52 protein-coding genes, 1 tRNA gene and 1 pseudogene (1 of these 54 cut by a window edge) are annotated in these 56,400 nt (G+C 59.5%); 24 read left to right on the forward strand and 30 right to left on the reverse strand.

Going from position 1 to position 56,400, the window contains the following annotated elements; genetic code table 11:
- Positions 1-413, reverse strand: partial view of a GcvT family protein gene (locus HQ945_RS00250; RefSeq protein WP_174207520.1) — the 5' end (the start) only. 2,035 nt of this gene lie to the left of the window's left edge; the window shows 413 of its 2,448 coding nt (coding positions 1-413); it begins with the start codon at positions 411-413; its stop codon lies beyond the left edge, outside the window.
- A gap of 41 nt (positions 414-454) precedes the next feature.
- A complete protein-coding gene (locus tag HQ945_RS00255; protein ID WP_027232575.1) occupies positions 455-1,687 on the reverse strand; it encodes an aromatic ring-hydroxylating oxygenase subunit alpha in 1,233 nt (410 codons plus the stop codon).
- Positions 1,688-1,841: 154 nt separating this feature from the next.
- Here HQ945_RS00255 and HQ945_RS00260 point away from each other — a divergent pair, with 154 nt between their 5' ends.
- Positions 1,842-2,750 carry a LysR substrate-binding domain-containing protein gene (locus HQ945_RS00260; protein WP_091922669.1) on the forward strand — a complete coding sequence of 303 codons (909 nt, stop codon included), beginning with the start codon at positions 1,842-1,844 and terminating at the stop codon, positions 2,748-2,750.
- On the opposite strand, the gene HQ945_RS00265 is transcribed toward HQ945_RS00260, so the two are convergent.
- Together HQ945_RS00265 and HQ945_RS00270 are read right to left on the reverse strand one after the other, a co-directional pair.
- The gene (locus HQ945_RS00265) at positions 2,737-3,228 is read right to left on the reverse strand and encodes a thioesterase family protein (protein ID WP_036814816.1); all 492 of its coding nucleotides are present in this window, start codon (positions 3,226-3,228) and stop codon (positions 2,737-2,739) included. The two genes, HQ945_RS00260 and HQ945_RS00265, sit on opposite strands and share 14 nt — an antisense overlap.
- Before the next feature lie 109 nt (positions 3,229-3,337).
- The gene (locus HQ945_RS00270; protein WP_425500615.1) at positions 3,338-4,321 is read right to left on the reverse strand and encodes a GlxA family transcriptional regulator; all 984 of its coding nucleotides are present in this window, start codon (positions 4,319-4,321) and stop codon (positions 3,338-3,340) included.
- Between the two features lie 77 nt (positions 4,322-4,398).
- On the opposite strand from HQ945_RS00270, the gene HQ945_RS00275 reads away from it, so the two are divergent.
- From HQ945_RS00275 to HQ945_RS00300, 6 genes are read left to right on the forward strand one after another with little or no spacing between them, the layout of a single operon-like run.
- Complete coding sequence (locus HQ945_RS00275; RefSeq protein WP_113280048.1) at positions 4,399-5,304, forward strand: beta-keto acid cleavage family enzyme; 906 nt, start codon at positions 4,399-4,401, stop codon at positions 5,302-5,304.
- A 4-nt stretch (positions 5,305-5,308) separates the two neighbouring features.
- The gene (locus tag HQ945_RS00280; protein WP_113280049.1) at positions 5,309-6,373 is read left to right on the forward strand and encodes a carnitine 3-dehydrogenase; all 1,065 of its coding nucleotides are present in this window, start codon (positions 5,309-5,311) and stop codon (positions 6,371-6,373) included.
- A gap of 5 nt (positions 6,374-6,378) precedes the next feature.
- Complete coding sequence (locus HQ945_RS00285) at positions 6,379-7,542, forward strand: acyl-CoA dehydrogenase family protein (RefSeq protein WP_113280050.1); 1,164 nt, start codon at positions 6,379-6,381, stop codon at positions 7,540-7,542.
- An 11-nt stretch (positions 7,543-7,553) separates the two neighbouring features.
- On the forward strand, positions 7,554-9,632 hold the full coding sequence (locus tag HQ945_RS00290) for an acetate--CoA ligase family protein (protein ID WP_113280051.1): 2,079 nt from the start codon (positions 7,554-7,556) through the stop codon (positions 9,630-9,632).
- The gene (locus tag HQ945_RS00295; RefSeq protein ID WP_174207521.1) at positions 9,629-10,411 is read left to right on the forward strand and encodes a carnitinyl-CoA dehydratase; all 783 of its coding nucleotides are present in this window, start codon (positions 9,629-9,631) and stop codon (positions 10,409-10,411) included. The genes HQ945_RS00290 and HQ945_RS00295 overlap by 4 nt, the downstream gene beginning before the upstream one ends.
- Positions 10,408-11,358 (forward strand): alpha/beta hydrolase, encoded by a 951-nt coding sequence (locus HQ945_RS00300; protein ID WP_113280052.1) that lies wholly within the window; start codon positions 10,408-10,410, stop codon positions 11,356-11,358. The genes HQ945_RS00295 and HQ945_RS00300 overlap by 4 nt, the downstream gene beginning before the upstream one ends.
- A gap of 5 nt (positions 11,359-11,363) precedes the next feature.
- Here the strand turns inward: HQ945_RS00300 and HQ945_RS00305 are convergent, their stop codons facing one another.
- From HQ945_RS00305 to HQ945_RS00345, 9 genes are all read right to left on the reverse strand, one after another.
- Complete coding sequence (locus HQ945_RS00305; RefSeq protein ID WP_113280053.1) at positions 11,364-13,025, reverse strand: ABC transporter ATP-binding protein; 1,662 nt, start codon at positions 13,023-13,025, stop codon at positions 11,364-11,366.
- Positions 13,018-13,845, reverse strand: coding sequence for an ABC transporter permease (locus HQ945_RS00310; RefSeq protein ID WP_091922653.1), 828 nt, complete (start codon positions 13,843-13,845; stop codon positions 13,018-13,020). The genes HQ945_RS00305 and HQ945_RS00310 overlap by 8 nt, the downstream gene beginning before the upstream one ends.
- Before the next feature lie 9 nt (positions 13,846-13,854).
- Positions 13,855-14,814, reverse strand: a complete 960-nt coding sequence (locus HQ945_RS00315; protein ID WP_027232564.1) for an ABC transporter permease — start codon at positions 14,812-14,814, stop codon at positions 13,855-13,857.
- 14 nt (positions 14,815-14,828) lie between these two features.
- Positions 14,829-16,418, reverse strand: a complete 1,590-nt coding sequence (locus HQ945_RS00320) for an ABC transporter substrate-binding protein (protein ID WP_027232563.1) — start codon at positions 16,416-16,418, stop codon at positions 14,829-14,831.
- Positions 16,419-16,538: 120 nt separating this feature from the next.
- The gene (locus HQ945_RS00325) at positions 16,539-18,542 is read right to left on the reverse strand and encodes a CocE/NonD family hydrolase (RefSeq protein WP_113280054.1); all 2,004 of its coding nucleotides are present in this window, start codon (positions 18,540-18,542) and stop codon (positions 16,539-16,541) included.
- A 191-nt stretch (positions 18,543-18,733) separates the two neighbouring features.
- Complete coding sequence (locus tag HQ945_RS00330; protein ID WP_051615173.1) at positions 18,734-19,471, reverse strand: ABC transporter permease; 738 nt, start codon at positions 19,469-19,471, stop codon at positions 18,734-18,736.
- A gap of 101 nt (positions 19,472-19,572) precedes the next feature.
- The gene (locus HQ945_RS00335) at positions 19,573-20,286 is read right to left on the reverse strand and encodes an ABC transporter permease (protein ID WP_091923007.1); all 714 of its coding nucleotides are present in this window, start codon (positions 20,284-20,286) and stop codon (positions 19,573-19,575) included.
- Between the two features lie 115 nt (positions 20,287-20,401).
- Positions 20,402-21,184 carry a transporter substrate-binding domain-containing protein gene (locus tag HQ945_RS00340; protein WP_091922647.1) on the reverse strand — a complete coding sequence of 261 codons (783 nt, stop codon included), beginning with the start codon at positions 21,182-21,184 and terminating at the stop codon, positions 20,402-20,404.
- 53 nt (positions 21,185-21,237) lie between these two features.
- Entirely contained in the window at positions 21,238-22,053 is an 816-nt protein-coding gene (locus tag HQ945_RS00345) for an ABC transporter ATP-binding protein (RefSeq protein ID WP_051615153.1), read from the reverse strand.
- A gap of 179 nt (positions 22,054-22,232) precedes the next feature.
- On the opposite strand from HQ945_RS00345, the gene HQ945_RS00350 reads away from it, so the two are divergent.
- Genes HQ945_RS00350 through HQ945_RS00365 form a run of 4 tightly spaced genes read left to right on the forward strand, consistent with a single transcriptional unit; the run spans position 22,233 to position 26,528 of the window.
- Entirely contained in the window at positions 22,233-23,105 is an 873-nt protein-coding gene (locus HQ945_RS00350) for a dimethylarginine dimethylaminohydrolase family protein (RefSeq protein WP_113280055.1), read from the forward strand.
- Positions 23,102-23,758, forward strand: coding sequence for a TetR family transcriptional regulator C-terminal domain-containing protein (locus HQ945_RS00355; protein WP_091922645.1), 657 nt, complete (start codon positions 23,102-23,104; stop codon positions 23,756-23,758). The genes HQ945_RS00350 and HQ945_RS00355 overlap by 4 nt, the downstream gene beginning before the upstream one ends.
- Positions 23,758-24,945 (forward strand): pyridoxal phosphate-dependent aminotransferase, encoded by a 1,188-nt coding sequence (locus HQ945_RS00360; protein WP_091923005.1) that lies wholly within the window; start codon positions 23,758-23,760, stop codon positions 24,943-24,945. The genes HQ945_RS00355 and HQ945_RS00360 overlap by 1 nt, the downstream gene beginning before the upstream one ends.
- Positions 24,942-26,528 carry a 5-guanidino-2-oxopentanoate decarboxylase gene (locus tag HQ945_RS00365; protein ID WP_113280056.1) on the forward strand — a complete coding sequence of 529 codons (1,587 nt, stop codon included), beginning with the start codon at positions 24,942-24,944 and terminating at the stop codon, positions 26,526-26,528. The genes HQ945_RS00360 and HQ945_RS00365 overlap by 4 nt, the downstream gene beginning before the upstream one ends.
- A 30-nt stretch (positions 26,529-26,558) precedes the next feature.
- Here the strand turns inward: HQ945_RS00365 and HQ945_RS00370 are convergent, their stop codons facing one another.
- Positions 26,559-27,983 (reverse strand): aldehyde dehydrogenase family protein, encoded by a 1,425-nt coding sequence (locus HQ945_RS00370; protein ID WP_113280057.1) that lies wholly within the window; start codon positions 27,981-27,983, stop codon positions 26,559-26,561.
- Between the two features lie 330 nt (positions 27,984-28,313).
- On the opposite strand from HQ945_RS00370, the gene HQ945_RS00375 reads away from it, so the two are divergent.
- Positions 28,314-28,592: a hypothetical protein gene (locus tag HQ945_RS00375; protein WP_113280058.1), complete on the forward strand. Its 279-nt coding sequence runs from the start codon at positions 28,314-28,316 to the stop codon at positions 28,590-28,592.
- A gap of 105 nt (positions 28,593-28,697) precedes the next feature.
- Here the strand turns inward: HQ945_RS00375 and HQ945_RS00380 are convergent.
- Positions 28,698-28,782 (reverse strand) — tRNA-Leu (locus tag HQ945_RS00380).
- Positions 28,783-29,039: 257 nt separating this feature from the next.
- Between HQ945_RS00380 and lipB the strand changes: the two genes are divergently transcribed.
- The gene (gene lipB / locus HQ945_RS00385; protein ID WP_091949419.1) at positions 29,040-29,768 is read left to right on the forward strand and encodes a lipoyl(octanoyl) transferase LipB; all 729 of its coding nucleotides are present in this window, start codon (positions 29,040-29,042) and stop codon (positions 29,766-29,768) included.
- 7 nt (positions 29,769-29,775) lie between these two features.
- Here the strand turns inward: lipB and HQ945_RS00390 are convergent, their stop codons facing one another.
- Together HQ945_RS00390 and HQ945_RS00395 are read right to left on the reverse strand one after the other, a co-directional pair.
- Positions 29,776-31,788 (reverse strand): acetyl-CoA carboxylase biotin carboxylase subunit, encoded by a 2,013-nt coding sequence (locus HQ945_RS00390; protein ID WP_174207522.1) that lies wholly within the window; start codon positions 31,786-31,788, stop codon positions 29,776-29,778.
- A gap of 30 nt (positions 31,789-31,818) precedes the next feature.
- Entirely contained in the window at positions 31,819-32,775 is a 957-nt protein-coding gene (locus tag HQ945_RS00395; protein ID WP_174207523.1) for a DMT family transporter, read from the reverse strand.
- 402 nt (positions 32,776-33,177) lie between these two features.
- Here HQ945_RS00395 and parE point away from each other — a divergent pair.
- Positions 33,178-35,145 (forward strand): annotated as a pseudogene (parE, locus tag HQ945_RS00400) (DNA topoisomerase IV subunit B); the annotation flags it as partial.
- Between the two features lie 176 nt (positions 35,146-35,321).
- Positions 35,322-35,738, forward strand: a complete 417-nt coding sequence (locus HQ945_RS00405; protein WP_174207524.1) for a hypothetical protein — start codon at positions 35,322-35,324, stop codon at positions 35,736-35,738.
- Positions 35,739-35,853: 115 nt separating this feature from the next.
- On the opposite strand, the gene lpdA is transcribed toward HQ945_RS00405, so the two are convergent.
- The 5 genes from lpdA to HQ945_RS00430 form a co-directional block, all read right to left on the reverse strand.
- Positions 35,854-37,251, reverse strand: coding sequence for a dihydrolipoyl dehydrogenase (gene lpdA / locus HQ945_RS00410; RefSeq protein WP_091922629.1), 1,398 nt, complete (start codon positions 37,249-37,251; stop codon positions 35,854-35,856).
- 3 nt (positions 37,252-37,254) lie between these two features.
- Positions 37,255-38,550 carry a dihydrolipoamide acetyltransferase family protein gene (locus tag HQ945_RS00415; RefSeq protein ID WP_174207525.1) on the reverse strand — a complete coding sequence of 432 codons (1,296 nt, stop codon included), beginning with the start codon at positions 38,548-38,550 and terminating at the stop codon, positions 37,255-37,257.
- A gap of 9 nt (positions 38,551-38,559) precedes the next feature.
- On the reverse strand, positions 38,560-39,573 hold the full coding sequence (locus HQ945_RS00420) for an alpha-ketoacid dehydrogenase subunit beta (RefSeq protein WP_027232545.1): 1,014 nt from the start codon (positions 39,571-39,573) through the stop codon (positions 38,560-38,562).
- Between the two features lie 3 nt (positions 39,574-39,576).
- Positions 39,577-40,827, reverse strand: coding sequence for a 3-methyl-2-oxobutanoate dehydrogenase (2-methylpropanoyl-transferring) subunit alpha (locus tag HQ945_RS00425; protein ID WP_113280065.1), 1,251 nt, complete (start codon positions 40,825-40,827; stop codon positions 39,577-39,579).
- Between the two features lie 288 nt (positions 40,828-41,115).
- On the reverse strand, positions 41,116-42,264 hold the full coding sequence (locus tag HQ945_RS00430) for a DUF2336 domain-containing protein (protein WP_113280066.1): 1,149 nt from the start codon (positions 42,262-42,264) through the stop codon (positions 41,116-41,118).
- A gap of 162 nt (positions 42,265-42,426) precedes the next feature.
- Here HQ945_RS00430 and HQ945_RS00435 point away from each other — a divergent pair, with 162 nt between their 5' ends.
- Both HQ945_RS00435 and HQ945_RS00440 read left to right on the forward strand, forming a co-directional pair.
- Complete coding sequence (locus HQ945_RS00435; protein WP_113280067.1) at positions 42,427-42,882, forward strand: MaoC family dehydratase; 456 nt, start codon at positions 42,427-42,429, stop codon at positions 42,880-42,882.
- Positions 42,882-43,754 (forward strand): HpcH/HpaI aldolase/citrate lyase family protein, encoded by an 873-nt coding sequence (locus HQ945_RS00440; RefSeq protein ID WP_113280068.1) that lies wholly within the window; start codon positions 42,882-42,884, stop codon positions 43,752-43,754. Before HQ945_RS00435 ends, HQ945_RS00440 begins: the two co-directional genes overlap by 1 nt.
- Positions 43,755-43,765: 11 nt before the next feature.
- On the opposite strand, the gene HQ945_RS00445 is transcribed toward HQ945_RS00440, so the two are convergent.
- Complete coding sequence (locus HQ945_RS00445) at positions 43,766-44,359, reverse strand: nitroreductase family protein (RefSeq protein ID WP_175584940.1); 594 nt, start codon at positions 44,357-44,359, stop codon at positions 43,766-43,768.
- Positions 44,360-44,538: 179 nt separating this feature from the next.
- Between HQ945_RS00445 and HQ945_RS00450 the strand changes: the two genes are divergently transcribed.
- The gene (locus HQ945_RS00450) at positions 44,539-45,513 is read left to right on the forward strand and encodes a hypothetical protein (RefSeq protein WP_113280069.1); all 975 of its coding nucleotides are present in this window, start codon (positions 44,539-44,541) and stop codon (positions 45,511-45,513) included.
- Here HQ945_RS00450 and HQ945_RS00455 read toward each other — a convergent pair.
- From HQ945_RS00455 to HQ945_RS00470, 4 genes are all read right to left on the reverse strand, one after another.
- Positions 45,510-46,346 carry a 1-acyl-sn-glycerol-3-phosphate acyltransferase gene (locus HQ945_RS00455; protein ID WP_113280070.1) on the reverse strand — a complete coding sequence of 279 codons (837 nt, stop codon included), beginning with the start codon at positions 46,344-46,346 and terminating at the stop codon, positions 45,510-45,512. The two genes, HQ945_RS00450 and HQ945_RS00455, sit on opposite strands and share 4 nt — an antisense overlap.
- 95 nt (positions 46,347-46,441) lie before the next feature.
- Positions 46,442-48,430, reverse strand: a complete 1,989-nt coding sequence (thrS, locus tag HQ945_RS00460) for a threonine--tRNA ligase (RefSeq protein ID WP_113280071.1) — start codon at positions 48,428-48,430, stop codon at positions 46,442-46,444.
- A gap of 110 nt (positions 48,431-48,540) precedes the next feature.
- A complete protein-coding gene (gene yidD, locus HQ945_RS00465; RefSeq protein WP_113280072.1) occupies positions 48,541-48,903 on the reverse strand; it encodes a membrane protein insertion efficiency factor YidD in 363 nt (120 codons plus the stop codon).
- Positions 48,904-48,911: 8 nt separating this feature from the next.
- Complete coding sequence (locus HQ945_RS00470) at positions 48,912-49,358, reverse strand: iron-sulfur cluster assembly scaffold protein (RefSeq protein ID WP_113280073.1); 447 nt, start codon at positions 49,356-49,358, stop codon at positions 48,912-48,914.
- Between the two features lie 267 nt (positions 49,359-49,625).
- Between HQ945_RS00470 and folE the strand changes: the two genes are divergently transcribed.
- From folE to HQ945_RS00485, 3 genes are all read left to right on the forward strand, one after another.
- Positions 49,626-50,252, forward strand: coding sequence for a GTP cyclohydrolase I FolE (gene folE / locus HQ945_RS00475; RefSeq protein WP_027232535.1), 627 nt, complete (start codon positions 49,626-49,628; stop codon positions 50,250-50,252).
- Between the two features lie 13 nt (positions 50,253-50,265).
- Positions 50,266-50,682 (forward strand): phosphoribosyl-AMP cyclohydrolase, encoded by a 417-nt coding sequence (gene hisI / locus HQ945_RS00480; protein ID WP_113280074.1) that lies wholly within the window; start codon positions 50,266-50,268, stop codon positions 50,680-50,682.
- A 179-nt stretch (positions 50,683-50,861) separates the two neighbouring features.
- Positions 50,862-51,827 (forward strand): patatin family protein, encoded by a 966-nt coding sequence (locus HQ945_RS00485; RefSeq protein ID WP_027232533.1) that lies wholly within the window; start codon positions 50,862-50,864, stop codon positions 51,825-51,827.
- Positions 51,828-51,833: 6 nt separating this feature from the next.
- Here HQ945_RS00485 and HQ945_RS00490 read toward each other — a convergent pair whose 3' ends face one another.
- Positions 51,834-52,265, reverse strand: coding sequence for a CBS domain-containing protein (locus HQ945_RS00490; RefSeq protein ID WP_027232532.1), 432 nt, complete (start codon positions 52,263-52,265; stop codon positions 51,834-51,836).
- Between the two features lie 109 nt (positions 52,266-52,374).
- On the reverse strand, positions 52,375-53,109 hold the full coding sequence (locus HQ945_RS00495) for a rhomboid family intramembrane serine protease (protein WP_036814811.1): 735 nt from the start codon (positions 53,107-53,109) through the stop codon (positions 52,375-52,377).
- 306 nt (positions 53,110-53,415) lie between these two features.
- Between HQ945_RS00495 and HQ945_RS00500 the strand changes: the two genes are divergently transcribed.
- The 3 genes from HQ945_RS00500 to HQ945_RS00510 all read left to right on the forward strand — a co-directional run bounded on the left by HQ945_RS00500 (position 53,416) and on the right by HQ945_RS00510 (position 55,796).
- A complete protein-coding gene (locus HQ945_RS00500; protein ID WP_113280075.1) occupies positions 53,416-54,033 on the forward strand; it encodes a PAS domain-containing protein in 618 nt (205 codons plus the stop codon).
- A gap of 147 nt (positions 54,034-54,180) precedes the next feature.
- On the forward strand, positions 54,181-54,789 hold the full coding sequence (locus HQ945_RS00505) for a PilZ domain-containing protein (protein ID WP_027232530.1): 609 nt from the start codon (positions 54,181-54,183) through the stop codon (positions 54,787-54,789).
- A gap of 398 nt (positions 54,790-55,187) precedes the next feature.
- A complete protein-coding gene (locus HQ945_RS00510; protein ID WP_027232528.1) occupies positions 55,188-55,796 on the forward strand; it encodes a transglutaminase-like cysteine peptidase in 609 nt (202 codons plus the stop codon).
- Between the two features lie 53 nt (positions 55,797-55,849).
- On the opposite strand, the gene HQ945_RS00515 is transcribed toward HQ945_RS00510, so the two are convergent.
- Positions 55,850-56,377: a gamma carbonic anhydrase family protein gene (locus HQ945_RS00515; RefSeq protein ID WP_113280076.1), complete on the reverse strand. Its 528-nt coding sequence runs from the start codon at positions 56,375-56,377 to the stop codon at positions 55,850-55,852.
- Between the last annotated feature and the right edge of the window lie 23 nt (positions 56,378-56,400).

Raw genomic sequence — 56,400 nt, forward strand, 5'->3', positions numbered from 1 at the left:
TCGTGCGTCGCGATGAACGGATAGCGCCCGTTGATTTCATCGACGCCGAGCACGTCGATATCCATGCCCTGATAGCGGCCCATGCTCTTGACGCGTTCGAACTCGCGCATGCGCTCCTTGCTATGGGCAAGGCGCAGCGAGCCGGTCACATGATAGTTCATGGGATAATCGACTTCGGCGGCAAGATTGCGATAAAGCTGCGCCGAATAGCGCTGCATGTTCATGACCGACCACGAAGCCGAGAAAGTTGGAACGTTGCCGGCGGCATGCCATGTCGAACCCGAGGTCAATTCATTCTTTTCGAGCAGGACGCAATCGGTCCAGCCGGCCTTGGCGAGGTGATAAAGCGCGGAAACGCCGACCGCTCCGCCACCGATGATGACGACGCGCGCCGACGTTGGAAACTCAGACATATAAATTCTCCCGTGGTCTCATGCCATTTTCGGGGCCGGGTTCAAGCCCGACCGATTTCATCGAGGTACCACTGGATGTACCGCAACTCGTTATATTCCATTGGCGCAATCGGGCCCGGCACAAAATAGTTCGACCGCACGCCCCGCGCCGTATGTTCGATGATCGTCTTGTCCTCTGCCGTCGTCACTTTCCACAGCCAGGTCAGCTTTTCGAGATCGTAGTCCTTGCCTTCCTCGGCATCGCCGCGCACCAGCCAGATCAGTTCCATCTCGCAGGTATCGACCGTCTTCGGGATGAAGCGGTAAATCATGCCATGATCGGGATAGCAGACGAGGAAGCTGGTGCCGCCGAGGTGAATGGAGGTCACGCCGCCATCGAACTCGGTGAAACGGCCCATGAGCGGCGCAACGGGTGATCCGTCTTCGCTGCCGCTCTTGACGCCGTCGTAGAGCGCATAGCGGAACGTGTGGATCGCTTCCTTACCCTGCGCGGAATTCTGCCAGTTGTCGCCGGTCGCAATGTCTATGCCGAGCGCGCAGGTGCGCTGCTCCATCTTGGCATTGAGTTCGACGATCTTCTCCGCCGGCTGTTCCAGCGCATGGGTCTGCGAGTATTCCGGATGCGCTGGACCGCAGTGGTAGCATTCCACATAATTCTCGACTGCAAGCTTCCAGTTGGCATCGACGGCATAGGTTTCGCGATACGCCACCTTGGCGTCGCCCCAGCCATATTGACCGCAGGTGGTGCGCAGCGACTGCTCGATAATCGAGAAGTCCAGAGGTTCGTCGGCAAAGCAGATGAAAATCAGGCCATCCGCAACGCGGACATGCAGCTTCTTGAGGCCGTGCGCCGTACGGTCGAAGTCGCGCGGCATCAGGCGCGCGGCGCGAAGGCTGCCGTCATTGGCATAGGTCCAGGCATGATAGGGGCAGACGAAGAATCGGGCGTTGCCCTTCTGCTTGGTGCAGACCTCCGCGCCGCGATGGCGGCAGACATTCAGGAACGCATGGATCGAACCATCTTCGGTGCGCGAAACGATGATCGCTTCGGCGTCGATCTTGAACAATTCGAAATCACCCGCGTTCGGGATGATGCTGGCATGGCCGATGCAATGCCAATGACGCCGAAAGACCCTCTCCATATCAAGGGCATAGACGTCCGGATCCATGTAGAAGGCGCGCACGAGGCCATGCCCTGGCCGATGATCGGCCACCAGACGATCAATCTTGTCCAGAGCCGGTGCAAGTTCTGCAAAAGCCTGTTCCGCCGCCATTTCATTCTCCGAAAAAGATTGTTTCTGGACGCTTATTGTTTCTCAGGTGCGTCGCAGTTTAGAATGATTCCGCATTGAGCGGCATTCAAGCGATGGTTGCTCATAAAGACATGAATTATTCTCACGCATCTGATTTCGACAAGGTTTCTCCGCCATGATGTCCAAACCCCGGATACCCCCGCTCGGCTCCTTGCGGGCATTCGAGGCATCGGCGCGGCTGCTGAGCTTCCGTCTGGCAGGCGATGAACTTGGGGTCACGCAGTCGGCGATAAGTCACCGCATCTCGGAACTCGAGACGATCCTCGGGGTCAAGCTTTTCGAGCGGCTGCCGCGGGGCGTTTCGCTTACCGACGCCGGCACGCTCTACTACCCCTACATGCGCGATGCCTTCGAGAAGATCGCGCGTGGCAGCGCGCTGATCAATCGGCTCGGCACGACGGACGATCTTGCGATCGAAACCTACTCGACCTTCGCAATACGCTGGCTCATCCCGCGCCTTTCCGATTTCCGCAAGGTCAATTCCAATCTGGCCATCCGCATCGGCACCAGCCAACTCGATTGGGAGCTCAATATCGACAGTTCCGATATCGGCATCATCCATACGACGCGGCCGGAGCGGCTCAATCTGCACTACCGGTTGCTGGCCAAGGCGGAGATGTTTCCGGTCTGCAATCCGCAGGTGGCGGCACGCATGGGTGGAGGCGACGCCAAGGCATTGAGCAATGTGCCGCGCCTCGCACTCTATACCTCGCCGGAAGATTGGGGGACGTGGCTTGAGGCCGCGAACATCGCCGATACGGGCCGCGCTGTCACATTGAAGTTCGACACCTACCTCGCCGCCTTGCAATCGGCCCTCGACGGCCAAGGCGTGTGCGTTGCACCGGATTTCCTGGTCGCCGACGACCTCAGGGCCGGACGCCTCGTCGCGCCATTCGCGCTGAGGGTGCCGCAGCCCGGCGCATGGTACATGATCTGCCGTAAGGAGCGGGTCGGCGAGGCCAGAATCCGGCAATTCGAACGCTGGCTCGTCGAACAATTCGGCGGTGAACCTATTTCTTCTTGATGCCGATCGCCCGGCCGACGCGATCCGGCGCCGGCAGTTGGGCGTGTTCCTTCATATAAAACTCAAGCTTGGGCAGCACGTCTTCCGGAAACGGCGTCACTTTCGGCCCGCTCATGTCGACATGCAGCGAGAGCACCTCGCACGTTGCCGCAACCCAGCCATCCTTATGGATGATTTCAAGATAGGTGTGCAGTCGCTTGCTGTCATAATCGATGAGCTGGTTGGTGACGGTCACGACATCATCAAGGTGGAGCTCCTGCACGTAGCAGATGTGCACCTCGGCCGTGTAGATCGTCAGCTTCCGCTCGGCCGCGTATGTGGGGCCAAAACCGAGCTCCGACAGGAACTCGTCGCCGCCCCTGTCAAAGACGACATTGTAATAAGCCATGTTGAGATGGCCGTTATAGTCGATCCATTCCTTCTCGATGGGGATGGGCGCCGAATGATAGAGTTCAGCGTCTCGATTGGTTGCTAGCATGTTATGGTCCTCGTTCTTGGCGAGCCGACGCCTGTCGATCGCTGGATTTGAAACATGGGTGCCTCGCCTTCCGCTGTGCCAAAAGCGACGAGCCGTGGCGGTTCCCTCATCAATGGTTCGGCCGGAAAGCGCTTGGCGGCTTGCCCTCGAAACTCCTGAATGTCCGTGTGAATGCAGCAGCCGAGGAAAATCCCGTCCGCGCAGCGATATCCGCCAGCGGCGATTTCGTGTCGGTAATGAGCCGCCGCGCCACCTTGAGCCGCAAGCGCAGATAGTATCGTCCGGGCCCCTCGCCGACCGCTTTTGCGAAGATTTTCTCAAGGCTGCGCGCGCTGAGCCCGCAACGCCGGGCGATGGCGCCGACTGTCAGGGGCGCATCGATATGGGCTTCCATGAGGCGGATCGCGCCCGCAAGCTTGGGATGCACATCGTCGAGCCGGCCCAACGAAACCAGCGGCTGCGCGTCGCTCGACGTATGCGCCTCGTCATAGATGAAGACGCTGGCGACATCGAGGGCGACCGACATGCCATAGCGCGAGCGAATCAAATGCAGCATCAGGTCGAAGGTCGGCGAGGCGCCGCCACTCGTGAAGACAGGACCGTCGATGACATAGCGGTCGGGCCTGATATCGGATTCCGGGAACTCCGCCGTAAACTCCTCCATGTCCTCCCAGTGGGTGGTCGCCTTGCGCCCGGCGAGAAGACCAGCACGGCCAAGCAGCCAGGACCCTGCCTCGATGCCGCCGATCATCTGATAGTGATGGACGGCGCGCCGCAGGTTGGCGGTAAAGGTCGTGCGCGCGATGTCTGAAGTGCCAAAACCACCGATAACCAATAACATATCGCCTTTTACGGAAGCATCGAATGAACCAGAAACCGCAATCGGCAAGCCGCACGTCATCATGGCCGGCTCGCCGTCCAGCGAGACGATTCGCCATTTGAAGAGTATGCTCCCGGAGACGCGGTTGGCCGCGCGCATCGGATCGATTGTCGATGCAACACACATGAGCGAAGCGCCGCTGAAAACGAGGACGGTCACATCCAGCGGTTTGGTGTCGGGCAAAAAGACTGGCGAAGTTTCGCTTTTCATCAATTTCAATTCGTATATCGCAAAGCATCGCTTGGCAATCGGGCCATGATCACGGCAACGAAAAATATGGGAGCAGAGCTATGGGACTTACCCCCAATCGCGAAGTATTCATCACCTGTGCTGTGACCGGCGCGGGAGACACGACAGGTCGTTCCGACAAGGTGCCGGTCACGCCGCGCCAGATCGCCGACGAGTGCATTGCCGCAGCCAATGCCGGCGCTGCAATCGCTCACATCCATGTGCGCGATCCGAAGACCGGCAAGGGTTCTCGCGATGTCGCGCTCTATACCGAGGTCGTCGAGCACATCAAGGCGTCGGGCGTCGACATGGTCTTGAACCTGACCGCCGGGATGGGGGGCGACCTGACGCTCGGCAGTGTCGAGCAGCCAATGCCGCCCTCCGCGATCGGCACCGACATGGCGGGCGCGACCGAGCGCCTCGAACACGTCGCCAAGCTTCGTCCGGAAATCTGCACGCTCGACTGCGGCACGATGAACTTCGGCGAAGGCGACTACGTCATGACCAATACGCCGGCGATGCTGAAGGCAATGGCGGCGCAGATAACGGCACTCGGCGTTCGCCCCGAGGTTGAAATCTTCGATACCGGCCACCTGCTTCTCGCCAAGTGGCTCTACGACCAGAAGCTGCTCGAAGATCCGGTCATGGTCCAGCTCTGCATGGGCATTCCCTGGGGCGCGCCCGATGATATCCATACGCTTTTGGCCCTCACCAACAATCTGCCGAAAAACTGGACGTTCTCCGCTTTCTCGATCGGCCGCAACCAGATGCCCTATGCGGCGATGGCCATGCTTGCCGGCGGCAATATCCGTGTCGGTCTTGAAGACAATATCTGGCTCGACAAGGGCGTGCTTGCCACCAACGGCCCACTGGTCGAGCGGGCAGTAAAGGTTGCCGAAGGCATCGGCGCAAAGATTCTTGGACCGAACGACGTCCGCGAGCGCATGAAACTCACAAAGGGCTGGTGATAGAATGGCTGGAATTCGCAAGGCTGCGGCGGTTGGCGGCGGCGTAATTGGTGCGGGCTGGGTGGCTCGCCTTCTTCTCAACGGCATCGACGTTTCGATCTACGATCCGGATCCCGAGGCTGAGCGCAAAGTCAGCGAGGTGATGAAGAATTCTCGCCGCGCCTATAAGACCATGGTGCCGGACGGCTTGCCGAAAGAAGGAAAGCTGACATTCGCCAAGTCCATACAGGAAGCCGTCGACGGCGCTGACTTCATTCAGGAAAGCGTTCCCGAACGGCTCGAACTGAAGCACAAGGTACTTGCCGAGATCGACAAGCATGCCGCGACGGATGCTATTGTCGGTTCATCCACCTCGGGCATTCTCCCGTCCGACATGCAGACCGCGATGAAGCACCCCGAGCGTCTTGTCGTCGGGCATCCCTATAACCCGGTCTATCTGCTGCCGCTCGTCGAAATCGTCGGCGGCAAGCTGACCTCTCCAGACGCTGTCGAAAAAGCGCGCGAACTCTATGCCTCCATCGGCATGAAGCCGGTGGTCATCCGCAAGGAGATCGAGGCTTTCGTCGGCGATCGCCTACTCGAGGCGGTCTGGCGCGAGTCGCTTTGGCTGATCAAGGACGACATTACCACCGTCGAGGAACTCGACGATATCATGCGCTATTCATTCGGCATTCGCTGGGCGCAGATGGGCATGTTCCAGGTCTATCGCGTCGCCGGCGGCGAAGCGGGCATGCGCCACTTCATCGCCCAGTTCGGTCCCTGCCTGTCCTGGCCGTGGACCAAGCTCATGGACGTGCCCGAACTAACCGAAGAACTGGTGGACAAGATCGCCAACCAGTCGGATGAGCAGGCGCACGGCCTTTCGATCCGCGAACTCGAACGCATCCGCGACGACAATCTCGTGGCGATCATGGAAGCGCTGTCGCGCCAGAACAAGGGCAAGGGTTGGGGCGCGGGCGCCCTCTACAAGGATTATACGAAGCGCCTCTCGAAGCTCGCCCAGAAGCCGGCGACCTCCAAGGCCGCCGAGAAGGCCAAAGCCAACAAGCCCAAGAAAAAGAAGGACTAACGCAGATGGATTTCGGTCTTTCGGAGGAGCAAAGGCTGATCGTCGAAACGACGCGCGCCTTTGTCGAGAACGAACTCTACCCGCACGAAGCGGAGGTGGAACGCACGGGCGTGTTGCGCAAGGAACTCGCCGACGAGCTCAAGCAGAAGGCGATGGAAGCTGGACTTTATGCAGCCAACATGCCAGCCGAAGTCGGCGGCGCGGGGCTCGATACCGTCACCTGGCTGCTCTACGAAAAGGAACTCGGCCGCGCCAATTATGCGTTGCACTGGACCTGCGTCGGGCGCCCGTCGAATATCCTGCTTGCAGGTACCGATGCGCAGAAAGAGAAATACCTCTACCCCTGCATTCGCGGCGAAAAGTCCGACTGCCTGGCCATGACCGAACCCGGCGCGGGCTCGGACTTGCGCGGCATGAAGGCGACCGCTGTCGAAAAAGGCGGCGACTGGGTCGTCAACGGCACCAAACATTTCATCAGCCACGCGCTCGAAGCCGATTTCGTCATACTCTTTGTTGCATCGGGCGAAGAAGAGACGCCGCGCGGCAAAAAGAAGAAAATCACCGCCTTCTTCGTCGACAAGGGCCACCCCGGCATGACGATCCGCGAAGGCTACCGCAATGTCTCGCATCGCGGTTATACCAATGCCATCGTTGAATTCGACGATTGCCGCCTGCCGCAGGAAGCGATCCTCGGCGAAGTCCACAAAGGCTTCGAGGTCGCCAACACCTGGCTTGGAGCAACCCGCTTGCAGGTTGCGGCGACGTGCCTTGGCCGCGCGGAACGTGCGCTCGGCCACGCCATTGAATATGCTGCCCAGCGCCAACAGTTCGGCCAGCAGATCGGCAAGTTCCAGGGCGTTTCGTTCAAGCTCGCTGATATGGCAACCGAGCTCAAGGCGGCGGATCTTCTGACCTTCGAGGCCGGGTGGAAGTTCGACCAGGGCACGGTGACCGACCAGGACATGGCCATGGCCAAGTTGAAGGCGACCGAAACGCTGGCCTTCGTCGCCGATGAAGCCATCCAGATTCACGGCGGCATGGGCCTTATGGATGACCTGCCGCTCGAACGCATCTGGCGGGATGCCCGTGTTGAGCGCATCTGGGAAGGCACGTCCGAGATCCAGCGGCACATCATCTCGCGTGCCCTGCTCCGCCCGCATGGCGCATAACGGAGCATTTCATGGCATCGCATAAGCTCGACCGGCTGCTTCGGCCAAAATCCATTGCTGTCTTCGGTGGCCTCCAGGCCATCGAAGTCATCAGGCAATCACAGAAAATGGGCTTTACCGGCGAGATTTGGCCGGTCCATCCCAAGCATGACGAGATCCTCGGCCTCAAGGTCTATCGCTCGGTGGCCGATCTCCCCGGAAGTCCTGATGCCGCCTTTGTCGGCGTCAACCGTTTCGTCACGCTTGATATCGTGCGGCAGTTGCGCGATGCCGGCGCCGGCGTCGCGGTCTGCTATGCCTCGGGCTTCCTTGAAGCCGGCGCGGACGATGCCGATGGCGCACGCTTGCAAGATGAGCTCGTCGAAGCGGCAGGCGACATGCCGATCATCGGACCGAACTGCTACGGCCTTATCAATTATTGCGACGGCGCCCTGCTCTGGCCTGACCAGCACGGCGGACGCCGGCTTGCTGCCGACGAGCGCGGCGTTGCGATCATCACGCAATCGTCCAACATCGCCATCAACATGACGATGCAGAACCGCGGATTGCCGATCGCCCACGTCATGACCGCGGGCAACCAGGCGCAGACCGGCCTTCCCGACATGGCGATCGCACTTCTCGAAGACGACCGCGTGACTGCGCTCGGTCTGCATATCGAAGCATTCCAGTCGGCGCCGAAATTTGAGGCTCTGGCAAAACGGGCGCGTGAACTCGGCAAGCCGATTGTCGCCATGAAGGTCGGCCGGTCGGCGCAGGCACGCGCGGCGACGGTCTCGCACACCGCATCGCTAGCAGGGTCGGACGCTGCATCCGACGCGTTCCTGAAGCGGCTCGGCATCGCCCGCGTCAACTCAATTGCCTCGTTCCTCGAAACGTTGAAGTTCCTCCACGTCCATGGCCCTCTCGATGGCAACACACTGTGCTCGATGAGCTGTTCAGGCGGCGAGGCATCTGTGATGGCAGACAGCGCCGAGGGCCGCTCGGTGGAATTTCCGGCGCTAACACCGGAACACAGGGCGCGCGTCAAGGCAACGCTCGGGCCGCTCGTCGCCGTGGCGAACCCGCTCGACTATCATACTTTCATCTGGAACAACGAGCCGGCTCTGACTGAGACCTTCACCGCAATGGTTTCCGGCGGCTTCGCCTTAAGCTGCCTTGTTCTCGATTTTCCGCGCAAGGATCGCTGCTCCGACGTGGATTGGTGGTCGACGGTGCGCGGCTTCGAAAGTGCGCTCAAGACCAATCGCGCCAAGGGAGCGATTGTCGCCTCCTTATCCGAAAACATTCCGGAAGAGTATATGGCCGGGCTGATGGAAAGCGGGATCGCGCCTCTTTGCGGCATTACCGAAGCGTTCGACGCCGCCGAGGCTGCCGCGTTCATCGGCCGTGCCTGGAAGCTTGCCGCTTCCGCACCCGTCGCAGCACCTGGCAGTTCAAACGCTTACGAACCCGCCTCTCCCGATGAGGCGGACGCCAAGGCGCTGTTGCGCAGGCTGGAACTCCCCGTACCGGAAGGTCGCCGATGCCAGACAGCCGATGAGGCAGTCCTTATCGCGAACGGTCTCGGCTATCCGGTTGCCTTGAAGGCGCTCGGCATCGCCCACAAATCCGAGCATAATGCGGTGCGCCTGAACCTCAAAGGCAGCGATGAAGTTCGAAGCGCGGCGAATGACCTTGCCGGCCTTGGAACAGGACTTTACGTGGAGCGCATGGTAACGGGTGCTGTCGCCGAACTCATTGTCGGCATAGTCGATGATCCGCAGTTCGGCCCGGTCATGACGCTTGGAACCGGCGGCGTTCTCGTCGAACTGCTGCAGGATACGGCGACGTTGCTGCTGCCATCGAGCCGTGAAGATATCGAGGCGGCACTGCGTTCGCTCCGCATGTTCCCGCTACTCGACGGCTATCGCGGCAGGAAGCCGGCCGATCTTGATGCCGCGATTGATGCCATAGCTGCAATCGCTACTTTTGCCGTGAAGAATGCAGGCCGCATAGCCGAGCTGGATATCAATCCGCTGCTCGTCTGCGGCAAGGGAGACGGCGCGTGGATTGCCGATGCGCTGCTGGTCACAAAGGGAGAGCTGAATTGAACGACGTTATAAGGACAAGGCGCGAGGGCGGCATTCTCGAGGTCACGCTCGACCGTCCGAAGGCGAATGCGATCGATCTGATCACGAGCCGCCTCATGGGCGAAACGTTCAGAGAATTCCGCGACGATCCCGAATTGCGCGTCGCCATCGTCCAGACCGCCGGAGACAAGTTTTTCTGCGCCGGCTGGGACCTGAAGGCGGCTGCAGGCGGTGACGCCGTCGACGGCGACTATGGTGTCGGCGGTTTCGGTGGTCTGCAGGAGTTGCGCGATCTGAACAAGCCAGTCATCGCCGCGGTCAACGGCATGGCCGTCGGCGGTGGTTTTGAACTCGCGCTTTCCTGCGATATGATCCTCGCATCTGATCATTCGAGCTTTGCCCTGCCCGAAATTCGGGCCGGCACTCTTGCCGACGCCGCGACCGTCAAATTGCCCAAGCGCATTCCCTATCACGTCGCGATGGACCTGCTTCTTACCGGTCGCTGGATGGATGTCGCCGAGGCGCATCGCTGGGGTCTCGTCAATGAGGTTCTGCCCAAGGACAGGCTGATGGAGCGTGTCTGGGAGATCGCCCGCCTCCTCGAAAGCGGTCCGCCGCTCGTTTTCGGCGCGATCAAGGAAGTCGCGCGCGAAGCAGAGAACATGACATTCCAGCAGGCAATGAATATGATCACCAAGCGGAAGTTCCGCACGGTCGATATCCTTTATGCCTCGGAAGACGGACAGGAAGGATTCAAGGCTTTTGCCGAGAAGCGTGAACCTGTCTGGAAGGGTAGATGAGCACAGACTATTCCGTCCTGATCGATAAAGAGACCTGGGCGTTCATCGACAGGACGAACAGTTTCTATCCCCCGAACGCGATAGACCTGACTATCGAAGAGCAGCGCGGCGTCTATAACACGATGTGCCGCGCATTCTTTGCCGGCTATCCAGAGGCAGTGTCATCGATGGATGCGTTCATCGACGCGCGCGACCACCGGATACCGGTCCGTGTCTATGACAAAAGCGGCTCAAAGCCCGAAGCCGTCTGCCTCTATTTCCACGGTGGCGGCTTCGTCGTCGGCGGGCTCGACAGCCATGATGATGTCTGCGCCGAGATTTGTGATGGAACGGGCTTTCGCATCGTCTCCGTCGATTATCGCCTTGCACCCGAGCACCTGCACCCCACGGCGTTCCGCGACTGCCGCGCAGCCTTCGAACACGTGGCCGTAACCTCGGATCTTCCAATCATTATTTGCGGAGATAGCGCCGGCGGCAATCTGGCTGCGGCAGTCACCCATCACGTCCGCCTCCATGACCGCGCACCGATCGGCCAGGTTCTCATCTATCCGGGGCTCGGCGGCGCTACCGATCAAGGCTCGTATCTCACGCACGCCGAAGCACCGATGCTGTCGACGCGTGATACTGTCTACTACGCCAATATTCGTGGCGGCGGCTTCAACTGGTCCACTGATCCGCGTTTCGCGCCCCTCAACGATCCGGATTTTGGCGGGCTGCCGCCGACAGTTGTCATTTCGGCCGAATGCGATCCGCTCTCGGACGATGGCCGGCACTACCGCGACAAGATTCTCGCAGCGGGCGGCAAGGCTATCTGGAACAATGAGCCGGGCCTGATCCACGCTTATCTTCGCGCCCGCCACAGCGTCGAGCGGGCGCGGTCAAGCTTCCGGCGGATCGTTACCGCCGTGCATCTGCTCGGGCAAGGCCGCTGGCCCGGCCAACTTTGATTCATCTAATTCCCGGCGCTCGCCATGCGCCGGTTCTTCATCGCGCCTTCGAGCCAGCCAAGCTCCATTTCCGGAACCGACGACAGCAGCAGATCCGTATAGGCGTCGAAAGGCGGCTTCAGCACCTCGGTCTTCGGACCGTAGCGCACCACTTCGCCGCGATACATGACTGCGATCGCATCAGCGATGGATTTGACCACGGCAAGATCGTGGGTGATGAAGATATATGCGACGTTCTCGTCCTTCTGCAGATCAAGCAGAAGCTTGAGGATGCCGTCGGCCACCAGCGGATCGAGAGCGCTCGTCACCTCGTCGCAGATGATAAGCTTGGGCTTGGCCGCAAGCGCGCGCGCAATGCAGACACGCTGCTTCTGTCCGCCTGACAGCTCGGCCGGGTAGCGATCGGCAAAGCCCGTCCCCATCTCGATCTTGTCGAGCAGTTCGCGAACACGAGCATCGCGTTCCCTGCCTCTCATGCCGAAATAGAATTCGAGCGGCCGGCCGATAATCGTGCCGATGGTCTGGCGCGGGTTCATCGCGACATCCGCCATCTGGTAGATCATCTGCAACTCGCGCAGATCGTTGCGCGTCCGGTTGGCGAGGCGCGGCGACAGCGTACGCCCGTTGAACGTGATGCTCCCTTCCATCGGCGGCAACAGCCCGGTGATGGCGCGCGCCAGCGTCGACTTGCCGGAACCGGACTCGCCGACGACGGCCAGCGTCTGGCCAAGATGGACGTCGACGGTAACGTTCTTGAGCACCTTGACCAGTCCGCCCCCATAGGCCGCGGTAATGTTGTTGACCGCCAGCACAGGCGCATCGTTCGGGTTCTTCTGCTCGTGCGGAATGTGATGCACGGAAACAAGCTGGTTGGTGTATTGCTGGCGCGGCTCCTTGATGATCTGGCGTGTATCGCCATATTCGACGAGCTTGCCATGGCGCAGCACCATGATGTCGTCGGCGACCTGCGCCACGACAGCAAGATCATGCGTGATATAGAGCGCGGCGACGTTGGTGTCGTGGATGGCCTCCTTGATCGATGCCAGCACGTCGATCTGGGTGGTCACGTCCAGCGCCGTCGTCGGTTCATCGAAGACGATGAGGTCGGGCTCCGAGCACAATGCCATGGCAGTCATCGCGCGTTGCAACTGGCCGCCGGATACCTGATGGGGAAAGCGCTGACCGAACGTCTCGGGATTCGGAAGTCCAAGCTTCTTAAACAAGCCAATCGCACGCTTCTCGGCTTCTGCCCTCGAACATATACGGTGCAGAAGCGCTGCTTCTATGACCTGGTCCATAAGCTTGCGGGCGGGATTGAACGAGGCGGCAGCCGACTGTGCGACGTAACAGACCTCCTTGCCCCGGACCTGGCGCAACAGGCGCGGGCCACCTTTGACAAGATCGCGGCCGTTGAGGATCACTTGCCCGCCAGTAATGCGCACGCCTCCCCGGCCATAGCACATGCTTGACAGGCCAATCGTGGATTTGCCGGCGCCCGACTCGCCGATAAGGCCGAGCACCTTGCCGCGCTCGAGCTTGACCGACACGTCGTCAACGATGACGACGTTGCGCGGCGGCTCACCGGGTGGGTAGCTGGTGGCCTCGATGCGCAGGTTCTGGATATCGAGCAGGAGACCGGTCTTGTCCTTCCTTGGTGCCTTAGCCATTGCGACCTCCCTTCAGACTTGTCGTCCGGTTCAATATCCAATCGGCAACGAGGTTGACCGAGATCGCGAGAACGGCAATCGCCGCTGCGGGAATAAGCGCCGCCGGCACGCCGAAGACGATGCCTTCCTTGTTTTCCTTGACCATGCCGCCCCAGTCGGCATCCGGCGGTTGCACGCCGAGCCCGAGGAAGGAAAGCGCCGACAGGAAAAGCACCGCAAAGATAAAGCGCAGCCCGAGTTCAGCGATAAGCGGAGTGAGCGCATTGGGCAGGATTTCGCGAAATATGATCCATACCCGCCCCTCGCCGCGCAGCTTTGCAGCCTCGACAAAGTCCATGACGTTGATATCCACCGCGACGGCCCGCGCCAGTCGATAGACGCGGGTGGCGTCGAGCAGGCCCATAACGAAAATGAGCGTGACCACATTGGCAGGCAAGACCGAAAGCACGACGAGCGCAAAGATCAGCGTCGGGATTGCCATGATCAGATCGACAAAGCGTGACATGAGCTGGTCGAACCATCCGCCGACGACGGCGGCGGCGAACCCCAGCACCGATCCGAGAATAAAGGAAAGGGCCGTCGCCATGGCGGCGATGAAGATCGTGATGCGTGCACCGTAGATCATACGCGACAGGAGATCACGGCCGAGATTATCGGTACCGAGCAGATACTTGGCCGACGAGGGCTCCCATACGTCACCTACCGTCTCGCCGACGGGATATGGCGCGACCCATGGAGCGAATACAGCCGCAAACAGGAACACGGCGGTGATGATGAGGCCGATCCATGCGCTGATGGGAATAGCTTTGACGTTCAGCATGGCGCGCCCCTACTTCGGATGCCGGAGGCGGGGATTGGAAACAATCGCCACGATGTCAGCAATGATGTTCAAACTTATGTAGACGGCCGCGAAAACCAGCCCGCATGCCTGCACGACCGGAACGTCGCGCTTAGCCACGTGGTCGACAAGATACTGGCCCATCCCCGGATAAACAAAGATCACCTCGACCACGACGACGCCGACCACGAGAAATGCGAGGTTGAGCATCACGACGTTGACAATCGGCGCAATCGCATTGGGAAACGCATGCCGGGTAATGATCTGAAGCGGCGAAAGCCCCTTCAGTTCGGCCGTTTCTATATATGCAGACTGCATGACGTTGAGGATTGCTGCACGCGTCATGCGCATCATATGCGCGAGAACAACGAGCGTTAGCACCGTCACCGGCAATGCAATCGCGCTCAGCCGCTCGCCGAGCGGCATGCCCTCATAGACGGTCGATACGCTCGGGAACCACTGCAGCCGCACCGCAACGAAATATATGAGCAGGTAGCCGGTGAAGAACTCGGGCAGCGAGGTCGAAGCGAGACCAAGGCCGGAGATCAGCTTATCGACGAAGCCGTTGCGGTAGCGCACCGCCAAGAGCCCGAGCATGATGGCGAGCGGAATGGAGACCACCGCCGCCCAGAATGCCAGGAACAGCGTATTCCATAGCCGCTCCTTCAGCGACGTCGCGATATCCTGTCCGCTGGAAAGTGCCGTCCCGAGATCGCCGGTCAGGATCCCGCCGAGCCAGCGCAGGTAGCGAATATAGGCAGGGTCGTTCAGACCCATGTCACGCCGCAGGTTTTCAAGCGCCTGCGGCGTGGCCGATTGGCCGAGGATGGATTGGGCCACGTCGCCCGGCAGGATTTGCGTGCCGGCAAAGATGAGCACCGAGACCGCAAGCAGGAGCAGAAGGCCCATCGCAATGCGCTGGGCCACCAGTTTCAGGACAGGTGCACTCATCCGCCCGGCGCCGATCAGGCGTTCAGCCAGCAGCGCGACAGAGCATAGCCGCCGCTCATCTCCTGATTGCCGTCCGGCACCCAGCCGCCGACCTTGGCGCTGGTCGCGTCGATGAAGTCGTTGAACATCGGCACGATGACACCGCCTTCATCGCGAACGATGATGGCCATGTCGCGGTACATCTGCTTGCGCTTGCCCTCATCGAGTTCGCCGCGCGCAGTGATCAGCATCTGGTCGAACTTGGGATTGAAGAAGCGCGTGTCGTTCCAGTCGGCCTTCGAATAGTAGGCCGTGGAATACATCTGGTCCTGCGTCGGACGTCCGCCCCAATAGGATTCCGAGAAGGGCTGCTTGTTCCAGACTTCCGACCAGTAGCCGTCGCCAGGCTCGCGCTTGACTTCGATTTTGATGCCGGCCTTGGCAGCGCTCTGCTGATAGAGCTGTGCCGCATCGACGGCGCCCGGGAAGGCGACATCGGATGTGCGCAGGAGAACGGTGCCGTCATGGCCGGACTTCTTGAAGTGGAACGCGGCTTTGTCCGGATCGTAGGTGCGCTGCTCGATATCATCGGAGAACAGCGGATAGGCCTTGTTGATCGGGAAGTCATTGCCGACGGAGCCGTAGCCGCGCAGAATCTTCTGCACCATCTCTTCGCGGTTCATGGCGTATTTCAGCGCAAGTCGCAGATCCACATTATCGAAGGGTGCCGTGTTGCAATGTGCAATGAACACGTAATGTCCCTTGCCGGCCACGTTCTGGATGGTCACGCCGGGGACGCGCTTAACGAGATCGACAATCTTCGGCTCGACGCGGTTGATCATGTGAACCTGTCCGGACTGAAGAGCCGCGGTACGGGCGGTCGCATCGTTGATGACGATGATTTCGATCTGGTCGGCATGGCCGCGCTTGTCGCCGTTCCAGTAGTTGGCGAACTTTTCGCCAATGTGACGTACGCCCGGCTGATCGGTGACGACTTTGTATGGTCCCGTCCCGATACCTGCGGTGGGCTTGTCCTTGCCGCCGTTCGGCTGGATCATAAGGTGATAGTCGTCCATCAGGAACGGCAGGTCGGCGTTGGCTTCTTTCAATGTGAAAACAACGGTATCGCCGTCCTTCTTCACGTTCTCGATGCCGCCCATGATACCAAGGGCGCCCGACTTGGAATTCGCGTCCGAGTGGCGTTCCATGGTGGCGACAACGTCGTCCGGCGTCATTTCCTTGCCGTCGTGGAATTGTACACCCTTGCGGATCTTGAAGGTCCATACCTTCGCGTCGTCCGATGAGCCCCACTCTTCGGCAAGTTTCGGCTCAAGCTTGCCATCGGGCTGAATCTCGACAAGCTGCTCGCCCCACTGGCGGCCGAATTTGTAGGGCACCTGGCTTTGCCAGGTCGCAGGGTCAAGACTGTCCGTGGATGCACCGCCCTGCATGCCCGCCTTGAGCGTGCCGCCCTTTACAGGCCCTTCGGCAAGTGCTGCGCTGGACAGAAGGGAGTTGGCAAATACGGTCGTAACACCAAGTGCGGCGGCCCTGCCGAGGAAGTCGCGGCGGGAGATGTGACCGCGTGCGACCTTGCGGCTGAGATATTCGAGTTCTTTAGACATACCAGTTCCCCTTCTTGCTCCGGCGCAACGCGCCCGGATTGGTTTTTGTGATAATGTGACTTGATACCCGTGGATTACAACTGTTGATTGCTAAATAGTCCTCCCCGGCTCATCTGATATTCAAATGAAGCTTCGTTTGATCGTTTCTGCGAAGTCGTGCTCGAAGACGACATTGTCGTTTTCGTAGGCCTCGATACGCCCCGTCAGGTAGAAATTGTGCTGGTCCGATCGCATCGTCGTGTAGGTCTCCGTGCGCGTACGCCAATTGTCGCGTCCCGAAATCTCGGTCCAATGCGTCTCGCCATAGGCCGACAGCGGATCGTCAGGATGGATCTCCCAACGCTCGCGCGCTACTCCGCCATGGATCAGCCCATGATCCTTGTCGCGCGCCTCGCCAAAATCATCCTCGATCAGTAACGTGATCTTGCCGCTTACCTGATCGTGTTCGATCGTCCGGCTATTGCCACCTTCGCGCAATGTCTCAATTTGCCATGGCGTTGCGCCTTCCGGCTCAGGGAAAGTCCACTCGTCGCCTGTCGCAAGCGGGCGCGAGGGAATCGCCACGCTGCCAGCGTGGATGCTGAGGCTGACATGGGATGGCGACGGCCAGACAAGCGGCCAATAAGACGTTGAAACAGCAACGCGCAAAGTGTGCCCGGCCGGGACCCTATAGGCAATATCGTCGAGCTTGAACGTAATTGTCACTTGCTCGCCGGGCACCAGTGGCTCGGCATTGTCATGGCCATGGCGGTGACAGAGATTGAAGACGCCATAGGTGATACGGGTCGATGCGCCATCCGCATGCACGTCACACAACCGCACCGCGACCATGGCCACCGGCTTGTTGCTCGATAGGGTAAGTGCGATTTTCGGCGCTCCGACAATGTCGATTGCCTCGTCGAGGGACGTGTCATAGCAAAGCGAAAGCGCGTCGTCGCGGCGCTGGTCGCCGGGCATTTCCGGTCCGAGCCAGATCGCACAATATTCGCCGCTCATCATGCCGCAATCCTGCGGCGACGCGACCAGATGCGAGAAGTTTTCGCTCGCTTCCGGCGCCAGTGACCGGTCGCCGGCAAGGTGAAGCACCTTGCTGCCGATACGTTGCGAAGGCCACTCATTTTCGGCGATCCAATAGCCGCTGCGTTCCGTGTACCAGCTTTTCGGACGGACCGAATCCATCAGGTAGCCACGGTACGTAGGATCGTTCTCGACGCCGGTGTCGATATCCTTGAGCCAGCGATCCCACCAGCGCAACGCCTCCTGCAGGAAGCCGATGCGCGGTTCCGGCACGGCAAAGTGCGGGTATTTGTGTACCCATGGACCGATGATGCCTTTGACCGGCGCGGTTATACCTTCCATCAAGCGCGGCACGGCGTTCTTATAGGCATCGCCCCAGCCGCCGATCGCCAAGGTCGCGGCCTTGATCGCCGAAAACTCCTCGCAGACGGAGCCACGCCGCCAATAGTCGTCGCGTGTCTGATGCTTGAGCCATACAGCTGGCAGGAACGGCTCGTTGCGCAGACGCTCCAGCCACATCTCCCGCCATTTTGCGCCGGCATGCGCCGGATCTGGCGGGCGCGAGGAATAGGCAAGCATTGTTGCGCCCCAGCCAAGATTCTCATTGAGCAGCAGGCCGCCCTTGTAATGGATATCGTCGGCGAAGCGATCGTCGGTCGAGCACAACGTGATAATGGCCTTGAGCGGCTCGGGCTGGAGCGCTGCTACCTGCAACGAATTGAAGCCGCCCCAGGATATGCCCATCATGCCAACCTTGCCGGTGGACCATGGCTGCGCGGCAATCCAGTCGACCACCTCGCACGCGTCGGCAAGTTCCTGTTCGGAATATTCATCCTCCATGAGCCCTTCGGAATCGCCATTGCCGCGCATGTCGACACGCAGGCAGGCATAGCCGTGGCCGGCAAAATACGGATGGGTGAGATTGTCGCGCGCCGTCGTTCCGTCCCGCTTGCGATAGGGCAGGAATTCGAGAATGGCGGGAACCGGACTATCGTTGGCATTTTCCGGCATCCACACCCGCGCCGAAAGCCGGCAACCGTCAGCCAGGACGATGCCCATATCGGCATGCTCGATGACATTCTGAGGAAACGTTTCGACTGTCCGCATTATCGCCTTTCATCTCGCGCAGAGTTGAAAACAGACAATGCCCGCCGAAGGCGTGACGCCCGGCGAAAGCCAGAATCCCATTTTCTCGTCTTTGCGAGGTGTTCCTTTGCCCACACTATGCGCATCTGCTCGCCAGCAGGCATAAAACAGCTGCGACATAACTCACACAATTTGCGCCACACCCGAGTTTTTCATCCGAGCTTCGAGGGGATCATTCTTTCAACGCGCCTGAAGAGCATCACGATAATGCCGGTGATCACGAGATATCCCGCGGCAAGGAGGAGCAACGGCTCGTAGGTCAGGAACGTATCCTGCCTGACACGCGAAGCGACCGCGTAAAGATCGACGACGGTGATCGTCGCAACGAGCGGCGTCGACTTGAGCTGGAGCACGGCCTCGCCGGCAAGCGTCGGCAGCGCGCGATGGATCGCCTGCGGCAGCCATATCCGCCTGAAGATCGTGAAGCGCGGCATGCCGAAGGCACGTGCGGCTTCCAATTGTCCCTTGGGAACGCTGGCGAATGCGCCTCGCATTACCTCGCCCTCATAGCCCGCGTAGGACAAGGTCAGCGCCAGCACTGCATAGGGCCAGGCCTGCCGCAAATAAGGCCAGAGTTCCGATCCGCGTATCCATGGATATTGCGGGAAGAGCGAACCAAGGCCGTAATAGAGCAGCCAGAGTTGCAGCAGCAGCGGCGTGCCGCGAATGACGGTGCAAAACATCTTGGCCGGAACAGCGAGAATCGCCGGCCCGGACGCCTGGGCGAGTCCCAGCGGCACCGCCAACAGGAAGCCCAGGATAACCGTCACGATCAAGATCCAGATCGTCCGCCACAGGCCCTGAGCGATAAGGTCGCCGTAGTTTTGCAGCCAGTCCCAGCGCATGAAGAAAACGGCGGACGCAATCAACGCCAAACCGATCAGCATCATGACGATGCGATGCGGCTGCAGCAGGCTAGCGATGCGGATCCCGCCCGTTTCCTTGTGGATCGGAAATGTCTCGATCGGGACTTCAATAGGCGTTTCGGACATCAATGCGCCTCCTTGACGGAGGGCATGCCGCGTCGGGCCCAGATTTCAACCCGGCCGATAATGGCATTTGAAAACAGCGTGATGAACAGATAGAGCGCGCCGGCTGCCATGTAGAAGAGGAAATAGGCCTTGGTCGCACCCGCCGCTTGGCGCGTTTCGAGCGTAAGCTCGGCGAAACCGACGACGGCCAGAAGCGATGTATCCTTGGTGGCGATCAGCCACAGATTGGCTAGTCCCGGGAGCGCATGCGGGAGCATCGCGGGCAGCGTAATGCGCCGCATCATCAGGCTCGGCGACATGCCATAGGCCCTCGCCGCTTCGATCTCGCCCTGCGGAATGGATTTGATTGCGCCGCGCAAGACCTCCGTTGCATAGGCGCCCTGGACAAAACCGAGGACGACGATACCGGCGACAAGGCCGCTAATATCGACCCGGCTGTAACCGAGGGCCTCGAATAGGCGATTGATGAGGTCCGTGCCGGCATAATAGAGCAGCAGGATCAACACCAGTTCGGGAATTGCTCGCACCATTGTGGTGTAGATAGCGGCAATGTCGCGGACAATCGGGCCGCCATAGAGCTTGCCGTAAGCGCCGAGCGTTCCGATGATCAGCCCAATGCCGAACGAACCGAGTGCGATCTGCAGGGAGTGAAAGAGCCCGCGAAGCAGATTGCCGCCCCACCCCGGTGGATTTGGCGACAGGAGCCCGAACATGCCGGATATGGCGGCGGGAAGGATCGATGCGTCGGCCAAGCCGTCCTCGATTCAGTATCGGATAGAGTTTTGAACAAGTTGGCCGGAACGGGCTGTCCCGCTCCGGCCGGACAGCTTAGCCGCCATAAATATCGAAGTTGAAATACTTCTTTGAGATCTCGTCATACTTACCATCTGAGCGGATCGCCTTGATGGCAGCGTTGATCTTGTCCTTCAGCTCGGTATCGCCCTTGCGCATGCCGACGCCGACACCGGGGCCGAGGATCTCCAGATCATCGGCTACCTTGCCCTTGATCTCGCAGCACGCCTTGCCGGCATCGGTCGCAACGAAGGTTTCGAGCGCGAGCGAGTCGGCCTGCGTCGCATCGATGCGGCCTGCGGCGAGATCCTGGTTCGCCTCATCCTGCGTCTGGTATTCCTTGATTTCGGCTGCGGTCGAAGCGAAGTACTTCTTGGCGTAGGCCTGGTGCACCGTCGAAACCTGAACGCCGATGATCTTGCCCTTCAGGCCTTCCGGCGTCGGCTGCATCTCCACGCCCTTGGCGCCCATGATCACAGTCGGAGTGTTGTAGTACTTGTCGGAAAAATCGATCGTCTTCAACCGCTCGTCGGTGATCGACATGGAGCTGGCGATCATGTCGATTTTCTTCGTGGTCAAGGCAGGAATGATGCCGTCCCAAGCGACAGGCGTAATGACGCAATCAAGCTTGGCCTGCTCGCACAGCGCGTTGATGATATCGACTTCCCAGCCGTTCCACTTGCCAGATGCGTCGGGCGACGTGAATGGCGGATACGGCTCGGCAGCGATGCCGACTTTCACCTGCTCGGCGCTTGCAGCGCCCATGCCGGCGACGACCAGGACAACGGCGGCTACCGTTGTTTTCAAAAACGACTTCATTCTCATCTCCATTCTTTCAATGTTCCCCAGGATTGTTTCCTGTGCTTGCTTATTTATGAAACAGTCCGGATAAACTGTTTCAGACGTTCAGATTTTGGCGATCCGAACAATGCTTCCGGCGGACCCTCTTCCTCGATGATGCCGTTGTGCAGATAGATGACGTGGCTCGCGACCTCGCGTGCGAATTTCATCTCGTGCGTAACGAGAAGCATGGTCCGGCCTTCCTCGGCGAGATCGCCGATCACCCGCAGCACCTCGCCGACAAGTTCCGGATCAAGCGCGGAGGTGGGCTCGTCGAACAGCATGACGCGCGGCTGGATTGCCAGCGCCCGCGCAATTGCGCCGCGCTGTTGCTGGCCCCCGGAGAGATAGGCAGGATAAACGTCGCGCTTGGCCGACAGGCCGACGCGCTCGAGCAGTTGCTCGCCGATGACCATGGCCTCGTCGCGCTTCATGCCGAGCACATGGACCGGGACTTCGATGACATTCTGGATGAGCGTCATGTGCTGCCAGAGGTTGAAATTCTGGAACACCATGCCGAGACGGCTGCGGATGCGCTCGATCTGGCGCCGGTTGGCGGGATGCAGGCCGCCATGGCCGTCGCTCACCATTTTTACGTCTTCACCATTGATGCGAATAATGCCGCTGGTGGGATTTTCGAGAAAGTTGATGCAACGCAGGAACGTGGATTTACCGGAGCCACTGCCGCCGATCATGGCGACCACATCGCCATCCCGCGCCGTCAGGGACACGCCCTTCAGAACTTCGAGTGCTCCGAAGCGCTTGTGAAGCTTCTCGATATGAATGGCTTCAGCTTGCTCGCCTGTCGCCCGTTGAAGTGGATCCGTCGAAACGGTTGCCGCTTCCATCGCCGTCATTCCGGGATACCTGCTCGTATTGGGCTTGCACGTCTTGTCATGACAGCCTTTGATCCGCCTCATTATCTGACAGGGTCTAAATTGCCCTCTTTGGCTGCATCACACCACTTGCGCTCTATTTATGCAAGCGTATAAATACTCCCAGAAACAATTTTTTGAGAGCAGCGCAGATGCAAGCATTCGGTTCCCAGTCCATGGCCCTCCCCTTGAAGCGCGTCATCATGCGCAAGCCGGACCACGTCATGGCAGGGGCCGAACGCGACGTCTGGCACTATGGGCCGCAATTCGATCCACGCAAGGCTTCCGAGCAGCATCGCGTGTTTGCCGATCTCGTTGCCCGTTCGGGCGCGGAGATCACGTGGATACGCGACGGCAATGACGGGCTGTCCGATTCCATCTTCACCCATGATCCATCGTTGGTGACTGACAAGGGCGCCGTTATCCTGCGCATGGGAAAGCCCCTGCGCCTCGAGGAAACGGACTTGCACCGGGAGACCTATCGGCAGATGGATGTGCCGGTCCTCGGCCGCATCGAGGTGCCCGGTACCGTCGAGGGCGGCGATTGCGTCTGGGTCGACGAAAAGACCCTGGCGGTTGGACGCGGGGTCCGTACCAATCAGGCGGGGATCGAGCAGCTCGCCGATATTCTCAAGCCGCTTGGCGTCACGGTTCTCGGCTTCGACCTGCCGCTCTGGCACGGAGAAGAAGCCTGCCTGCACCTTATGTCGATCATATCCCCGCTCGCCGAAGACCTTGCGCTTGTACACATGCCGCTGTTGCCGGCAGCGTTCTACCAACTGTTGAAAGAGCGCGGCATTCGCCTGGTTGCCGCTCCTGAAGCAGAATTTGCGGCCAGCAATGGTCTCAACCTCAACGTCCTGCCGACAGCACCCTATGAGGTCATTGCCGTCGCGGGCTTCGAGGGCACGAAGGCCGCCATGGAAGCAGCAGGCTGCACTGTCACAACCTTCGAGGCCGATGCGCTCTGCATCGCCTGCGAAGGCGGCCCGACCTGCCTCACCCGCCCTGTCTGGCGCCAATGAACGCTGAAACCGCCACCCGCAAGAGCTTTCGCCGCGAGGGCGAGGACAAGCGCCGCGAGGATCTTATCGCGGCAACGCTGGAATGCGTGGCTGAACGCGGCCTTGCGGGTGCGACGGTACGGGAAATTGCGCAACGCGCCGGCGTCACCGCCGGGCTTATCCGCTATTATTTTCCGACCAAGGATGAACTTATCGGCGCTGCCTACCGTGCCGTCATGCAACGCATGACCGTGCAGGCGAGCGACGCTCTCAGAAGCGCGAATGACGATCCCCGCGCCCGCCTTTACGCCTTCGTGACGGCCAATCTCGGCCAGCCGATCATGGATCCGCACAATCTTTCGCTCTGGGCGGGTTTCATTGCGCTCGTCCACGCGGATCCGGCCATGGCAGCGGCACATCGCGACGGCTATCTCGGCTTCCGCGACGAACTCGAAATCCTGATCCGCGACGCACTGCTGTCGGCACGCGCACCGGCCGAGTCGCGCCACACCCGCAGCCACGCCATTGCCATCAATGCGATCATCGACGGGCTGTGGCTCGAAGGCTGCCTGGCCGGCGATATTTTCTCCGATGGCGAGTTGGCCGAAACCGGCATAAGCGCTATCGAAGCCGTACTTGGAATTTCTCTCAAAGCTGAAGGAGGCGCGCCATGATGCGCTATGCGTCTGTTACGAATCGTCTCGCGGGGCTTGGCTCTGATAAGTGGGCGGTGCACATGCGCGCCCGCGAAATGAAGCATGCCGGCGAAGACGTCATCGAACTCACGATCGGCGAGCCGGACATCCCGACGCCGAACGATATGATCGACGTGGCAGAACGCTCGATGCGCGCCGGACGCACCGGTTATTCCAATGGCCGCGGTGAACCTGCAGTTCTGGCCGCGCTTTCGGCCAAATATACTGCCCGCACCGGTCGCCCGATCGATGCCGAGCACATCATGTGCTTTCCCGGCACCCAGACCGCCCTCTCCCTCGTCATGCTTGGCATCGCCGAGGAAGGCGACGAAATCATAACGGGCGATCCGCTCTATGCGACCTATGACGGCGTCGTACGTGCAACCGGCGCAATGCGCGTCTCAGTACCGCTGCGTCCGGAAAAGGGTTTTCGCATGCAGGCGGCCGACCTTGAAAAGGTCATTACGCCGCGCACCAAGGTGTTGCTGTTGAATACGCCGCACAACCCGACGGGGGCGGTACTCAGCGCCAGGGAAATCGCTGAAATCGGCGAGGTCTGCCGGAAACATAATCTCTGGATTGTCTCCGACGAGGTCTACGAGCAGCTCATATTCGACGGTACCTTTGCTTCGCCGCTCGATCAGCCGGAACTTGCGGACCGCACTGTCGCGGTCTCCTCCATTTCCAAGTCGCATGCGGCGCCGGGCTTCCGCAGCGGCTGGTGCGTCGGGCCGAAGGACTTTACCCGCCGCCTGCTGCCTCTATCCGAATCGATGCTCTTTGGCGGCCAGCCCTTCATTGCGGATATGACCGCCTATGCGCTCGGCCAGCCTTCAGCCGCCGCATCGACGATGCGTGAAAGCTATCTTCGCCGGGCGCGTTCGATCGCCAACCGCCTCGATGGCGTTGCCGGCATCGACTGCAAGATCCCACAGGCCGGAATGTTCATTCTCGCCGATATCCGCGCCACTGGTCTCAGTGGCGATGAATTTGCGATGCGGCTCCTCGAAGAAGAACTCGTCGCGGTCATGCCGGGCGAATCGTTCGGGGAAAACCTTGCCGGTTATCTTCGCCTTAGCCTCAGTGTCGCCGACGACAAGATCGACGCAGCCTGTGCCGGCATCGTCCGGCTCGCATCACGCCTTCAGAAACGGAAATCCGCATGACCACGGTTGGTGAAGCTCTCGTTCATTTGCTCGAATCCTACGACGTCGATACCGTCTTTGGTATCCCGGGCGTCCACACCATCGAGCTTTATCGCGGCCTTGCCGGCTCGAAGATACGCCACATTACCCCGCGCCATGAACAAGGTGCCGGGTTCATGGCGGATGGCTACGCACGCGCGACTGGCAAGCCCGGCGTCGCATTCGTCATCACCGGACCGGGCATTACCAATACGATCACTGCCATGGGACAGGCGCGTGCCGATTCCATTCCGATGCTGGTTATATCCGGCGTGAACCAACGCGACTCGCTTGGCAAGGGCATGGGTTTCCTGCACGAACTTCCGAACCAGCGCGCCATGCTGCAAACGGTTGCAATGTTCTCGCATCGGATCGAGAAGCCCGACGAACTGCCCATCGTGCTTGCCCGGGCCTTTGCTCTTTTTGCGTCTCGCCGTCCGGGCCCCGTTCACATTGAAATTCCGCTCGACGTCATGGCGCTACCGCTCGAAGGCGCGCAGCGCGAGCCCTCCGATGCGCCGGTGCCGCACGCATCGACCGAAACCATAGCCGAGTTGGTCCGCCACTGCCTGTCAGCGGAACGGCCCGTCATTCTCGTTGGCGGCGGCGCAAAGTCTGCAGCGGACGGCCTTAAGGTTCTCGCCGAGAAGCTCGATGCGCCGGTAGTCGCCACCACGAACGGGCGCGGCATCATGCACAAGCATCCGCTGCTGATCCCGGCGAGCCCGAGCCTCAAGGCGGTGCGCGAGCTCCTAGCCGACAGCGATCTCGTGATCGCCCTTGGCACGGAAATGGGACCGACCGACTATGACATGTATGCCGACGGCGGTTTCCCGGAATTGAAGCGCTTCGTGCGAATCGACATCGATGCCGGACAGCTCGATCGCTGGCCCGCATTCATGCCGATCGAAGCGGACGCGAAGGAAACCGTCGGGTCACTATCTGCAGCCCTGCCGGACCGCAGAAACGGCCGAGGCGGCGAAGAACGCGCAAAGCGCGTGCGCGACGCAGCCTGGGCCGATGTCGGCGCGCGCATCCAGGGTCAGGTGCGTTTCCTCAATACGTTGCGCGATACGCTGCCTAATTCGCTCATCGTCGGCGATTCGACGCAGACGATTTACTCCGGCAACCTCTATTACGATCACGACCGCGTCGGCGGCTGGTTCAACGCCGCCACAGGTTTCGGCGCGCTCGGCTTCGGGCCGCCTGCGGCCATTGGCGCTGCACTTGGCAAGCCCGAGACCTCGACGGTGTGCATTGTCGGCGATGGCGGCTTTCAGTTCGTGCTCGGTGAAATCGGCGCAGCCGTCGATGAAAACGTGCCGATGATCTTCATCGTCTGGAACAATCAAGGCTATCAGGAGATCGAGCGCGCAATGGTGGAGGTGAATATCGACCCCGTTGGCGTTCGCCCCTCCGCTCCGGACTACATCAAGATTGCCGAAGCCTATGGGGTACCGGCCGAGCGTCTCAGCGATATCGGAGAGCTCCCGGCATCGCTGCTGCGAGGCAAGGCGAGCAACAGCCCGTACCTAATTGAAATCGATGAAAAACTGGTTGGCTGACGGCTTGCAGCCGTCAGCGCCTCTTCCGTCTTATGGGCGGTGGATCGTTTTCACTTCAAGGAAGTCCTCGAGGCCGAACCTGCCGCCCTCGCGGCCATTGCCGGACTGCTTGTAACCTCCGAACGGACTGCCATAACGATGCGGTCCGCCGTTGATATGAACCATGCCGGCCTTGAGCCTTGCAGCGACACGCTCGGCACGCTTGGCATCGCCGGTCTGCACGTAAGCGGCGAGACCGTAGGGCGTGTCATTGGCAATGGCGATCGCTTCTTCCTCCGTGTCGAAGGGTATCAGCGCCAGCACCGGACCGAACACCTCTTCGCGCGCAATGCGCATGGTGTTGCTGACATCGGCAAAAATGGTCGGACGCACGAAATAGCCGGTCTCGTAGCCTTCAGGCTTGCCCGCGCCACCCACGACGACGCGCGCGCCCTCGGCGATTCCCGCCTCAATAAGGTTCTGCACCCTTCCATACTGGACATGGCTGACGAGCGGGCCGATATGTTCACCCTCCTCCTCCGGATTGCCGACGCGCGCCTGCTTTCCGGTTTCTTCGGCAATCTTCACGGCCCGGTCATAGACGGAGCGTTGGACGAGCATGCGCGTCGGAGCATCGCAGGACTGACCGCTATTGTTGAAGCATTCAAACACGCTTCCGGCGACGCGATCTTCGAGATCCGCGTCCTCGAAAACGATGTTCGGCGATTTGCCGCCAAGTTCGAGGGTCACGCGCTTCACCGTTTCCGCCGCATCCTTGCTGACGGCGATGCCGGCGCGGGTCGATCCTGTAAAGGACATCATGTCGACATCCCTGTGCCTGGAGAGCGCCGCTCCCACAGTTGCACCATCGCCATTGACGAGATTGAATGTGCCAGCCGGGAAACCCGCCTCGTCGATCATTTCGGCGTAGAGCATGGCGTTGAGCGGCGTGAATTCGCTCGGCTTCAGCACGCATGTGCTGCCCGTTGCGAGCGCCGGGATGACCTTGAGCGCAATCTGATTGATCGGCCAGTTCCACGGCGTGATCAAGCCGCAGACGCCGATAGGTTCGCGCACCAACAGGTCGCCATTGGGCAATTCCTCGCGCATATGGAGGTTCTTCAAAGCATCAATGAAGCCCTGAAGATGGCCGACGCCCACATCCGCCTGCTGCTGCGTGCTCATCGTGATAGGAGCGCCGAGTTCAAGCGTAATCGTTTGCGCCATTTCGTCGTAGCGGCGCTTGTAGATAGCGAGCAACCTTTCGAGCAGCGCAATGCGCTCGTCCACCGACGTCTGGCTATAGGTTTGGAAAGCCTTCTTGGCCGCACCCACCGCGCGATCGATATCGGCGGCCGTGCCCATGGAAATAACCGCAATCGGCTGTTCAGTCGCCGGATTGATGACTTCCAGATCGTTTGGCTCAAGCGGCTTTACCCATTCGCCATCGATATAGAAGTTGCGTTTGTCGAGCATGAAACTTTCCTCCGAGAACTTAGCCGTAGGCCCATTCTGACCAACAATCGGACGAAGGCAAGAACTTTATACGTTTGTATAATTAGGTGGCGCGGAGAGCGGCATCACGTCAAGGCGACCGAGTGTGAGCGCTACGTCTAGTCCGCGAAAAATTCCGTCGCACAATTCATGATGGTTGTTCTCGATCCACAAATTGGCTAGAGGAGTAAGGCATACTTTTTATATTTTGAATTAAGGAAAATACTATGATTTCCCCGTCCACGTTGGGCCTCCGCCCAGGGCTTTCCTTGTCGCTGAACGCTTCATGCCGTCGCTAGTTTGGAGGACGGCATGACCGACGGCGACACTTTTGATCAGGAATTTGTCGATTTAATTGTCAAATTCGGAAAACGTGCGGTTCGCGCATCGGGATACATGATCGTTAGTTGGTTGCTTCTGCACCATAATCAGTTGGGCTTGCAGAGCAGTTGGGGCTTGCCTATAGCCTTTGGAATTCTGGGCTTCGCGTCGTCAAGCGCCCGGTTGGCTCAATTGAGGCTAGCTGCTTTACTCTGTATGGCTCCGTTGCCGATGAGTGAAATCAAGTCGATCATCAGCACGTTCATGTGACCAAGATCCGATCATTCGCCAAACTCATCCTCACGGGTGGCATCTATAAGCAATATGGCGGCCGAGGCCGCCATATTTTGCTTAAGATTCAATTATTTGAGAAAATGGTGCGGTCGAGAAGACTCGAACTTCCACGTCTTGCGACACAGCGACCTCAACGCTGCGCGTCTACCAATTCCGCCACGACCGCACTCTGTGGTAGAAGCCGAACCAGTCGGCTCGCGGCATGTAGCAAATAGGTTTCGGTGAAACAAGCCCTATCTACCGATAATCCGATTGTTTTTTAGAAAGCCGGCATAAACCTTCACGCAGCCGCGCAAGACTGGAAATTCCGTCCGAAAAGGTCCATATGCGGCACACCCAACGCAATCGTTGAAACGAAGCCACACCGGCTAAGCCATCTACGATTCTGGCGCAGGCAGATACAACCGGAGCGACATCCATACCATGAGAACCATTCGCGACGACCTCGTCCCCGATTTCCTGCCCGAGGGCGAATCGTCACCCGTCGAATGGCTCGTTACCGATGGACTGACAGACTATGACACCGCCCTCGGCTTCATGGACGAGCGCGTGGCAGCCATTCGCGACGGCAGGGCGCGTGAGCTTGTCTGGCTCGTCGAACATCCGCCGCTCTATACAGCCGGCACCAGTGCCAAGGCGGCCGATCTACTCGTCGCCGATCGCTTTCCGGTCCATGCAACCGGACGGGGCGGCGAATATACCTATCACGGCCCCGGCCAGCGCGTTGTTTATGTCATGCTCGATCTGAAGCGACGCCGCGAAGACATACGCGCCTTCGTGACCGCTCTCGAACAGTGGATCATCACAACGCTCGCCTCATTCAATGTTCGCGGCGAGCGGCGCGAGGATCGGGTCGGCGTCTGGGTCACCCGGCCGGAGCGCCCGCCCCTGCCCGATGGCTCGCCCGCTGAAGACAAGATCGCCGCCATTGGCATTCGCCTGCGCAAATGGGTGAGTTTTCACGGCATTTCCATCAATGTCGAACCGGAACTCGCACATTTCGACGGGATAGTTCCTTGCGGCGTGCGCGGTCACGGCGTTACCAGCCTCGTCGATCTTGGCCTGCCGGTCGACATGCACGATGTCGATCGCGCCTTGCTGGAGGCCTTCGAAGATGTGTTTGGACCAGTTGTGAAGGTCGCGGCGGCCTAGCTGGACCTCACGCGAATTCCATGATGACTGCATCGACGGCGAGACTGTCGCCGATCCTGGCATTGATCGCCGAAACAATGTGGTCGCGATCGGCGCGCAAAACGTTCTCCATCTTCATCGCCTCGACGATCGCAAGCGTTTCGCCGGCCTTCACTTCCTGCCCCACGGTCACATTGATCGACACGATCAGGCCGGGCATCGGGCAAAGCAGCAGCTTCGAGGTGTCAGGCGGCACCTTCACCGGCATCAGCTTCTCAAGTGCGGCGACGTGATTTTGCATGGCGTGGGCGGTAACCGACATGCCCTTCCAGTCGATACGCATGCCATTCAGCACCGGGCGAAGCTGCGCCTTGACGGAACGCTCGCCGATATAGCCGTCCCAGACCGCATCGCCGGGCTGCCAGTTGGCGCGAACCGTAACCGCTTTCTCGCCATGCAGCCTGAATTCCATTTTTGATGGCGGATGGGCCGTGCAGGCGTCGATATGGACAGGGACGTAGTCGTCGCCGATGCGGACTTCCCAATCCGCCCGAATTTTGCCTGTGTGCGGCCGCAGGCGATCGTTGAGGCGGTCGAGACGCTCCTTGCGCACGAGTTCAACGGCAAGCGCCACGCAGGCAAGGACATCGCGATCCTCGTCCGCCGGGACCACGGGCTTGAAGCCATCGGGGAATTCTTCAGCTATGAACCCGGTGGAAAGTCGGCCCTCGCGCCAGCGGGGATGCTGCATCAGCGCGGCAAGGAAGGGAATATTATGCTCGATGCCGTCGACGACGAACGCATCGAGAGCATCGGCCATTGCGTCGATGGCCTCAAGTCGGGTCGGCGCCCATGTGCAAAGCTTGGCGACCATCGGATCGTAGAACATGGAGATTTCCGACCCTTCGGTGACGCCCGTATCGTTGCGGATGATGGCTTTGCCCACTGGGCCTTCGCTGGGGGGCCGGTAGCGCGTGAGCCGGCCGATCGACGGCAGGAAGTTGCGATAGGGGTCTTCGGCGTAAAGACGGCTCTCCACCGCCCAGCCGTTAAGTTTGACATCAGCTTGTTCAAGGCCAAGCCTTTCGCCGGCGGCAATGCGGATCATCTGCTCGACCAGGTCGATGCCGGTGATGAGCTCGGTGACGGGATGCTCCACCTGCAGGCGCGTGTTCATTTCAAGGAAATAGAAGTTGCGGTCCTTGTCGACGATGAATTCGACGGTGCCGGCGCTCTGGTACTCGACCGCCTTTGCCAGCGCCACCGCCTGTTCGCCCATGGCCTTGCGAGTCGCCTCGTCAAGGAAGGGCGACGGCGCCTCCTCCACGACCTTCTGGTTGCGCCGCTGCACGGAGCATTCGCGCTCGCCGAGATAGATGCAGTTGCCGTGCGCATCGGCCAGCACCTGGATCTCGATATGACGCGGATCGACGACGAATTTCTCGATGAAGACGCGATCGTCACCAAAGGAGTTGCGCGCCTCGGACGTTGCCCGCTCGAAACCATCGCGCACCTCAGACTTGTCCCAGGCGATGCGCATGCCCTTGCCGCCGCCGCCTGCCGAAGCCTTGATCATCACCGGATAGCCAATCTCGCCGGCGATCTTTTCGGCATGCGAGGCATCCTTGATGATGTCGAGGTAGCCCGGGACAGTGCTGACCTTCGCCTCGTTGGCGAATTTCTTGGACTCGATCTTGTCGCCCATGGCGATGATCGCCCTGGGCTTCGGCCCGATGAAAATAATGCCCTGCTTTTCCAGCGCTTCGCAGAAGGAAGCGCGCTCGGAAAGGAACCCATAGCCCGGATGTACGGCTTCGGCCCCGGTGGCCTTGCAAGCCGCAATGATCTTGTCGGCGACAAGATAGCTTTCGGACGCGGCGGAAGGGCCGATATGCACGGCCTCGTCGGCCATCTCCACGTGCACCGCATCGCGATCGGCGTCCGAATAGACAGCTACAGTGGCAATACCCATCTTGCGTGCGGTCTTGATGATGCGGCAGGCGATCTCGCCACGATTGGCGATCAGGATTTTCTTGAACACGTAAGTCCTCCCCGGAGCATGTTCCTGTTTCTATTGCCAATCGCGCACTTGCTCAACAGGTTCTTCGGCAGTCGCTCCGGTTGCGTTGCGCTTCTTGCCCTCGCGCCAGACCACATAGGCGCCAGAACCGATAATGATCGCAATGCCCAGCCACTTCGAGGCGGACGGAAATTCGTTGAAGACGACAAGCCCGATGATCACGGCCATGACGATTTCGAGATATTGAAATGGCGCAAGCAGCGACGCCGGCGCAAGACGCGATGCGTGCACCACGAGCAGGTGCCCGCCGGTTGCGATCGCGCCGATCGCGAAAAGAAGCAGCCATGAGAGCCCGGCCGTCGGCCGGCCAAGCGTCATGTCGCTCACGCCGAATATTTGGCCGAGCATCAGCGCAATGATAACGGTGATCGTGCCGCCGATGCCGGCGTAAAGCTGCATGACGAGCGGCGTATCCGCATCGCCATAGCGACGGTTCAATATCAGGTAGAAGGCAAAAAGCGTCGCGGTGGCGAGCGGCAGCAACGACACCCATCCGAAGAGTTCCCAGCTCGGCTGGATGACGATCAGGGTGCCGACGAAACCGATCGCGACAGCGCTGCGCCGGCGCCAGCCGACCTCTTCCTTGAGGATCAGTGCTGAAAGCAGGGTCAGCATCAGCGGTTCGACGAAAAAGACGGCCATTGCATCGGCAAGCGGCATGTATTTCACGGCTGCGAAGAAGCAGAGGCTGCCGATGCCCATCAAAACGCCGCGAAACATATTGCCCCAGAGCTTTGCCGGTTTCAGCGAACGGGCGCCGCTGAGCGCGACGATAATCAACAGTGTCAACAGGGTTTGGACGACGAAGCGCGACAGGGTTACAGTCGCGGGGGGCATGCTGTCGACGGTCGAAAGCCATTTGGCGATCGCATCCATCATCGGCAGGAAAAACATGGCCGCGGCCATTGCTGAAACGCCCCTCAACTGTTGCGAGGTCGTGTTTTCCATGGCTTTGACCTTTCCGGATGAAGCAGGCGGGCGAGATGACTGCTGGCATATCGGCTCCGCAGAAAAAATCAATCGCTGGAGTGCCCCGGACATGGTGGTTCCTGGCCTCCTGACGCGGGCTGGATCCGAAAAGGTGAGTTTGAGGCTGAATGTTGCTTGATACGCCCGCGCGCATGGCATAGTCCTGTGGGTGAACACCAGAACAGACAGCGAACTCCCATCGCCTTTCCCCTCGGGGCATGCAAGGATTGCAGGTGATTCGAATTGGGATAGAATTGGCCGATCAAGACCATGGATGACAGCAACGATCTATTTTCTGCAGTCGTAAAGACAGCCCGCGAACGCCAGGCGGCGGTACAGTCGCGTCCGGAAACGAGCGTGCCTGCATCATCCGAGCGATCAGTGCCGAGCGCGAAACTGCCGCAGAAGCAGGCCGCAGACAATAGTTACAGCGCTGCCGACATCGAGGTTCTCGAAGGGCTGGAACCGGTGCGTCGGCGTCCCGGCATGTATATTGGCGGCACGGACGAGCGGGCGCTGCATCATCTCTTTGCCGAAGTCATAGACAATGCCATGGACGAGGCGGTGGCGGGCCACGCCAATTTCATCGATATCGAGCTCGACGAACACGGATATCTGTCGGTAACGGACAACGGCCGCGGCATCCCTGTCGACCCGCATCCCAAGTTCAAGGACAAGTCTGCCCTCGAAGTGATCATGACGACGCTACACTCGGGCGGAAAGTTCGACTCCAAGGTGTACGAGACCTCGGGCGGCTTGCATGGGGTCGGCGTCTCGGTCGTCAACGCGCTCTCCGATCATCTCGAAGTCGAAGTAGCACGCAATCGCAAGCTCTATCGCCAGCGATTTTCGCGCGGCAAACCGCTCGGCCGGATCGAAGAAGTTGGCGACGTTCAGAATCGCCGTGGCACCAAGGTGACGTTTCACCCCGACGCGGAAATTTTTGGACAAGGCGCAAAATTCGATCCGGCGCGCATCTACAAAATGGCGCGCTCAAAGGCCTATCTTTTCGGCGGTGTGGAAATTCGCTGGAATTGCGCGCCTTCATTGCTGGATCCGAAGGACCCGACGCCGGATAAGGCGGTTTTTCATTTTCCCGGTGGGCTCAAGGATTACCTCAGCAACTCGCTTGGTAAGGAATTTCAGGTCACTCGTGAAATGTTTGCGGGAAAGACGGAAAAGTCCGGAGGACACGGCGCGCTCGAATGGGCTGTGACCTGGCACGGTGGCGACGGCTTCGTCCATTCCTATTGCAACACCATTCCGACTGGCGAAGGCGGCACCCATGAGGCGGGCTTGCGCATCGCCCTCACCCGCGGCCTGAAGGCCTATGCGGAGCTTGCCGGCAACAAGCGCGCCTCGATCATAACCACCGACGATGTGATGATCTCCTCTGCCGCAATGCTCTCCGTATTCATCCGGGAGCCGGAATTTGTCGGTCAGACCAAGGACAAGCTCGCGACGGTCGAAGCGCAGCGGATCGTCGAGAATGCCATTCGCGACCCGTTCGACCATTGGCTTGCCGCCTCGCCGCAAGAGGCGTCCAAGCTTCTCGACTGGGTGATCGACCGCGCGGACGAGCGGGTCAAGCGCCGGCAGGAAAAAGAGGTCAATCGCAAGTCCGCGGTCAAGAAGCTGCGGCTTCCCGGCAAGCTGGCCGATTGCAGCCAGACAGGAGCGATCGGCGCTGAACTTTTCATCGTCGAAGGTGATTCCGCTGGCGGATCGGCGAAGCAGGCGCGTGATCGCGCGACGCAGGCTGTGCTGCCCCTGCGCGGCAAGATCCTCAATGTCGTCAGCGCCGGCCGCGAGAAGATGACCGCCAACCAGCAGATCAGCGATCTTATCCTGGCGCTGGGCTGTGGCACGCGATCGAAATATCGCGATGAGGACCTGCGCTATGACCGCGTTATCATCATGACCGACGCCGATGTCGACGGCGCGCATATCGCATCGCTGCTCATCACCTTTTTCTATCAGGAAATGCCGGATCTCATCCGCAACGGCCACCTGTTCCTCGGCGTGCCGCCGCTCTATCGCATCGCGCAAGGCGGCAAGGTCGCCTATGCCCGCAATGATGCGCACAAGGACGAACTCCTGAAGACCGAGTTTACCGGCAAGGGCAAGGTCGAGATCGGCCGGTTCAAGGGCCTCGGCGAAATGCGCGCCGACCAGCTCAAGGAAACGACGATGGACCGGCGCAAGCGTACGCTGCTTCGGGTCCAGATCGACGAGGAATGGATCAACGAGACCAAGCTTGCCGTGGACGATCTCATGGGCACGCGCCCCGACGCCCGTTTCCGGTTCATTCAGGATCGCGCGGCATTCGTCGAAGAACTCGATATTTGAGCTGAACTGATCTGGTTCTGCTCTTTTTTGGCCTGCGTCGCGGGCCCTCATGTGCTGCGACGCATCTCCGGTGCTTGTCACATATCTATTTTATAACAATGCAATATTCAGCGTCTCGGAGCTCATATTCGCCGAGCAACAACTTAATCGATCACAATTTTATTTAAGGAATTGCCATGGGCCAGAAGATTGATCAATTCACCGAAAGCCTCCGTCTCAAGCTGACCGCTGCTAGCGAAAATCTGGATAGTCTCAAAGCCAAAATTGACGGCAAAGTCGACGATGCAGAGCAGGATGTGCGTGCCCGTCTCGATGAAGTGAAAGGCCGTATAGACGAGGGCAAGGCCTCGGTTGCAGCAGCAAACTCCCGGATCAAGAACTGGGTCGATGCCAAGAAGGCGGCAACGGACGAGCAGATTTCCGCGTGGAAGACGCAGCTCGAAGTCGACCGCCTCGAGGATCGCGCCGTATTGGCCGAAGAATATGCGCTCGCTGCGCGCGAAGTCGCCGCCGCTGCTATCGACGACGCGGAAGAAGCGTCACTTGAGGCATGGCTTGCCCGCAAGGATGCTGACACCGCAGCCGGCAAGTAACGCTCGCCCGTTAGGCCTGAAGAACTTCATCCGGCGCTGACGCGTCGGGTGGGGCCTACCTAGCGTCGCAGGTTACCGGAAAAACCTGCGATCCTTCGAGCAGGCGGGCTCCTGTTTAGATATGCAATGCGTGCCCGAGCGCCTTCAGGCAGGCTTCGTGGAAGCCCTCGCTCTGCGTCGGGTGCGCATGGATCGTACCAGTGATGTCTTCGAGGCGAGCGCCCATTTCGAGCGCCAGCGCAAATGCTGCCGAAAGCTCCGACACGCCCTTGCCAACCGCCTGGATGCCAAGGATCAGGTGATTGCCTGCGGCTGCCACCACGCGCACGAAGCCTTCCTCGCCTTCCTGCGTCATGGCGCGGCCATTGGCAACGAAGGGAAACAGTCCCACCTTGACCTCGTGACCGGCGGCCTTTGCCTCGTCCGGCGAAAGGCCGACCGATACGATCTCCGGATCGGTGAAGCAGACTGCGGCGATGGCCCGCTTGTCCCAGCTGCGATTTTCGCCGGCCACGATCTCAGCCACCATTTCGCCCTGCGCCATGGCGCGATGTGCGAGCATCGGCTCGCCGGTCACGTCGCCGATCGCATAGATGCCACGCATCGACGTGCGGCATTTGTCATCGATGCGGACAAAGCGTCCATCCATGTCGATGTCGATCTCCTCAAGCCCCCAACCCGAGGTCACCGGCTTGCGGCCGACAGTCACCAGAACCTTGTCGGCCGGGATCTTGTCGTCATTGCCATCGGCGGTTTCAATCAGGAGCGCATCGCCCTTGGCGCTCATGCCCTTGGCCTTGGCGCCGGTCAGCACCATGACGCCAAGTTCGGAAAGGCTGCGCGATACCGGCCGTGTCAGTTCCGCATCATATTGCGGCAGGATTTTTGGCAATGCCTCGACGACAGTGACCTTCGAGCCAAGTTTTGCATAGGCCGTGCCGAGTTCAAGCCCGATGTACCCGCCCCCGACCACGACAAGCTTCTCGGGCACGTCGCGCAGGGCGAGGGCTTCGGCCGAGGAAATGATGTTTTCGCCGAACGGCAATGACGGAATCTCCACGGGCGCCGATCCAGTGGCGATTACGATATTTTCAGCGCGAATGATCTGCTGTCCGGTCAAGGTCTCGACTTCGACCGTCTTGCCGTCGCGGAATTTTGCCTTGCCGGTAACAATCTTGACGTTGGCCTTCTTCAAAAGCCCAGCGACGCCATTGTTGAGGCGGCTGACGATGCCGTCCTTCCAGGCAATGGTCTTCGAGAAATCGATGGATGGTTCTTTCAGTGAAATGCCGAGCGGGGTTTGCCCCGCGGCAAAATGCGCGACCTTGGCAAACTCGTCGGCTGCGTGGATCAAGGCTTTCGATGGTATGCAGCCGACGAGCAGGCACGTTCCGCCCACCTTGACCGCTTCTACGATCACGGTATCGACGTTAAGCTGGCCGGCGCGAATGGCGCAGACATAACCGCCCGGCCCTGCCCCGATCACCAGCAATTTGCAGGAAATGTCCTTCATAGGTCAGCCCTCCACGAAGATCAGCGCAGGCGTTTCGAGCAGCGTCTTGATCCGCTGGATAAAAACTGCGGCGTCCCAGCCGTCGATGACGCGATGGTCGAAACTGGATGACAGGTTCATCATCTTGCGCGGAATGAAATTCGTCCCGTCCCAAACCGGACGTACCATGATCTTGTTGACGCCGATGATCGCGACCTCCGGATAGTTTATAACCGGGGTCGTCACCACGCCCCCCATGCTGCCGAGCGACGTTATGGTGATCGTCGAGCCGGTCAGTTGTTCACGCGTGGCAGAACCCGTCTTTGCAGCATCCGCAAGCAGATTGACCTCAGCCGCGCTGTCCCAGAGCGTGCGCGCCTCGGCATGCTTCACTACCGGCACCACCAGTCCGTTCGGGGTCTGCGCCGCAATGCCAATGTGCACACCGCCATACTGGTTGATGATGTTGGCCTCGTCGTCGTATAGCGCATTGAGGTTTGGTTGGTCGGCGATGGCCTTGACCATTGCCCGCATCAGGAACGGAAGAATCGTGAGCTTCGCCTGCTCGGCGCGCTTCTTGGCATTGAGCGTCGCGCGCAGTTCCTCAAGCGCGGTGACGTCGATCTCCTCGACATAGGTAATGTGCGGGATGTGAGACTTGGCGATCGCCATTTTCTCGGCAATCTTGCGCCGAAGACCGACAACCTTGATCTCCTTGATCGAATTGTCCGGAGCAAGCGCCGCAGCGCCCGGACGCTGCGAGCCACGGGCGAAGAAAGCCTCTAAATCCTCATGGGTGATGCGTCCGGCAGGTCCGGTACCGCTTACCTGCCGCAGATCGACGCCGGCTTCCCTGGCGCGCAGCCGGATTGCAGGCGAAGCGAGCGGCTTTTCGCCCTCACCGCGCGGCGCAACTCCGCTGAGGGGCGGTGCCATCACGCGGGGCGGCTCGGCGACTGCTGCCGGCTTGGCCTTGGGCTTTTCTACCTCTGCCTTCGCCGGTTCGAACTTCTTTTCCGGCTGCGGGGCTGCAGTCTCGCTTTTGGCGGGCTTGGCCGGTTCAGGTGCATGACCCTCACCTTCAATCTTAAGGCGCACCAGCGGCGAACCGATGGCTATCACCTCGCCGATTTCACCGCCGAGCCAGAGGATTTCGCCATCCACGGGCGAAGGAATTTCGACGGTTGCCTTGTCGGTCATGACGGCGGCAAGCACCGTATCCTCGCGCACGAGGTCGCCGATCTTTACGTTCCATTCGACGAGTTCGGCCTCCGCAACGCCTTCACCGACATCCGGCAGCTTGATGACATATTCTCCCATCTTCTGCTCCTATCCTTCCAGCGTTTCGACAAGGGCGCGACCGACACGCGCTGGACCCGGGAAATAGTCCCATTCCTGCGCATGCGGATAGGGCGTATCCCAGCCGGCGACGCGAGCAACCGGCGCTTCCAGCTTGTAGAAGCAGTGTTCCTGAACCAGAGCTGCTAGTTCCGCCCCAAAGCCGGACGTCAGGGTCGCTTCGTGAATTATGACACAGCGCCCCGTCTTGCTGACCGATTCGACGATCGTTTCGAGGTCAAGCGGCAGCAGCGTCCTAAGATCGATGATTTCGGCGTCGATGCCGTGCTCCTCGGCAGCAGCTTCTGCGACATAGACCATTGTACCGTAGGCAAGGATCGTCATCTGTTTGCCCTCGCGCCGCTTGATAGCCTTGCCAAGCGGCACAGTATAATGACCGTCCGGCACGTCGCCGAGATCATGCTTGGACCACGGCGTGACGGGACGATCATGGTGGCCGTCAAACGGTCCGTTATAGAGGCGTTTCGGCTCGAGGAAGATCACCGGATCCGGATCCTCGATCGCGGATATGAGAAGTCCCTTCGCATCGTGCGGGTTGGATGGGACCACCACCTTTAGGCCCGATACATGGGTGAAAAGAGCTTCCGGGCTTTGGCTATGCGTCTGCCCTCCAAAGATGCCGCCGCCTGTCGGCATGCGGATAACGATGGGGCAGGTAAAGCCGCCATTGGACCGGTAGCGCAAGCGGGCTGCTTCGGAGACGATCTGGTCATATGCCGGATAAACGTAATCGGCGAACTGGATCTCGACGCAGGGCTTCAAGCCATAGGCGGCCATGCCGATCGCAGCGCCGACGATGCCGGCCTCGCTGATCGGCGCATCGAAGCAGCGTGTCTTGCCGTACTTCGCCTGCAGCCCTTGCGTACAGCGGAAGACACCGCCGAAGAAGCCGACATCCTCGCCGAAGACGACGACGTCATCGTCGCGCTCCATGGTGATATCCATCGCGTCGCGGATGGCTTCGATCATCGTTTTGCGGGCCATGGATCAGACTCCTGCCTGCTGGCGCTGACGACGCAGATGCGGCGGCATGGTTTCGTATACGCCCTCGAACATATCGCGCGCCGAAGGCTTGCCGCCTGCATGCAACGTACCGTGGCCTTCAGCCTCCTTCTGCGCGGCAATAACCGTGTCGAGGATTTCGGCTTCCGTCTGCTTGTGACGCTCTTCAGTCCACGCGCCGCGCAAAATCAGGTGATTCTTCAACCGCATGACCGGATCGCCGAGAGGCCAGGCATCGGATTCCGTTTTGGGTCGATAGGCGGAAGGATCATCCGAGGTCGAGTGCGCGCCGACGCGATAGGTAACGTATTCGACAAGCGTCGGACCGAGATTGCGCCGCGCCCGTTCGATCGCCCATTTCGCCACCGCATAGACCGCGAGATAGTCATTGCCGTCAACGCGCAGGGCCGGGATGCCGAAGCCAAGGCCACGCGCGGCAAATGTACCCGATCCGCCGCGCGCAATACCCTGGAAGGTGGAAATTGCCCACTGATTGTTGACGATGTTGAGGACGACTGGCGCCTTGTAGGTCGATGCGAAAACCAGCGAGGCATGAAAATCCGACTCGGCCGTCGAGCCGTCGCCGATCCAGGCTGCCGCAATCTTGCTGTCGTTCTTGATGGCAGACGCCATGGCCCAGCCGACCGCCTGGATATATTGCGTCGCAAGGTTGCCCGAGATCGAGAAGAACCCATGCTCTTTCGACGAATACATGATCGGCAGCTGGCGCCCCTTCAGCGGATCACGCTCGTTCGAGTAGATCTGGCACATCATCTCGACCATGGGATAGTCGTCCGCGATGAGCAGGCCTGCCTGGCGATAGGTCGGGAAATTCATGTCGCCAGGCGCAAGCGCCTTGCGAAAGGCACAGCTTACCGCTTCTTCACCAAGATGCTGCATGTAGAAGGAGGTCTTGCCCTGCCGCTGCGCTATCTGCATGCGGGCATCGAAGGTGCGCAGCGTCATCATATGGCGCAAGCCCTCGACGAGTTGCTCGTCGGTCAGCATGCCGGCCCACGGACCGACAGCCTCGCCTTCGCGGGTCAAAACCCGGATGATCGAAAAGGCGAGATCGCGGAAATCCTCGGGATTGGCGTCCACCTCGGGCCGCCTGACCGATCCAGCCTCCGGAATATTCACGTTCGAGAAGTCCGGCTCGCCGCCGTGCCGCACGGCCGGCTCCGGCACATGCAGGCTTAAAGGACCAAATTCTCCAAGGGGACCGTCATTCGACATGCCATCGCCTCCCAACCACTGACATTTTCCACGCAGTCTACCATGAATTATTAGGTCAGTAATACTGTCTTAAAACAGCGGCCTTCGAGCATGGCATCATGCCCTGCCTCAATATACGATCACATCAGTTTGATATTATTAGGCATTCGTGCATCACGTGTGGTGCATGGGTGTGGCACGTCCGAGCAAAAAAGCAACAATGCTTCAATTCGGGTCACGACCGCCGGCCTATTCGTTCGCAAGCGGCCGCGATTTTGCAATCAAATGCAGATTATGCTCATTCACGTTCTAGGCGGCAGTGATGGCGAGAACCTGTTCGCGCGCATTTTCCCGGATGGCATCGAGGTGGATGCGTTTCAGCAGAGACAACATATCGTCATTTGCGGCGGCGGGAATCGTGGCGGTGTCTCGCCCCATTGGCTCCAGATGCTCGATCATGCGTCGGATGATTTCAGGCGAACCAGCGTCCTGTCTGCCGTTGGCAACGTTACGCCAGCCCTCGAGCGCCACCTTTAGCGGAAGATGCGTGCTGACCGGCAAACCCGCTGCGCTGAGCAAAGCGCCGAGCGCGGCCGGCCGGCCGTCGATGATGAGGCTGCGTACACGCGCAAGACTGTAGCCCGAGAGCGCAACGAGAACGGCGGCAAAGAAATCGATCTTTCCAGCCGCGACAATCCGAATAACGAAGGCGGTGGTAAGGTCGCCGCGCAATTGCAAATGCTCGATGAGCGCCGGATATTCATCGATGCGCGTTGCCGCGACGAGGCTGACGGATGCCCGCACGCAGGCATCCAAGGTGATGCGCCTAGCGCGGCGCTCTCCCATAAGAGCCATGACCATATCCATCTGACACAGGGCTTCGGCAATACGAACTGCGAGTGCATGCCGGCAATCGGCAGGAAGGCGGTTGTCATCAATCAGGAGCGTCCTGATTTCCGCGACATGGCCGAGGCGCTCGACAAGCCTGCGAAAACTTATGTCGGCGATCTGCGCCTGGCTGTTGGCGAGCAATGCTGCGACCGCTTCGACCTCGCCGAGCTCGATAATGGCAGCGCTCACCGGATAGGACACTTTGGCCCGCGCGGCCACCAGGCGCTGCGCTTCGCCGCTGCCGCCGGCCACGCAATCGATAAGGTCGGCGTCACTCAACAATACGGAACGGCCAAGAATATAGGTTGCGACCTCGATCTGGTCACGCGCGAGGCTGGCAACGATGTGAGCCGGCGCATGGGCGCTCGTCGAAAACGCTTCAGCAAGAGCAAGCCGTACTTTGGGCGAAGGATCATCGAGCAAGAGTGTCAACACCGCTTCGGTGGAGCGCCGTTCGTCGAATTCGAGGTCGGGCTGCAAGTAGATATGCGCCAAGGCAGCCGCCGCATGGCAGCGCTGCGCCACCGAGGCATTGTCGATCATCTTCACATAATGCTGAACGGACATTCTGTCTTCGCCCCCGAGTCCCCTGATTGGGCACAACTCTAAAGGGAAAAAGTTTACGATCCGTTCACCATGCGCGTTAACCATGCATGTCCACGCGACAGGTTGCGAACTCAAGCAGGCCGCCCTAGTCTCTCGCAAAAACATAGAGGAGACGCGAGGCGTATGGCCGGGCTTTATCTGGAAGAATTTGAGATCGGGCATGTGTTTCAGCATGCGCTGCGCAAGACGGTCACCGAGAGCGACAACATGCTTTTCTCGGTCATGACGCTCAACCCGCAGCCCCTCCATATCGATTTCGATTACGCTTCGAAGACCGAGTGGGGAAAGCCGCTGGTGAACTCGCTGTTCACGCTGGGGCTGATGATCGGCATATCGGTGAATGATACGACGGTCGGAACGACCATTGCCAACCTCGGCATGACCGACGTGACATTCCCCTCTCCGCTCTTTCATGGCGATACCGTGCGCGTCGAAACGCAGGTCATTTCGGTCCGCCGGTCGAAATCCAAGCCCGAACGCGGCATCGTCGAATTCGAACACAGGGCCTTCAACCAGCACGGCATTCTCGTCGCCAAATGTACGCGGCAGGCGATGATGAAATCGAAGGGTGCGGCCTGATGCGTTCACTTCTGTTCGTACCCGGCGACTCGGAAAAGAAGCTGGAAAAGGGCTTGGGAAGCGGCGCCGACGTCCTGCTCGTCGATCTCGAGGATTCGGTCGGCACGGCTCGCAAGGAAGCGGCGCGCGACATCGCCTCGGCATTCCTGCGGGCGCATCGGACCGAAAACGCGCCCCGGCTTTTCGTACGGATCAACGACCTTGCAAGCGGGCTTGCCGATGATGATCTCGCGGCGGTGATGCCCGCCATGCCTGAAGGCATCCTCCTGCCAAAATCCAATAGCGGCAAGGACGTAACGCGGCTTTCCGCCAAGCTCAATGTGCATGAAGCCAACAGCGGCGCAGAAGAAGGGGCTACGAAGATCCTTGCGCTCATCACCGAAACTGCCATCGGGACGCTTTCTGCCGCCAGTTATCCGGGCTGTTCCGGCCGTCTGGCGGGCCTCAGCTGGGGCGCTGAAGACCTATCGGCGGCAATCGGCGCGCGCTCGCCGCGCAACGAGACCGGAGCCTATACGGACGTGTTTCGCCTCGCCCGCGCCGTGACCATCCTCGGCGCGTCGGCCGCGGACGTCGCCGCCATCGATACGGTTTATATCAATTACCGCGACGATGCCGGCCTTGAACGCGAATGCACCGAGGCGGAGCGCGACGGCTTTACCGCAAAGCTCGCGATCCACCCGACGCAGGTGCCCATCATCAACACGGTCTTTACGCCATCGGCCGACGCTGTCGCCCAGGCGCGGAAGATCGTCGATGCGTTCGCGGCCGAACCGTCGGCAGGCGTTATCGGCATTGACGGGTTGATGTTTGACCGGCCGCATCTCAAACGCGCCGAGCGCCTCCTGGCCCGGGCGCGGTCAGCAGCCTGATACTTTCCGTCTCAGCCCTCCCAGGGACCGGAATATTCGGAAAGAATATCCTTTATCTCGGGCCGCGGACGCTCCGGAACCTTCTGGGCGCAGGTCCCGATATGAACGAAGCCGGCGACTCGCTCATGCGGCGCCAGCCCCAGCAAGGCCCGGCCCTTCTCGTCAGAAGCATACCAGTTGCTGATCCAGTTCGTGGCGTAGCCGAGCGCATTGGCCGCCAGCGAAAGGTTCATGGCGGCGGCGCCGGAGGAAAGAAACTGTTCCCACTCAGGAATGTGATGATCGACTGGGGAGAAGATCACGCCGATGACCAGCGGCGCCCGGGCGAAGCGTTTCAGTTCCTGCTCGCGCCGCTGTTCGGTGAGCGGCCCCTCGCGCTCTTCGGCCAGCGCGGCAAGATGGGTGCCAATCCGCTCGCGCGCCTCGCCACGATAGACGATGAAGCGCCAGGGTGTCAGGCGCCCATGGTCGGGTACCCGCGAAGCTATGCGGATCATCGTTTCGATCTCGCCATCGGAAGGACCCGGAAGCCCGATCGCTGAAATGGGCGTCGAGCTGCGCGTCGACAAGAATTCGATGACGGAGTGGGGCACAGATGTATCCATAATGATCCTGCTTTTGCGATGCGCCGACAATGTGGTGGTTTCCCGGGCCAAGTAAAGGTGCGGCATAGCGAAAAAGCCTTGAAATTGCCATCGGCTTCGGATCAAACCATCACATGGGTGCAGCCAATAATTCCCGGGTGGGGCGGAAAGCTTTTAAATGCGGACATGTCCGCATTGCGATGCTGTTTGCCGGCCTGGCGATCAATGTTCCAGGCGCGCTGGCCCAGGCACTGGCGCCGGATCTGCCGCAGACGCCGACGGTTGAACTTCCAACGATTCCCAATCTGCGCGAATATGCCAATCCCAAGGCTCCCGCCAACAACCCGCTGGCCAACGAACCCGAACTCATGCTTTCGGCCAAGCTTTCCGACGATGGCGGCGCCATCAGCCGCGGATTGGTGTGGCGTGTCTTCGCTCCCGAGCCCGGTGCTGACGGCAAGCTCGCCTTGCTTGCAACAGCCAAGGGCGGCACGACCTCTTTCAACCTCGCACCCGGCAGCTATCTCGTCCATGTTGCGTTTGGGCGCGCTGGCGCAACCAAGCGCATCACCATGACCCGCGCCAAACGCTCGGAGACGATGATCCTTGACGCCGGCGGCGTCAAACTCAATGCCGTCCTTTCCGGTGGCGGTCGCATCCCGCCCGATCAGCTGCGTTTCTCCATCTATGAAGACCATGAAGATTCAAACGGCGAGCGCGCGCTCATCATTCCCGATGTGAAGCCGGACACGGTCGTGCGCCTCAATACTGGCACCTACCAGATCGTTTCCAACTATGGCACGGCCAATGCCGTGATCCGCGCCGATATCCGTGTCGAAGCCGGGAAGATTACCGAGGCGAATGTCGAGCACAGGGCGGCGCAGCTGACGCTGAAGCTTGTACGCGAGCAAGGCGGCGAGGCGTTGGCCGATACGGCCTGGTCCGTGCTTACCACGTCTGGGGATATCGTCCGGGAAAGCGTTGGCGCGTTTGCGTCAATCGTTCTGGCTGAGGGCGACTATGTGATCATCGCCAAGAATAAGGACAAGATCTATCAGCGCGACTTCAAGGTCGTCGCCGGCCGCAACCAGGATGTTGAAGTCGTCGCGTCCGAGGGCGCAGCTACCGCCACCAGCGCCAGCCAACCCGCAGATGGTGAAGAGCCCTTGGATTAGACTGCGCTTGTTGCCGGGCGGAACTTGGGATCAAGTGAGAAAACGGCGTTGTAGAGGTATTCGAGCATCTGCTTGCGATCCTCGAGGTCCTTCAATTCATCCCAGCCGATAACCCTGCCGACGTGCGCTTCGATGGATTTTCCCGATAGCCGCCGGAATTCACGAATGAGAAGCGAAATGCGCAGCGTCATCGACACCTTGCTGGCAAGGTGGAAGACACGGCCGTTCTGACCGCCGAAATAGACAGGTATCACCGACGCCTTGGCCTGCTGCACGAGCTTGGCCGGAAATATCTTCCACGGCAGGTCTTCGGCTCGCCCGAAACCCTTGGGCGCAGTTGCAACGCCGCCCGCCGGAAAGACGACGATCGTCACGCCCTCCTTTAAAAGCCGCACCGCCTCATGGCGTGTCGCCATGTTCATTGCCATGGCTTCCTTGGTTTCATCGAAACAGACCGGCAAGGCGTAGGGGCGAATTTCCGGCACCTTCAGAAGATCGTTGTTGATGAGCACCCGAAACGGCCGGCCAAGCTGCTCGGCGAGTGCAAGAGCCGCGATACCATCGCCAATGCCATAGGGGTGATTGGCAATCATGACGAGCGGCGTATCCGGCAGATCGCGCGGCGGCCACTGGTCCTGAACGTCCAGCCGGACATTGATCAGATCCATCATGCGGCAGAAGACATCGATGCCGGCGGGCACGATGTCCCGGCGCCAGATATCATAGAGGCCCGCATAATAGTTGCGGCCCGATATACCCTCGATGGCCCGGATCAGCCACTGGGTCAGGCGCGACTGGGTGTCATTGGCATAGGAGAGTTCGGGAAAGTGCACGTTAGACCTTTGGCTGAAATAAATTTGAACAATTTTCTCGTAATCTCGTGACAGCGCGATGAACGTCACCGCGCCGTCATATTTCGACTTTTCGCCTATTGCGCGGCAAGTCGCGCCAGGTCAGGCGGTGTTGCTTCGGCGGTCAGTTGCGCAATAGCTTCATCCAGCGTTAGCGACACCTGGCTCTGCGAGCCGAGGCGACGCATATTGACCGAACGCTCTTCCGCTTCCCGCATACCGCAGACGAGAATGACCGGGACTTTCTGCAAGGAATGCTCGCGCACCTTGTAGTTGATCTTCTCGTTGCGGAAGTCGGTGATGACCTGCAGGCCGGCGGCCTTCAGCTCCTTGGCGACCTGCGCACCGTAATCGTCGGCCTCGGAGGTGATCGTCGCTACCACGACCTGTACTGGCGCAAACCACAGCGGCATGTGTCCGGAATAGTTCTCGATCAGGATGCCGAGGAACCGTTCCATGGAACCGCAGATAGCGCGGTGGATCATTACCGGCTGCTTCTTCTCCGAAGTCGAGTCTATATAAAAAGCGCCGAAGCGCTCCGGCAGGTTGAAATCGACCTGCGTCGTTCCGCATTGCCAGTCGCGGCCGATGGCATCGCGCAACACGTATTCGAACTTGGGGCCGTAGAAAGCGCCCTCACCCGGATTGATCGCCGTTTTGATCTTGCCGCCCGACTGCGCCTCGATCGTGTTGAGCACCTTGCTCATCACTGCTTCGGCGCGGTCCCAAAGCTCATCCGACCCAACGCGCTTGTCGGGACGCGTCGACAGCTTCACCGTAATGCCCTCGAAGCCGAAATCGGCATAGGTCGTCAGGATAAGGTCGTTGATGCGTAGGCACTCGGCCTCCATCTGCTCGTCGGTGCAGAAAATGTGGGCATCATCCTGGGTAAAGCCGCGAACGCGCATCAAGCCATGCAGCGCTCCGGAAGGTTCATAGCGATGCACATTGCCGAATTCCGCAAGTTTTACCGGCAGATCGCGGTAAGATTTCAAGCCATGCTTGAAAATCTGCACGTGACCCGGGCAGTTCATCGGCTTCAGCGCGAAAACGCGCTCATCATCCGTTTCATCGCCGGCAACCGTGACCTTGAACATGTTGTCGCGGTACCAACCCCAGTGACCTGACGTCTCCCACAGCGACTTGTCGAGCACCTGCGGAGCATTGACTTCGCTGTAGCCATGGCTGTCAAGACGGCGGCGCATATAGCTGACGAGGTTCTGGAACATGCGCCAGCCCTTCGGATGCCAGAATACAACACCCGGCCCCTCTTCCTGGAAATGGAACAGGTCCATTTCCCGGCCGAGACGGCGGTGGTCTCGTTTTTCGGCCTCCTCCAGCATGTGGAGATAGGCGTTGAGATCAGTGTCGTTGGCAAAGGCCGTTCCATAGATGCGGCTCAGCATTGGATTATTGCTGTCGCCGCGCCAGTAGGCGCCCGCCACCTTCATCAGCTTGAACGAATTGCCGATCTGGCCCGTCGAGGCCATGTGCGGGCCGCGGCAGAGATCGTACCAATCGCCCTGCGCATAGATCTTCAGGTCCTGGCCTTCGGGAATGGCATCGACGAGCTCGACCTTGTAGGCCTCGCCCTTCTCGGCAAAAACCTTGCGGGCCTTCTCGCGCGACCAGACTTCCTTGGTGAACGGCTTGTTGCGGGCAATGATCTCCCGCATCTTCTTCTCGATCACCGGCAGGTCGTCGGGCGTGAACGGCTCGTTCTTGGCGAAATCGTAGTAGAATCCGTTTTCGATGACGGGGCCGATGGTGACCTGGGTCCCGGGAAACAATTCCTGGACGGCTTCGGCAAGGACGTGGGCACAATCATGCCGGATAAGTTCGAGCGAGCGCGGATCATCGCGCGTCAGGATCTCGACCGCACCGCCCTTTTGCAGCGGGTCGGAAAGATCGCGCACGACGCCATCGACCGCATAGGCGACCGCCTTCTTCGCCAGTGACTTGGAAATCGATTCTGCAAGTTCCGTCCCGGTCAGATGAGCGTCGTAGTCGCGCTGGGAGCCATCGGGGAAACGCAGGGACACAGTCTTTGCAACTGCCTCGGACATATAACCACTCCTATCCAGTCCCGCCAACGATTGCGGGTGGTGTTGAACAACCGGACTTCCTGCCGGCGAGCGGACTTCTAAAGCCTGTTTCGGCTGGCGTAAAGTACCCCTCAGCTTTTGCGTGAGGCGATTGCCCAGTAGCGCCAGGGCATGTACCAGACATAGCGGCTTTCGAGCGCCGTCGGTACGGGATCGAGGCCATGGGTTCCGCCTGGTCCGCAGCGCATGAGCCGGAAGAGCCCCATCCAGCTGCCCGACCACAGTCCATGGCGTGCAATCGACTCGTAGGCGTATTCCGAACAGGTCGGCAGGTGGCGGCAGGAATTCCCGATGAAGCCGGACAGTGTGAGCTGGTAAAGTCTCACCAAACCGGTTCCGAGCAGCCGGCCGGGCGTTTTTCGCCAGGGTCCGTTCCAGTTCCTGCTATAGCGGGATGAAGGTCGAGTTTGATCGCGCAGCTTTTGGTCGCACATGGCGCTGGTCAGGCCGCAGCCTCTGCGGTCTTCTTTTCGATCTGGTTGATGCAATCGACGACCGCGTCGAATGTCAGCATGGTGGAGTTGTGGCGCGCCTTGTAGTCGCGCACGGGTTCGAGAAACTTCAGGTCCTCGAAGCGGCCCTCAGGCGGTAATCCGTTTTCCTTGAGCATTCTGAACATCGTATCGCGGACGTCGCGCAATTCCTGCGCCGTCGCGCCGATGACATGTCGCGCCATGATCGAAGACGAGGCTTGGCCCAGGGCGCAGGCACGAACGTCATGGGCAAAATCGGAGACAACGCCATCCTTCATCTTCAAATCAACGATAACCGTCGAGCCACACAGTTTCGAATGTGCCGTCGCGGTGGCATCGGGATCTGCAAGGCGGCCAACCCGTTGAATATTCCCGGCGAATTCTAGAATCCGCCCGTTATAAACGTCATTGATCATGATGGATGCCTGTCCTCGACACAGTGTTCATCGCAATTGCGTCAATCCGTATCGTTTTACCCTATGAATTCCATACTCGATCTCTATATAGTATGTGAGTAGGCCAGCACAAAGTCGAATAGATTAAATTCTCTCTTTCGATAACATGCTGGTGGCGTTGGCAAATCCGTCAATGCTAGCTTCAATACACCGTCCGTTCGCCAGAACGACTATCGTGTATTGCCGTTTAACTCGTCGCTCCTTTGAGGGCGGCTACGGGAGATCGCGATGGATGCGGTAATTAAGAACTTGCAGTCGGCAACGGCCAAGCAGGACAATTCGAAACGCCCCACTCAACAGGAAGCTGAAGACGCAGTGCGTACGCTGCTGCTGTGGGCCGGCGACAATCCCGACCGCGAAGGATTGCTCGACACGCCCGAACGTGTCGCCAAATCCTACAAGGAACTGTTTTCCGGTTACGGACAGGATCCGGCCGAGGTGCTCGGCCGCACGTTCGAGGAAATCGCCGGCTACGAGGATATCGTTCTCATTCAGGACATCCCGTTCTTCTCGCATTGCGAGCACCATATGGTACCGATCGTCGGCAAAGCCCACGTTGCCTACCTGCCTGATGGCGAGAAGGTCGTTGGCCTTTCCAAGATCGCCCGCGTCGTTGATATTTATGCGCACCGCCTACAGACGCAGGAGAGCATGACCGCGCAGATTGCCAATGCCATTCAGAATTCGCTGCAGCCGCGTGGCGTTGCCGTGATGATCGAAGCTGAACACATGTGCATGTCGATGCGCGGAATCCGCAAGTCCGGTTCGACAACGACCACGACAACCTTCACCGGGACCTACAAGTCCGATGTCAACGAACAAGTCCGGTTCATGACACTCGTCAAAGGCCGATAGTCCGAACACGTTTATGACTGACTTCGCGGATCCGCTCGCTGACAAACATCAGAACGAAGAGGGCGCGGTGTTCGCACCGCGCTTCGACGCGTCCGGGCTGATCACCGCCATCGTTACCGATATAGGCGACGGCCAACTGTTGATGGTTGCGCATATGAATGCTGAGGCGTTGCGCCTTACCCTCGAGACAGGCATTGCCCATTATTGGTCGCGTTCACGCGGTACGCTCTGGAAAAAGGGCGAAACGTCGGGAAATCTGCAGACCGTCGTCGAGATGCACACCGACTGCGACCAGGACGCGCTTTGGCTCAAGGTCCGGGTCGCGGGCGATGGCCCGACATGCCATACGGGTCGCCGTTCCTGCTTCTATCGTCAGGTGGTGACCGCAAATGGAACATCCGCATTGGTAATGCTGTTAGAGACAAAGTAGAGCTTACTTAGCCATAGGGCCAATATGGCCGCGATATCCTCTATGCCTCGTAACCGCCATTATCGACCATTGTAATCCTATTTCCTTGGTTGGCTAAGGGGTCACAATTCCGCAATATTTATCCTTTGGATACCAATGTAGAGGGATAATGAGCCAGTACGACGTCAGGAGTGTGTGCCATGCTCGAATGGGCATCGCGCCGGTTGCGCGCAGCAGAATCAATCGGCATCAGTGATAGCCCGGGCGTGCAGTTGATCGCACCAGAGCAGCCGCGAGAGCGGAAGACGCCCATTGCCCTGGCGCTGGGCGGCGGCGCGGCGCGCGGCTGGGCGCATATCGGTGTACTGCGCGCGCTCGACGAGGCCGGCATCGAGATTTCCATGATCGCCGGAACCTCGATCGGCGCTCTCGTCGGTGGCTGCTATCTCGCCGGCAAGCTCGACCAGCTCGAGGATTTTGCCCGCAGCTTGACCAAGCGCGGCATTTTCAGCCTGCTCGACCTGCGGTTCCGAGGCAATGGCCTGTTCGGCGGCATGAAACTCGACAGGCGGTTACGCGACCACCTCGAAGAGCTTTCGATCGAAGAACTCAGCAAGCCCTTCATCGCCGTCTGTACCGAAATCAACACAGGCCACGAAATCTGGCTTACACGCGGAAGCCTGATTACGGCGATGCGCGCCTCCTATGCCCTCCCCGGCGTGTTCGAGCCGGTGGATTGCAATGGCCGCACCCTGGTTGATGGCGCATTGGTCAATCCGGTGCCGGTATCGGTGTGCCGCGCACATGAGCAACCGCTCGTCGTGGCGGTCAACCTGCACTACGATCAGTTCGGACGCGCTGCCGTCATCAAGCACGCGGCAGAGGGTCCTATCTCGGCAAGGGGCGACGGCGAAATTGCAGCAAGCCGTCCCGCGTCCAAGCGGCTCGGAATTACCGGCGTGATGATGGAGGCATTCAACATCATTCAGGACCGCATCTCGCGGGCGCGTATGGCGGGCGATCCACCTGATATCGCGCTCCTGCCGAAAATCGGCCATGTCGGTCTTGCCGAGTTTCATCGCGCAGACGAAGCGATCAAACTCGGCTATGAAGAGACCATGGCGCGCCTCGGTGAACTCGAGCGCATGCAGAAGCTGGTTTTCTGAGCCTAATCAAGCCGTTGCGATGTAGCTGCGAATCTCTTCGGATTCCCGCTCGACCTCTTCGATACGAAGCTTCACGACGTCACCAATCGACACAAGCCCGTGCAACTGCCCGTCTTTCTCGACCGGAAGGTGGCGGAAGCGTCCGCGCGTCATCATCTCCATGACCTGATTGACCGTGTGGCGTTCGCTGCACACGCTGACCTTGACGGTCATGATCTCCGAAATGGGCTTCGCCAGTGCGTCGGCGCCTTCCGCGGCAATCGCCCGCACCACGTCGCGCTCGGAAAGAATGCCCTTTATCGCTCTCTTGTCATTGCAGACGACAATCGCACCAATCTTGTGTTGGGCAAGCATGGCGACCGCTTGGCCGAGGGTGGTCTCCGGATTCGTATTGAAGACGTCGTAACCCTTGCGTTCGAGTATCATTTTGACTGTCATGTACATCCTCCTTGCACAATCGACATTCGACCGCCGAAATCCCCCAATTACATCCGATGGTCTAGGTTCATCGTGCGCGTAAGTCGCGCTTATTGCAACTACTGAGCAATTATACCAACAGATCTACGTCCGTACGACCACGATCAGGCCTGTCAAACAGGGATATGCCGAAAAAACCCACCAGAAAGCCGCCAATATGAGCTTCCCATGCGATTGTCGCAGAATTATCCACCCCGACGGAAAGCAGGCCCGTGACTATGTTCGTAACGAACCAGACGCCCAGGAACACAATGACCGAGCGCATGCGCAGGGCAACGCTGATGGGCAGGATATCGCCGACGAATGCTGCGGAATTGCGCGAGTCCGACCTGCGGAAACCGAAGCGGGCGGCCGCGCCCATCATTCCCGAAACCGCACCTGAGGCACCGACGAGCGGCGTCATGCTGTCGGGATAGACGGCAAAATGGGTCAGGACGGCCGCAACGGCCGTGGCAATCCAGAACAATGTTGTGCGCAAGGGCCCTATGCGGGCGGCCAACGGCGAGCCGAATGCGGCAAGCCAGATCATGTTGAGCGCAATATGGGCGAAGCTGCCATGCATGAACGAATAGGTAACCATCGTCAGCCAGGCCGAGGGGGAATAGAACCCGCCATATTGCGAGAAGCGTGCGGGAATGAAGGCAAAATTCAAAAGGAGAGTGTCGGCCTGCTGCTCATCAAGGACATATGCCTCCGCGATATAGACGAGCGCACACAAGCCCATGATAGCGAGAATGATGCCAGGAATATTGAAAACGGGCTCGCGGCCGGTGGTGTTTTTTCGGATGTCCCCTCGCTCGCTCATGCACCGCCTCGTTATTGTTTCCGGGGCAAGCTATCCGGTTCGGGGCGCATCGCCAAGGCAAGCACCAAAAGAAAAGGCCGCTCAGCTGGAAGCGAGCGGCCGTAAGTTTCATGAGCATTCGTATCTGCAATCTTCAATGGGGTCTTTGTCTCACAGACGGAGCCAGCGCTCAATCGAAACCAATTGTTAACGTTAATTGCCAGCCGCGGTGGACCTTGCCACTTCCCAGGTAGCACCTTTCAAGGGCGCCTGTCAGAGTCAGGCAGACAGAAGCAGAATCGCTTCGGCGTCCGGAAAATCGATCTCATGCGGCACGATGATATTGGCAGGCTTTTCGCCTATTGGGACAGGCTGCGCGGACCGCGCGCGGCTCCTGAGCGACGGGAAATTGTACCGGCTGCCCTCGGCGCGCGGCTTCCAGACACGTTCATCCTGCAGTCGAGTGGTTCGGGCGAACCGCGTTTTCGGCTGGCCGGCACCCGCATTTGTGCAATTTACGGCAAGGAACTCGGCCGCCAGCCCTTCGCGTCACTATGGCAGCCCAAAGATCGCAACAGCATCCTGCGCCTCGTCAAAAATTGCATGACAAGCAAGACGGCGGTTCAGATCGACTGTGAGGGCCGCAGCGCACGCGGCCGCAAGACCTTGTTCAAGTTCGTCCTTCTGCCGCTCGCCAGCGAGGCAAACGAACGTCATCTCATGGGAATAATCACAATCGTCGGCCGGCCATTCTGGCTTGAATCCGATGCAATAGTTGAAAATCACATCCAAACGGTCTCCTTTGTGGACCCGCGCCAGACCCGGCACGAGACTGATTTGGGCATAGCGCCGGAGGCAGCTGTCCCGCCTTCCGCCTCGCGCACGCTGGTTAGTCGAAAGGTCGGGCATCTACGCGTCATCGAAGGCGGCAGGATCAAGTCGTAGCAATTTCTACTTTCGCGGTTCGCTCCGTTAATGGGCGAGGTTAGCAATTTATGAGCAACCACCAGTTGTTGTTACCTTGGCATTAAGACTTGTGTCCTAGTCTATGAGCACCACCCACCTCCTAGATTCCGCCATCTGGACACCTTTATGCAACTCCACCGTGACGTTCCGAGCCATAGCCCTGCCGCCACGGGCAAATTCTTCAGTGTGAAGGTGCAGCTTTATGGCCGCTTCATGCTCGAAGACCGGACCGAGCACGCCTGCCAGATCGAGGAAATGTCACCCGGCAATGCCATCCTCACCACCGATGTCATGGCGCATAATGGCGAGCGCGTCATCGCCTACATCGATCACATCGGCCGGATTGAAGGTACGGTCGAGCGCGCGGTGCGTGGCGGGTTTCTGATCTCCCTTGTGGCGTCCGACCGCAAGAAGAACAAAATCGCGGCGCAGTTGACCTGGCTTACCAACAAGCATGAACTCGACATGCCGGAAGACCGCCGCCACCAGCGCGTTGCGCCGCGCAATCCGATCAGCACGCTTTCCATGGCCGACGGGCGCCAGTACCCCTGCCGCATCATCGACCTGTCGATCTCCGGCGCTGCCGTGGAAATTCGCATACGCCCTGCCCTCAACAGCGAGGTCGTGCTCGGGACGATGCGTGGCCGGGTCGTCCGGCATTTCGAAGAAGGCATCGCCATCGAATTTGCCACGGTCCAGAGCCGTGACACCATTGGCTTGGCGCTCGAGCACTGAGTTCATTTCCTCAATCTGACGGCTAATGGTGCGCGGCACCGCGTGTGCACAACGATCATTTCGACCTGCCCTGCAAACAATTCTACAGATATGGTTCATCATCGGTGAACATCATTGACGAGATTGCGGCCTGTTCACGGCGCTGGCCTGAGCCCTTTCCCGAAACATGTTAATCGATTTTCAATCACGCTCTTCTCGCAATAACCGATGTTTAATTCTACTATACTTTCGAAATTTCATTTATAATCTAATTTAAATAAAACAATAATAAAACTTAATACTGGTTATAGTCAAATTCGTTTATTTTTTGCTACCGATTTGATTCATATTTACTCACATGCATTTCCGGCCGATCAAACTCTCTATGTCATTGTCGTCTCAACCGGGGAGACGACGGTATGATAAAAAAGACAATCTTGGTTGGAGTGGCGCTGTTGGCTTCCTGCCTGGCAGCTAGCGCGGATCCAGTCAGTTCCAATGCGCCGTTCATGAAGACCGGCTCACGCACATCGCAGCCGATCGGGCATTACGAATTTTGCCAGACCTACAAGAATGAGTGCAACATCAAGAGCAGCAATCAGCAGCCCGTTGCGCTGACGTCGAAGACATGGGCCCTGCTCGTGCAGGTCAACAGCAGCGTCAATGCCAAAATCGAACCTGCAACGGACATGGATATGTGGGGGAAGGCCGAGGTCTGGTCTTATCCGACAACCAAGGGCGATTGTGAGGACTACGTTCTTTTGAAGCGCAAGCTCATCAATGAAGCCGGCGTCCCGCTGAGCGATCTCCTCATCACCGTCGTGCGGCAGATGAACGGCGAAGGCCATGCGGTGCTGACGGTCCGCACCGATCGCGGCGACTATGTTCTCGACAATTTGGAGCCGCGCATCAAGGCATGGAGTGAAACGAGCTATGACTACCTGAAGCGCCAGGCGACGAACAATACCGGTGCATGGGTTTCGATCAACGACGACCGCCAGGTCCTGGTCGGCAGCATCGAGCAATAACCGACACCTCGACGCAGAACGCCGGCTCCTTCAGCGGAGCCGGTCTTCTTGTGTCAGGCGATCTCCATGCCGCGCATGAAGCGCTTGCCGTTTTCCACATAGTGAAGGGCCGACAGCCTCAAACTCTCAATCGCGGCATCGTCCAGAGTGCGGATCACTTTGGCGGGCGAACCCACAATCAGCGAATTATCGGGAAATTCCTTGCGTTCGGTGACAAGAGCGCCAGCGCCGACGAGTGAATTCTTGCCAATCTTGGCGCCATTCAGCACGATCGCTCCGATGCCTATCAGCGAATTATCGCCAATGGCGCAGCCATGGAGCATGGCGCGATGCCCGATCGTGCAGCCCTCGCCGATCGTCAGGGGAAAGCCCATGTCGGTGTGCATGACGACGTGTTCCTGAACATTGGAACGGCGCCCGACGTGGATGAGTTCGTTGTCGCCGCGCAAAACCACGCCGAACCAGATGCTAGCGTCCTCGCCGAGAAACACCTTGCCGATGATCGTGGCGTCCGGCGCGATCCAGTTCGAACTGCGGCGCTCGAACTGAGGTTCGTGTCCATCCAGGTTGAATATCGGCATGGATGCTCCTTACCGAACGTTGG

The organism is Phyllobacterium pellucidum (assembly GCF_013327855.1).
GTDB classification, from domain to species: domain Bacteria; phylum Pseudomonadota; class Alphaproteobacteria; order Rhizobiales; family Rhizobiaceae; genus Phyllobacterium; species Phyllobacterium pellucidum.

What these genes read in the sequence shown, in the direction of transcription:
- HQ945_RS00280 (WP_113280049.1), top strand. Translation starts at nt 5,309, where the DNA reads ATGGCTGGAATTCGCAAGGCTGCGGCGGTTGGCGGCGGCGTAATTGGT.
- HQ945_RS00395 (WP_174207523.1), bottom strand. Translation starts at nt 32,775, where the DNA reads ATGGAAAACACGACCTCGCAACAGTTGAGGGGCGTTTCAGCAATGGCC.
- HQ945_RS00315 (WP_027232564.1), bottom strand. Translation starts at nt 14,814, where the DNA reads ATGAGTGCACCTGTCCTGAAACTGGTGGCCCAGCGCATTGCGATGGGC.
- HQ945_RS00275 (WP_113280048.1), top strand. Translation starts at nt 4,399, where the DNA reads ATGGGACTTACCCCCAATCGCGAAGTATTCATCACCTGTGCTGTGACC.
- HQ945_RS00265 (WP_036814816.1), bottom strand. Translation starts at nt 3,228, where the DNA reads ATGCTAGCAACCAATCGAGACGCTGAACTCTATCATTCGGCGCCCATC.
- hisI (WP_113280074.1), top strand. Translation starts at nt 50,266, where the DNA reads ATGACTGACTTCGCGGATCCGCTCGCTGACAAACATCAGAACGAAGAG.
- HQ945_RS00420 (WP_027232545.1), bottom strand. Translation starts at nt 39,573, where the DNA reads ATGGCCCGCAAAACGATGATCGAAGCCATCCGCGACGCGATGGATATC.
- HQ945_RS00490 (WP_027232532.1), bottom strand. Translation starts at nt 52,265, where the DNA reads ATGACAGTCAAAATGATACTCGAACGCAAGGGTTACGACGTCTTCAAT.
- HQ945_RS00285 (WP_113280050.1), top strand. Translation starts at nt 6,379, where the DNA reads ATGGATTTCGGTCTTTCGGAGGAGCAAAGGCTGATCGTCGAAACGACG.
- lpdA (WP_091922629.1), bottom strand. Translation starts at nt 37,251, where the DNA reads ATGAAGGACATTTCCTGCAAATTGCTGGTGATCGGGGCAGGGCCGGGC.
- HQ945_RS00335 (WP_091923007.1), bottom strand. Translation starts at nt 20,286, where the DNA reads ATGTTCGGGCTCCTGTCGCCAAATCCACCGGGGTGGGGCGGCAATCTG.
- HQ945_RS00365 (WP_113280056.1), top strand. Translation starts at nt 24,942, where the DNA reads ATGACCACGGTTGGTGAAGCTCTCGTTCATTTGCTCGAATCCTACGAC.
- HQ945_RS00345 (WP_051615153.1), bottom strand. Translation starts at nt 22,053, where the DNA reads ATGGAAGCGGCAACCGTTTCGACGGATCCACTTCAACGGGCGACAGGC.
- HQ945_RS00360 (WP_091923005.1), top strand. Translation starts at nt 23,758, where the DNA reads ATGCGCTATGCGTCTGTTACGAATCGTCTCGCGGGGCTTGGCTCTGAT.
- HQ945_RS00495 (WP_036814811.1), bottom strand. Translation starts at nt 53,109, where the DNA reads ATGAGCGAGCGAGGGGACATCCGAAAAAACACCACCGGCCGCGAGCCC.
- lipB (WP_091949419.1), top strand. Translation starts at nt 29,040, where the DNA reads ATGAGAACCATTCGCGACGACCTCGTCCCCGATTTCCTGCCCGAGGGC.
- HQ945_RS00430 (WP_113280066.1), bottom strand. Translation starts at nt 42,264, where the DNA reads ATGTCCGTTCAGCATTATGTGAAGATGATCGACAATGCCTCGGTGGCG.
- HQ945_RS00450 (WP_113280069.1), top strand. Translation starts at nt 44,539, where the DNA reads ATGCTGTTTGCCGGCCTGGCGATCAATGTTCCAGGCGCGCTGGCCCAG.
- HQ945_RS00325 (WP_113280054.1), bottom strand. Translation starts at nt 18,542, where the DNA reads ATGCGGACAGTCGAAACGTTTCCTCAGAATGTCATCGAGCATGCCGAT.
- HQ945_RS00370 (WP_113280057.1), bottom strand. Translation starts at nt 27,983, where the DNA reads ATGCTCGACAAACGCAACTTCTATATCGATGGCGAATGGGTAAAGCCG.
- HQ945_RS00305 (WP_113280053.1), bottom strand. Translation starts at nt 13,025, where the DNA reads ATGGCTAAGGCACCAAGGAAGGACAAGACCGGTCTCCTGCTCGATATC.
- yidD (WP_113280072.1), bottom strand. Translation starts at nt 48,903, where the DNA reads ATGTGCGACCAAAAGCTGCGCGATCAAACTCGACCTTCATCCCGCTAT.
- HQ945_RS00500 (WP_113280075.1), top strand. Translation starts at nt 53,416, where the DNA reads ATGCGGCACGATGATATTGGCAGGCTTTTCGCCTATTGGGACAGGCTG.
- thrS (WP_113280071.1), bottom strand. Translation starts at nt 48,430, where the DNA reads ATGTCCGAGGCAGTTGCAAAGACTGTGTCCCTGCGTTTCCCCGATGGC.
- folE (WP_027232535.1), top strand. Translation starts at nt 49,626, where the DNA reads ATGGATGCGGTAATTAAGAACTTGCAGTCGGCAACGGCCAAGCAGGAC.
- HQ945_RS00340 (WP_091922647.1), bottom strand. Translation starts at nt 21,184, where the DNA reads ATGAAGTCGTTTTTGAAAACAACGGTAGCCGCCGTTGTCCTGGTCGTC.
- HQ945_RS00300 (WP_113280052.1), top strand. Translation starts at nt 10,408, where the DNA reads ATGAGCACAGACTATTCCGTCCTGATCGATAAAGAGACCTGGGCGTTC.
- HQ945_RS00440 (WP_113280068.1), top strand. Translation starts at nt 42,882, where the DNA reads ATGCGTTCACTTCTGTTCGTACCCGGCGACTCGGAAAAGAAGCTGGAA.
- HQ945_RS00355 (WP_091922645.1), top strand. Translation starts at nt 23,102, where the DNA reads ATGAACGCTGAAACCGCCACCCGCAAGAGCTTTCGCCGCGAGGGCGAG.
- HQ945_RS00470 (WP_113280073.1), bottom strand. Translation starts at nt 49,358, where the DNA reads ATGATCAATGACGTTTATAACGGGCGGATTCTAGAATTCGCCGGGAAT.
- HQ945_RS00435 (WP_113280067.1), top strand. Translation starts at nt 42,427, where the DNA reads ATGGCCGGGCTTTATCTGGAAGAATTTGAGATCGGGCATGTGTTTCAG.
- HQ945_RS00515 (WP_113280076.1), bottom strand. Translation starts at nt 56,377, where the DNA reads ATGCCGATATTCAACCTGGATGGACACGAACCTCAGTTCGAGCGCCGC.
- HQ945_RS00260 (WP_091922669.1), top strand. Translation starts at nt 1,842, where the DNA reads ATGATGTCCAAACCCCGGATACCCCCGCTCGGCTCCTTGCGGGCATTC.
- HQ945_RS00330 (WP_051615173.1), bottom strand. Translation starts at nt 19,471, where the DNA reads ATGATGCTGATCGGTTTGGCGTTGATTGCGTCCGCCGTTTTCTTCATG.
- HQ945_RS00310 (WP_091922653.1), bottom strand. Translation starts at nt 13,845, where the DNA reads ATGCTGAACGTCAAAGCTATTCCCATCAGCGCATGGATCGGCCTCATC.
- HQ945_RS00425 (WP_113280065.1), bottom strand. Translation starts at nt 40,827, where the DNA reads ATGTCGAATGACGGTCCCCTTGGAGAATTTGGTCCTTTAAGCCTGCAT.
- HQ945_RS00350 (WP_113280055.1), top strand. Translation starts at nt 22,233, where the DNA reads ATGCAAGCATTCGGTTCCCAGTCCATGGCCCTCCCCTTGAAGCGCGTC.
- HQ945_RS00320 (WP_027232563.1), bottom strand. Translation starts at nt 16,418, where the DNA reads ATGTCTAAAGAACTCGAATATCTCAGCCGCAAGGTCGCACGCGGTCAC.
- HQ945_RS00290 (WP_113280051.1), top strand. Translation starts at nt 7,554, where the DNA reads ATGGCATCGCATAAGCTCGACCGGCTGCTTCGGCCAAAATCCATTGCT.
- HQ945_RS00415 (WP_174207525.1), bottom strand. Translation starts at nt 38,550, where the DNA reads ATGGGAGAATATGTCATCAAGCTGCCGGATGTCGGTGAAGGCGTTGCG.
- HQ945_RS00255 (WP_027232575.1), bottom strand. Translation starts at nt 1,687, where the DNA reads ATGGCGGCGGAACAGGCTTTTGCAGAACTTGCACCGGCTCTGGACAAG.
- HQ945_RS00505 (WP_027232530.1), top strand. Translation starts at nt 54,181, where the DNA reads ATGCAACTCCACCGTGACGTTCCGAGCCATAGCCCTGCCGCCACGGGC.
- HQ945_RS00485 (WP_027232533.1), top strand. Translation starts at nt 50,862, where the DNA reads ATGCTCGAATGGGCATCGCGCCGGTTGCGCGCAGCAGAATCAATCGGC.
- HQ945_RS00375 (WP_113280058.1), top strand. Translation starts at nt 28,314, where the DNA reads ATGACCGACGGCGACACTTTTGATCAGGAATTTGTCGATTTAATTGTC.
- HQ945_RS00510 (WP_027232528.1), top strand. Translation starts at nt 55,188, where the DNA reads ATGATAAAAAAGACAATCTTGGTTGGAGTGGCGCTGTTGGCTTCCTGC.
- HQ945_RS00445 (WP_175584940.1), bottom strand. Translation starts at nt 44,359, where the DNA reads ATGGATACATCTGTGCCCCACTCCGTCATCGAATTCTTGTCGACGCGC.
- HQ945_RS00405 (WP_174207524.1), top strand. Translation starts at nt 35,322, where the DNA reads ATGGGCCAGAAGATTGATCAATTCACCGAAAGCCTCCGTCTCAAGCTG.